General features: G+C 71.0%; 36 protein-coding genes and 3 pseudogenes. 13 read left to right on the top strand and 26 right to left on the bottom strand.

Annotation, left to right across the window (positions count from 1 at the left end; all coding sequences use genetic code 11):
* Positions 1-89 precede the first annotated feature (89 nt).
* A complete protein-coding gene (locus ACTWPP_RS42775; RefSeq protein ID WP_443110206.1) occupies positions 90-854 on the bottom strand; it encodes a thioesterase II family protein in 765 nt (254 codons plus the stop codon).
* 34 nt (positions 855-888) lie between these two features.
* On the opposite strand from ACTWPP_RS42775, the gene ACTWPP_RS42780 reads away from it, so the two are divergent.
* Positions 889-1,815 carry an NAD(P)/FAD-dependent oxidoreductase gene (locus tag ACTWPP_RS42780; RefSeq protein ID WP_443110207.1) on the top strand — a complete coding sequence of 309 codons (927 nt, stop codon included), beginning with the start codon at positions 889-891 and terminating at the stop codon, positions 1,813-1,815.
* A 6-nt stretch (positions 1,816-1,821) separates the two neighbouring features.
* Here the strand turns inward: ACTWPP_RS42780 and ACTWPP_RS42785 are convergent, their stop codons facing one another.
* The 8 genes from ACTWPP_RS42785 to ACTWPP_RS42820 all read right to left on the bottom strand — a co-directional run bounded on the left by ACTWPP_RS42785 (position 1,822) and on the right by ACTWPP_RS42820 (position 22,262).
* The gene (locus tag ACTWPP_RS42785; RefSeq protein WP_443110208.1) at positions 1,822-4,185 is read right to left on the bottom strand and encodes a methyltransferase; all 2,364 of its coding nucleotides are present in this window, start codon (positions 4,183-4,185) and stop codon (positions 1,822-1,824) included.
* Positions 4,186-4,267: 82 nt separating this feature from the next.
* Positions 4,268-6,517 carry an ATP-binding cassette domain-containing protein gene (locus tag ACTWPP_RS42790; protein WP_443110209.1) on the bottom strand — a complete coding sequence of 750 codons (2,250 nt, stop codon included), beginning with the start codon at positions 6,515-6,517 and terminating at the stop codon, positions 4,268-4,270.
* Positions 6,514-7,443 (bottom strand): ABC transporter permease, encoded by a 930-nt coding sequence (locus tag ACTWPP_RS42795; RefSeq protein ID WP_443110210.1) that lies wholly within the window; start codon positions 7,441-7,443, stop codon positions 6,514-6,516. Before ACTWPP_RS42795 ends, ACTWPP_RS42790 begins: the two co-directional genes overlap by 4 nt.
* The gene (locus ACTWPP_RS42800; RefSeq protein ID WP_443110211.1) at positions 7,440-8,957 is read right to left on the bottom strand and encodes an ABC transporter substrate-binding protein; all 1,518 of its coding nucleotides are present in this window, start codon (positions 8,955-8,957) and stop codon (positions 7,440-7,442) included. The genes ACTWPP_RS42795 and ACTWPP_RS42800 overlap by 4 nt, the downstream gene beginning before the upstream one ends.
* A 16-nt stretch (positions 8,958-8,973) precedes the next feature.
* Positions 8,974-15,480, bottom strand: a complete 6,507-nt coding sequence (locus ACTWPP_RS42805) for an SDR family NAD(P)-dependent oxidoreductase (RefSeq protein WP_443110212.1) — start codon at positions 15,478-15,480, stop codon at positions 8,974-8,976.
* The gene (locus ACTWPP_RS42810) at positions 15,477-19,400 is read right to left on the bottom strand and encodes a non-ribosomal peptide synthetase (RefSeq protein WP_443110213.1); all 3,924 of its coding nucleotides are present in this window, start codon (positions 19,398-19,400) and stop codon (positions 15,477-15,479) included. The genes ACTWPP_RS42805 and ACTWPP_RS42810 overlap by 4 nt, the downstream gene beginning before the upstream one ends.
* 106 nt (positions 19,401-19,506) lie before the next feature.
* On the bottom strand, positions 19,507-19,878 hold the full coding sequence (locus tag ACTWPP_RS42815; RefSeq protein ID WP_443110214.1) for a hypothetical protein: 372 nt from the start codon (positions 19,876-19,878) through the stop codon (positions 19,507-19,509).
* A gap of 281 nt (positions 19,879-20,159) precedes the next feature.
* On the bottom strand, positions 20,160-22,262 hold the full coding sequence (locus ACTWPP_RS42820; protein ID WP_443110241.1) for a heavy metal translocating P-type ATPase: 2,103 nt from the start codon (positions 22,260-22,262) through the stop codon (positions 20,160-20,162).
* 73 nt (positions 22,263-22,335) lie between these two features.
* Between ACTWPP_RS42820 and ACTWPP_RS42825 the strand changes: the two genes are divergently transcribed.
* Together ACTWPP_RS42825 and ACTWPP_RS42830 are read left to right on the top strand one after the other, a co-directional pair.
* Complete coding sequence (locus tag ACTWPP_RS42825; RefSeq protein WP_443110215.1) at positions 22,336-22,707, top strand: ArsR/SmtB family transcription factor; 372 nt, start codon at positions 22,336-22,338, stop codon at positions 22,705-22,707.
* Between the two features lie 208 nt (positions 22,708-22,915).
* A pseudogene (locus ACTWPP_RS42830) lies at positions 22,916-23,089 on the top strand (transposase); the annotation flags it as partial.
* A 172-nt stretch (positions 23,090-23,261) separates the two neighbouring features.
* Here ACTWPP_RS42830 and ACTWPP_RS42835 read toward each other — a convergent pair.
* The 3 genes from ACTWPP_RS42835 to ACTWPP_RS42845 form a co-directional block, all read right to left on the bottom strand.
* Positions 23,262-24,887, bottom strand: coding sequence for a dihydrolipoyl dehydrogenase family protein (locus ACTWPP_RS42835; RefSeq protein ID WP_443110216.1), 1,626 nt, complete (start codon positions 24,885-24,887; stop codon positions 23,262-23,264).
* A 117-nt stretch (positions 24,888-25,004) separates the two neighbouring features.
* Positions 25,005-25,352, bottom strand: a complete 348-nt coding sequence (locus ACTWPP_RS42840; protein WP_443110217.1) for a vitamin K epoxide reductase family protein — start codon at positions 25,350-25,352, stop codon at positions 25,005-25,007.
* An 890-nt stretch (positions 25,353-26,242) separates the two neighbouring features.
* Positions 26,243-26,785, bottom strand: coding sequence for a TetR/AcrR family transcriptional regulator C-terminal domain-containing protein (locus tag ACTWPP_RS42845; protein ID WP_443110218.1), 543 nt, complete (start codon positions 26,783-26,785; stop codon positions 26,243-26,245).
* Between ACTWPP_RS42845 and ACTWPP_RS42850 the strand changes: the two genes are divergently transcribed.
* From ACTWPP_RS42850 to ACTWPP_RS42860, 3 genes are all read left to right on the top strand, one after another.
* Complete coding sequence (locus ACTWPP_RS42850) at positions 26,784-27,347, top strand: tyrosine-type recombinase/integrase (RefSeq protein ID WP_443110219.1); 564 nt, start codon at positions 26,784-26,786, stop codon at positions 27,345-27,347. The genes ACTWPP_RS42845 and ACTWPP_RS42850 overlap by 2 nt on opposite strands.
* Complete coding sequence (locus ACTWPP_RS42855; protein WP_443110220.1) at positions 27,344-27,874, top strand: hypothetical protein; 531 nt, start codon at positions 27,344-27,346, stop codon at positions 27,872-27,874. Before ACTWPP_RS42850 ends, ACTWPP_RS42855 begins: the two co-directional genes overlap by 4 nt.
* A gap of 652 nt (positions 27,875-28,526) precedes the next feature.
* Positions 28,527-29,816, top strand: a complete 1,290-nt coding sequence (locus ACTWPP_RS42860) for a tyrosine-type recombinase/integrase (protein WP_443110221.1) — start codon at positions 28,527-28,529, stop codon at positions 29,814-29,816.
* Positions 29,817-29,829: 13 nt separating this feature from the next.
* Here the strand turns inward: ACTWPP_RS42860 and ACTWPP_RS42865 are convergent, their stop codons facing one another.
* Positions 29,830-31,191 (bottom strand): hypothetical protein, encoded by a 1,362-nt coding sequence (locus ACTWPP_RS42865; RefSeq protein WP_443110222.1) that lies wholly within the window; start codon positions 31,189-31,191, stop codon positions 29,830-29,832.
* A gap of 370 nt (positions 31,192-31,561) precedes the next feature.
* On the bottom strand, positions 31,562-32,470 hold the full coding sequence (locus tag ACTWPP_RS42870) for an alpha/beta fold hydrolase (protein WP_443110223.1): 909 nt from the start codon (positions 32,468-32,470) through the stop codon (positions 31,562-31,564).
* 275 nt (positions 32,471-32,745) lie between these two features.
* Between ACTWPP_RS42870 and ACTWPP_RS42875 the strand changes: the two genes are divergently transcribed.
* Positions 32,746-32,877 carry a hypothetical protein gene (locus ACTWPP_RS42875; RefSeq protein WP_443110224.1) on the top strand — a complete coding sequence of 44 codons (132 nt, stop codon included), beginning with the start codon at positions 32,746-32,748 and terminating at the stop codon, positions 32,875-32,877.
* Between the two features lie 253 nt (positions 32,878-33,130).
* Here ACTWPP_RS42875 and ACTWPP_RS42880 read toward each other — a convergent pair.
* The 7 genes and pseudogenes from ACTWPP_RS42880 to ACTWPP_RS42910 all read right to left on the bottom strand — a co-directional run.
* Positions 33,131-33,334, bottom strand: a pseudogene (locus ACTWPP_RS42880) (ArsR/SmtB family transcription factor); the annotation flags it as partial.
* A 130-nt stretch (positions 33,335-33,464) separates the two neighbouring features.
* Complete coding sequence (locus ACTWPP_RS42885) at positions 33,465-33,818, bottom strand: ArsR/SmtB family transcription factor (RefSeq protein WP_443110225.1); 354 nt, start codon at positions 33,816-33,818, stop codon at positions 33,465-33,467.
* A gap of 49 nt (positions 33,819-33,867) precedes the next feature.
* Positions 33,868-34,605, bottom strand: a complete 738-nt coding sequence (locus ACTWPP_RS42890) for a response regulator transcription factor (protein WP_443110226.1) — start codon at positions 34,603-34,605, stop codon at positions 33,868-33,870.
* A 17-nt stretch (positions 34,606-34,622) separates the two neighbouring features.
* Entirely contained in the window at positions 34,623-35,525 is a 903-nt protein-coding gene (gene pstB / locus ACTWPP_RS42895; RefSeq protein ID WP_443110227.1) for a phosphate ABC transporter ATP-binding protein PstB, read from the bottom strand.
* Positions 35,526-35,533: 8 nt separating this feature from the next.
* On the bottom strand, positions 35,534-36,424 hold the full coding sequence (gene pstA / locus ACTWPP_RS42900) for a phosphate ABC transporter permease PstA (RefSeq protein WP_443110228.1): 891 nt from the start codon (positions 36,422-36,424) through the stop codon (positions 35,534-35,536).
* A gap of 61 nt (positions 36,425-36,485) precedes the next feature.
* Positions 36,486-37,436: a phosphate ABC transporter permease subunit PstC gene (gene pstC, locus ACTWPP_RS42905; RefSeq protein WP_443110229.1), complete on the bottom strand. Its 951-nt coding sequence runs from the start codon at positions 37,434-37,436 to the stop codon at positions 36,486-36,488.
* On the bottom strand, positions 37,436-38,407 hold the full coding sequence (locus ACTWPP_RS42910) for a PstS family phosphate ABC transporter substrate-binding protein (protein ID WP_443110230.1): 972 nt from the start codon (positions 38,405-38,407) through the stop codon (positions 37,436-37,438). Before ACTWPP_RS42910 ends, pstC begins: the two co-directional genes overlap by 1 nt.
* 299 nt (positions 38,408-38,706) lie before the next feature.
* On the opposite strand from ACTWPP_RS42910, the pseudogene ACTWPP_RS42915 reads away from it, so the two are divergent.
* Both ACTWPP_RS42915 and ACTWPP_RS42920 read left to right on the top strand, forming a co-directional pair.
* A pseudogene (locus ACTWPP_RS42915) lies at positions 38,707-39,516 on the top strand (alkaline phosphatase PhoX); the annotation flags it as partial.
* A 64-nt stretch (positions 39,517-39,580) separates the two neighbouring features.
* Entirely contained in the window at positions 39,581-40,312 is a 732-nt protein-coding gene (locus tag ACTWPP_RS42920) for an alkaline phosphatase PhoX (protein WP_443110231.1), read from the top strand.
* On the opposite strand, the gene ACTWPP_RS42925 is transcribed toward ACTWPP_RS42920, so the two are convergent.
* The 4 genes from ACTWPP_RS42925 to ACTWPP_RS42940 are packed head-to-tail and all read right to left on the bottom strand — an operon-like array spanning position 40,240 to position 41,767.
* Entirely contained in the window at positions 40,240-40,761 is a 522-nt protein-coding gene (locus ACTWPP_RS42925; RefSeq protein ID WP_443110232.1) for a hypothetical protein, read from the bottom strand. The two genes, ACTWPP_RS42920 and ACTWPP_RS42925, sit on opposite strands and share 73 nt — an antisense overlap.
* Complete coding sequence (locus ACTWPP_RS42930) at positions 40,758-41,132, bottom strand: ArsR/SmtB family transcription factor (RefSeq protein WP_443110233.1); 375 nt, start codon at positions 41,130-41,132, stop codon at positions 40,758-40,760. Before ACTWPP_RS42930 ends, ACTWPP_RS42925 begins: the two co-directional genes overlap by 4 nt.
* A 58-nt stretch (positions 41,133-41,190) precedes the next feature.
* Positions 41,191-41,511, bottom strand: a complete 321-nt coding sequence (locus ACTWPP_RS42935) for a hypothetical protein (protein WP_443110234.1) — start codon at positions 41,509-41,511, stop codon at positions 41,191-41,193.
* A 37-nt stretch (positions 41,512-41,548) separates the two neighbouring features.
* Positions 41,549-41,767, bottom strand: coding sequence for a hypothetical protein (locus ACTWPP_RS42940; RefSeq protein ID WP_443110235.1), 219 nt, complete (start codon positions 41,765-41,767; stop codon positions 41,549-41,551).
* Between the two features lie 651 nt (positions 41,768-42,418).
* Between ACTWPP_RS42940 and ACTWPP_RS42945 the strand changes: the two genes are divergently transcribed.
* The 4 genes from ACTWPP_RS42945 (at position 42,419) to ACTWPP_RS42960 (ending at position 45,938) form a co-directional block, all read left to right on the top strand.
* Positions 42,419-43,186 (top strand): hypothetical protein, encoded by a 768-nt coding sequence (locus tag ACTWPP_RS42945; protein ID WP_443110236.1) that lies wholly within the window; start codon positions 42,419-42,421, stop codon positions 43,184-43,186.
* Positions 43,187-43,196: 10 nt separating this feature from the next.
* Positions 43,197-43,478, top strand: coding sequence for a hypothetical protein (locus ACTWPP_RS42950; RefSeq protein WP_443110237.1), 282 nt, complete (start codon positions 43,197-43,199; stop codon positions 43,476-43,478).
* Positions 43,479-44,149: 671 nt separating this feature from the next.
* On the top strand, positions 44,150-44,632 hold the full coding sequence (locus ACTWPP_RS42955; protein ID WP_443110238.1) for a cation:proton antiporter regulatory subunit: 483 nt from the start codon (positions 44,150-44,152) through the stop codon (positions 44,630-44,632).
* A 7-nt stretch (positions 44,633-44,639) separates the two neighbouring features.
* On the top strand, positions 44,640-45,938 hold the full coding sequence (locus ACTWPP_RS42960) for a cation:proton antiporter (protein WP_443110239.1): 1,299 nt from the start codon (positions 44,640-44,642) through the stop codon (positions 45,936-45,938).
* A gap of 79 nt (positions 45,939-46,017) precedes the next feature.
* Here the strand turns inward: ACTWPP_RS42960 and ACTWPP_RS42965 are convergent, their stop codons facing one another.
* Positions 46,018-46,338 carry a hypothetical protein gene (locus tag ACTWPP_RS42965; protein WP_443110240.1) on the bottom strand — a complete coding sequence of 107 codons (321 nt, stop codon included), beginning with the start codon at positions 46,336-46,338 and terminating at the stop codon, positions 46,018-46,020.
* Positions 46,339-46,485 lie beyond the last annotated feature (147 nt).

Raw genomic sequence — 46,485 nt, forward strand, 5'->3', positions numbered from 1 at the left:
GACGAGCGGATGGCCGCAGAGCTGTCCGCCGCCGGGCTGTCGCCCGTCCCGGATGCGCCCGAGAACCTGCGCGTCTGGCGCCGGTGATGTCAGGCGGCCCCACGACCGTATGGGGCGAGCACCCGACGCAGCGACACGAGCACGGCGTGACGCTGCGGCACCAGGTAGAAGTGGTCGCCGGGGAAGATCTCCAGCCTCGTCCGGGCCCGGGTGGCGTGCCGCCAGCGGGCCGCCTCGTCCGGGGCCAGGTCGGGGTCGCGGTCGCCCAGGAACACCGTGACCGGGCAGTCCAGCGGCGGCAGCGGCAGCGGCCGGTAGGTCTCGATGAGCCGGTAGTCCGCCCGCACGTAGGCGAAGATCATCGCGCGCAGGTCGGGATCGGCGAGGACGTCGGGCGCGGTCGCGCCGAGGCGCATCAGCTCCGCGTACAGGTCCTCGTCGCCGCCCCGGTGCACGTCGCCGCCCTTCTCATCGTGCGGCGCCTCCCTCGCGGAGGCCACCAGATGGACCGGGCCGGGCAGGCCGCGCCGCCGCGCCTCCTGGGCGACCTCGTAGGCGACGGTGGCGCCCATGCTGTGCCCGAAAAGCGCGTAGGGCCGGTCCGCGACGGCCGCGACGGCATCAGTGAGTTCGGTGACCAGTTCGGCCATGTCGCGGGGCATCGGGTCGGGGAGGCGGTCCTCGCGGCCGGGGTACTGCACCGCGAGCAGCTCGATGGCGGGTGGCAGCAGCTCGGCCCAGCCCAGGAAGGCGCCCGCTCCGCCGCCGCCGTGCGGGACGCAGATCAGGTGCAGCCCGGCGTCCGGGCGCGGCAGGAAGCGGCGCAGCCACGCGCCGCACGCCTCATCAATCAAGATTCCTCACCATTTCCGATATCGGAGGAGTGACATGCATGACGTGATCGTGGTGGGCGGCGGACCGGCGGGGCTGAGCGCCGCCCTGGTGTTCGGGCGGCAGCGCCGCCGCGTCCTGGTGATCGACGGCGGCCGGGTCCGTAACGCGCCCGCCGCCGAGATGCACATGTATCTGAGCCGGGACGGGTTCCCGCCGGCGCGCCTGCTGGAACTCGGCCGCCAGGAGCTGGCCGCCTACCCCTCGGTAGAGGTGCGCCCCGGGACGGTCCTGGCGGCGCGCGGAGCCAAGGACGACTTCGAGGTCGAGCTGGCCGACGGCGCGCGGGAGCGGGCACGGCGCCTGGTGCTGGCCACCGGGCAGGTCGACGAGCCCTACGACATCCCAGGCCTGGCCGAGCGGTTCGGCCGCAGCGTCTTCCACTGCCCCTTCTGCCACGGCTGGGAGACCAGCGGGAAGACCCTCGCGGTCATCACCGCCGTCCCGCAGGAGGCGATGCTGGCGCTGTACGTCGCCGACCGGTTCAGCGATGACGTGGTGCTGTGCACGCACGGCCCGCTGGACCTCCCGGCCGAGATCGCGAAGAAGCTCGACGAGAGGGGCGTTGTCGTCAACACCGAGCCGATCAGCGAGGTGTCGGGCGAGGCCGACGACGTCACGGTGCGGTTCGCGGACGGGAGCGTGCTGCGGCGGCAGGCGGTCTACCACCGGGCGCCCACGCGGCAGCATTCGGAGCTGGCGGCGCAGCTCGGCTGCGAGATTCTGGACGACGGCACGGTCCGCGTCAACGAGCTGCAGGAGACCACCGTGCCGGGCGTCGCGGCCGCGGGCGACACCGCCAAGCTTCCCGCCGTCCCCGACGCCGCGACCCTGGTCTCGCTGGGCGCCGCCGACGGTGTGCGCGCCGCGTTGTGGATGGACGGCGGCCTCTTCCAATCCGATCTCGGCTTCCCTTCCGAGTAGGAGTCGTCACCTGGCGAGGCGGGCGACGAAAAGCCGCAGGCCCGCCTCCGCCAGGGGGTGGCCGACCTGCGGGAGGGTGAACCACGGCCGTAGCCCGGCGTTCTCCAGCTCGCGCGACCACTCCTCGCCGGTGAGGAAGACGCAGTCGCCCGCCGCCCGGAGATCGGCGGGATGGAGACGCTCCTCCCCGGTTTCTGCGGACATGAGGAACTGCATCGAGGTGAGGATCGAGTACAGCTCGCGGGTGGTCTCGACGAACACGAACAGGCCCCCCGGGGCGAGCAGGCCCGCGAGCCGCGCCAGCATCTCGCCCACGTGGCGGGCGTTGTGCAGGACGTTCGCCGACAGCACCACATCGAGGGAGCCCGGGGCGACATCCTGAACCGCGGCATCCCGGTTGATGTCGAAGATCGCGAACCGCACGCCATCGCGTCCTCCGAAGCGCTCCCGGCCGAGGGACAGGAAGTAGCGGGACAGGTCGGTGAACAGGTAGTCGATCTCGGTGCCGGCGAGCGCCGCCAGCGCGTCCGCCGTTGTGCCGCCGACCCCCGCGCCGAGTTCCAGCACACGCAAGGGACCGCCGTGGTCGTTGTTCTCGCCGGCCCAGCGCATCACCTCGCCGACCGCGCCGTTGAGGTAGCGGTTGACGGTGTTCTCGCGGTATGCCCCGTCGGCCGCCTCCGTCCCGTCGTCGCCGAACAGCAGGGTCCGCATCGACAGCTCATCGCGCAGGAGCTCGGGGAGCCGCGCCATCGCCGTGAGCATGAAACCGGCTGTCTGCGCCGGGTAGCCGCTCTTCTCCCCCTCGGCCACCAAGCCTTCCGCCGCCGCGGCCACCTCCCGGCGCGTCACGGGCCGCAGCGCGCCGTACCGGCCGTCATCGTGCCGGACGAGCATTCCTTCCGCCGCCAGGACGTGCAGCCAGCGGCGCAGGATCCAGCGATGCCGGTCGGCGGCACGCAACGCGTCGGCGATCTCGCCGGCGGTGAGCCGTTCGTCCGGGACGGTCAGGCCCACCGGACGCAGCGTGGACGCCATCGCCCGCAACGCCACCTCGTCCAGCCTGCGCAGGAAAACCGGCAGCGCGGCCGGGTCCGTGTCAATGGCCCGGGCGGCGGCCTGTCCGGCGCGCTCCGGCAGCCCGCCCCGGCCGTCGCCCCGATCGATCTCGACGGCCACGTCACGGCACAGCACGCCACGCGCGATCTCGCCGAGACGACGCTCGGCAAAGGAAGGGAACGGGTCGTGCGCCGTGCCGGGACGACCGGCGATCTCCTCCACCGGGACGGCCGCCGCCTCGGGTGGGGCGACCACTCCGAGCCGCGCGGGATCCGCGGGATCCGCGATCACCGCGGCCCGCTTCCCCACCAGCTCCCGCAGGCGCGCGGCGGGCAGCGAAGAGCGCGGGATGCCGTGAACGGTCACCGGTTCCGTTTCCAGCAACGCGTTCAGCGCGGCGGTCTCATCGGCGGCCGAGTCGTCCCAGAGAACGGTCTCCGGGGTGGCCGGCGCCGGGTCGTCGACGTGCAGGACGGCATCAAAGCGGTACCGGGTCAGTTCGGTGTCATCCCACATGGTCTTGGGATGGACGCTCATCCGAAGGGATCGTCCCGTCTCCGCGGCCGTCCGCACGGCCAGTCCGGCGATCAGTGGCGGGTCGAAGAGCAGCTCGGGGTCGCGATCGGCTCGCTGCTCCACACGGCGCGCGAGTTCGCGCGCATCGACATCGGGGGTTTGCGCACGCTCCGCCCAGTGGCAGAAGTCGCGGAGCAGGCGCGCATCGCGCACGTCTCCGAGGATCACCGTCCCTCCGGCGGCGACCAGCTCGACGGCGTCCCGGAGCACCGCTTCCAGGTAGGCGACGCCGGGGAAGCACTGGGTCACCGAGTTCAGGAGCACGCAGTCGGGCCGGGCATCGGGGAAGCCGCCCGCCTCCAGCGCGGCCAGCACCTGCGGGGACCAGGCTTCGTGGGCCGCGGCCCGGACGAACGAGGTTCCCGGCAAGGAGTCGGCGCTCAGCTTCCGGACGGCGGTGTCGGCCACGTCGGTGCCCACGTAGCCGGACACATGGCCGCGCAGCCGATGCATCAGCAGCCCGGTGCCGCAGCCCAGTTCGAGGATCCACCGCGGCCGCAGGCTCAGCACCAGGCCGACCGTGTGGTCGACCCACTCGCGCATGTGCTCGGCGGGCAGCGGGCGTCCGGTGTCGGAGGCGCGCCATCCGGACAGGTCCAGGTCGTTGGCGTGGTGTCCTTCGGCCTTGGTGTACGTCCAGTCGTAGACCTCGCCCCAGTGCTCCAGGTACTCCTCGACCAATCCGCCGAGAGCCCGGCGCACCGCGAGGGCGGACGCGGCGGGCCGGACGCGCACGGTTTCTCCGTCAGGCGCAAAGCGGGCGTCCTCGATCCAAGGGTGCGCGCGAAGGGGACGGAGAAGATCATCTTTGTGGTGGTCAGCGGGCACGGCCATCGGTCTCCGTTCGTGCGGGTGACTGCGGGACGAGGGTGCGGTCGTGGACGTGCATGATGCAGTCGGCGCCCGCGGCCACCGAGTGGTCGTGCGTGACCAGGAGGACCGCCAGGCCACCGGTGCGCAGGCTCGCGAGCAGGCGCAGGATGGCGGCGGCGGACGCGGCGTCCAGGGCGGCGGTGATCTCGTCGGCGAGCAGAACCGCCGGTCCGGCGGCGAGCGCGCGGGCGAGCGCGACCCGCTGGCGCTGCCCGCCCGACAGCTCCCCCGGACGACGTGTCGCCAGTTCCGGGTCGAGCCCCACCTGGCGGAGGAGTTCGGGGACGCGTTCACGCGCCTGAGCGTGGGTCGTCCCGGCCAGCAGGCAGAGCGGGCGGGTGAGGGCGGTCGCGACACGGTGCGCGGGGTTGAGGGCGCCCGCCGGGTCCTGGGCGACGAACTGGATCGCGCGGACCTCGCCGCGTCCGCGTCCGTCCACGGGCCAGGCCGCCGGGCGTCCGAGAACGCCGAGGTCGCCGCACGCGGGGGCGTGCAGTCCCGCCAAGGCGCGCAGCAGCGTGCTCTTGCCGCTGCCGGACGGCCCGGTGACGGCGACGAGTTCACCGCGCCGCAACGACAGGTCTTCGACGCCGAGCAGAGCGGCGGGCCCGTGGGCCAGGCGCAGACCCCGCACGGCCAGCACCTCATCGGCCACCGGCGGCGGTCCGGCGGCGTGCTCCGGGACGGGCTGCGGTAGGGGGCGGCTGGCACCGGGCGGGGTCAGGTCGATGATCCGGTCGGCGACGCGGGCGACGAAGGTCTCATCGTGGGAGACCACCAGCGTGATGGAGCGCCCGTCACCGCGGCGGCGCTCCACCGCGTCCGCCACCAGGTCGAGAGCGCCCTGGTCGAGTCCGCTGGTGGGCTCATCGAGGACCAGCAGCGCCGGGTCGGTGAGCAGCGCCCGGGCAAGCGCGACCCGCTGCGCCTGCCCTCCGGAGAGCCGGTTCGCGCGGCGCGACCAGAGCCGCCCGGCGTCGAGGCCCAGTTCCGTCAGCATCGTGCGGGCGGTGGCCCGTGGCTCGCGGCGGCCATCGAGGACGGCGGCGCCCACGGTCATCAGCGGGTCCAGCGTGGTGACAGGGTCCTGGTCGACAAGACCGACGTGGACGCGCCGCCAGCGGCGGGCCGCTCGGCCGGAGGGGACGTCGTTTCCCTGCCAGCGCATGGCGCCACCGGAACGCTGAAGCCCCTCCCCCAGCAGATCGAGGACGGCCCGCAGCGCCGTCGTCTTGCCGCTGCCGGACGGCCCGGTGATCGCGACCACCTCGCCCGGCCCGGCGCGCAGGGCGAAGCCCGTGATGATGTGCCTGCCGAGTGGATCGACCACATCGAGCCCGTCCACATCGAGCCCGTTCACAGCGGGCCCCGCGTCGACGGGCCGCGACACCGCCTCGACTTTTGTGATCTTGGCCGGGCGTGGCGTGCGGGTGGCGGCGAGGCTCTGCGCGAGCACGGCGGCGGTCACCGCCAGGACGGCCAGCGCGGCGGCCGGTGCCACCAGCGCCACGGGGTTGAGGCCCGCCCCCGGCAGGTTCTCCCGCAGCATCAGCCCCCAGTCGGGGGCCGGCGGCTCGGGTCCGAGGCCGAGCATCCCGAACGCCGCCGCGAGCTGCAATGCCAGGACGAAACGCAGCACCAGGTCGGCGGCGGCCGCCCCGGCCAGCGAGGGCAGCACCTCCCGGCCGAGGATCGCGGCGGCCGGCTCGCCCCGTCCCCGGGCCGCCTCCACGTACCCGGAACCTCTGGCCTGCCGGGTCAGGTCCCGGATCACCCGCAGGCCGAGCGGCGCGCCGCCGCAGACCGTCCCGGCGACCACGGCGGCGGGCGCGGGCAGCGCGACGGCCAGCACCATCGCCTGCAGCAGGAACGGCACCGCGAGCAGCAGGTCGGCGAGCCCGCTCAACAGGCGATCGGCCCGGCCTCCGGCCCAGCCCGCGGCCAGCCCGCCCGCGGTACCGAGAACGGCGGCGGCCAGTGCCGCGGCCAGCGCCGTCGTGGTGAGCGCGCGCCCGCCCGCCAGCACACGCGACAGCACGTCGCGGCCGGCGTCGTCCGTCCCCAGCAGCGAGCCGTCGCCGGGCGGGGTCCAGGGCGCGCCGACCGAGGCCGCCGGATCATACGGCGCGAACTCCCCGCCCAGAAGCACCGCGGCCATCAGAAGCAGCGTCCATGCCGCCGGCGCCCGGCTCATGCGGGTTCCCGGTGGGGGTCGGTCAGCGCGGCGAGCACGTCCGCGGCGAGCAGCCCGGCCAGCACGGTGCCCGCCGCCAGCATCGCGACCGCCTGCACGACCGGCACATCGCGGGTCCCGATCGAGCTGACCAGCAGCTCCCCCAGCCCGCTGTAGCCGAACAGCGTCTCCACGACCGCCGTCGCGGCGAGCATCCCGCCCGCCACCACGGCCAGCACCCGCACGGCCGGCGCGAGCAGGTAGGGCAGGACGTGCCGCGCCGCCACCCGCGTCCCGGGCACGCCACGGGCGACGGCGGACGACACGTGCGGGCGGCGCACCGTGTCGGCGACCGCTCCGCCGAGCAGGGCCGCCCCGAACGCGGCGGCCGGGATCGCCAGCGCCAGCGACGGCAGCACCAGGATCTCCGGGTGTTCCAGCGGGGCCCCGTCCGGGGGCACCAGCGAAACCGGCGGCAACCAGGCGAGCACCCCCGCGAACAGCGCCACCAATCCCGCGGCGAACACCACCTGCGGCACCGCCGCGAGCGTGGTCACCACCCCGGTGAGGGGACCCCGGCGGCGGGACGAGGCGGTGCCCACGCCCCAAGCGAGGGCGGCCATCAGCGGGACGGTCAGGGCGAGCGCGCATCCCGCCAGGGTGAGCGTGGCGGGCAGCCGCTCGGCGAGCATCTGCGCCACGGGCCGGTCGGTGAGCAGGGAGTCGCCCGCGTCCCCGCGCGCCAGCCCGGCGAGCCAGTCCGCGTAGCGCCGCCAGGCCGGGCGGTCCAGCCCCAGCCGGTCGCGCAGCTCGGCCGTGGCCGTCCCGCCGGAGCGGGTCTGCGCCGCGTCCGACGGGAGGAGCTCGGTGGCGCCGAACACCGCCACGGAGACCAGGAGGAGCAGGCCGGCGGCGCGTGCGGCCGAGGCGAACAGGCGGGCGATCACCGGGTCAGCCGCACCCCTTCGATGAAGTTGCTCTCGAATCCGGGGCCGGTGGGCAGGCCGGTGACGCGGGCGGAGGTGAGGTCGAGGCCGTCGCCTGCCCCCCAGACCACGTAGCCGCCTTCGTCGCGCAACTCCCGCTGGAGCGCACCGAACTCCTGGCGCCTTTCCTGCTCCTCCGTGGTGGCGAGGGCCTTGTCGAATCGGGCGTCCCATTCGGGGCGCTTCCAGGCCGTCTCGTTGGTGGGTGCGTCGCCGAGAAGCGATACCCGCGCCACATCAAGGAAGGGGATGCCGCCGAAGAAGCCGGTGTAGAAGTCGGCCTTGGCGAAGACCTTGGTCCAGTAGGTGTCCGGCGGCTCCATCTTCACCTGCACGGTGATGCCCGCCTCGCGAAGCTGCTGAGCGAACAGGTTCGCCGCGGTGTCCATACCCGGGTAGGAGGTCGTGGTCGCCAGCGCGAGGTTCAACCCGCCGCCGTGCCCGGCCTGCCGCAGCAGGTCCTTGGCCTTGGCGACGTCGCGGGTGCGTTGCGGCACGTCGCGGGGGCTGGACGGGTCGGCCGGGGTGAGCAGGTCGTTGCCGACCTTTCCGTAGCCGAGGAACACCTTGTCGACCAGTTCCCGCCGGTCGGCCGCCAACTTGATCGCCTCCCGGACCCGGGGGTCGTCGAACGGCTCGCGGTCCAGCCGCATCACGAACGGGTACATGGTGACGGCGGGCCGGCGCACGACCTCAAGGCCTGACCTCCCCTCCGCCTGGCGGCCGGCGGCCGGGCTCACGCTGCCGGCGACATCGGCCTGCCCGGACATCACCGCCTGGGCGCGTGCCTGCGGGTCCGCCACGGCCCGCACCTCGATGCGCCGCACCGCGGGCTTGGGCCCCCACCAGCGGTCATTGCGTTCGAGGACGGCGTGCTGCGGGGTGCCGCCTGTCATCCGGTACGGGCCTGACCCGGGGGGCGGCTCGGCGAAGTCCGTCGTGCCCTCGGGCACGACGAAGGTCACCGACTCCAGGGCACGCGGGACCTCCGCGTAGGGCTTGGTGGTGGCCAGTTCGAGGGTGTGGTCGTCGATGACGCGGGACTTGGCCATGTCGAACATCTGCAGGCGCCCGAAGTTCTCGGCGGCCTTCTGGTGGATGCGGCGCAGCGAGAACAGCACGTCGGCGGCCCGGACGGGACGGCCGTCGGTGAACGTCACGTTCTGCCGCAGCTCGACCGTCCACGTGGTCAGGGATTCGTCCGGGGTCATGGAGGTGGCGAGGCGGTATTCGGTGGTGCCGTCGGCCTTGGGTTTGGTGAGCACGTCGTACAGCAGCGCGAACCTGATCAGGTCCGACTGGTTGCCGATGCCGCCGTGCGGATCGTTGATCGCGGTGGCGGGGGCACCGACCGCGACGTAGCGCAGCGTGTCCCCACCGGACGGGGCGGCCGCCTCGCCGTCTCCGCCGCATCCAGACAGGGTGAAAGCCAGCCCGAGGGCGAGCGCGCCGGCGGTCTTGCGAAGGGGTCTCATCGGATGTTCCGTTCTTTCAGTGGTGGGCGAGCGCCCGGTTGATGAGCTCGGCGAGCCGTGCGAGGGCGGGCGCGCGCAGCAGGCCGTAGTGGTCGGCGTCGATGCCGTGGACGTCGAGCGGGCCGGCCAGATGCCGTCCCCAGCCGAGGTCGGGCAGTCCGGGCGGGGTGTCGTCCACCCCCATCCCGATGCCGGAGTTGCGGGACGCGGGGCGGTCGGCACGCACCAGCAGCGTCACCGTGGTCGCGTCGGTGAGGGACCTGGGGGTGTGCCGAGCCAGGCCGTGAAGGTGCCGGGCGAACACGGCGACCCGGTCCGGCGCGTCGTCGCGGCGGCCGAGGAGCCCGTGGTCGCGCAGCCGCTCCGCGACGTGCGCGTACCGGCGGTCCGGAGGCAGCGCGAGCAGGGCCGCCCGGCCCTCGGTCGTGCCGACGCCCAGGTCGATGCCCTGGAAGGCCTCGAAGGCACCGAGCAGCCGCACGGTCGCCTCGGCGTCAGCGGCGTCCGGGGTCGGCGCCTCGATCGGGGTGATGTGGGTGGGGTCGTTGGAGTCCAGCATCACCAGCAGGCCGACGGTCTCGCCATGCTCGTGGAGGAGGCGGGCGACCTCCTGGCCGAGGCTGCCTCCCATCGACCAGCCGCCCAGCAGGTAGGGACCGCTGGAATCGCCCCGGATCACCTCGGCATAGCCCCGGGCGAGTTCGGTGAGGTCGGTGGGCGCCTCGCCCTCGCCGACCAGGCCGGGGTCGGTGACGGCGACGACGGAGAAGCGTTCGTCCAGCAACCTGGACAGCTCCGCGTAGCACATGACGTCGCCGCCCGAGGGGTGCAGGAGGTAGAGGGTGCGGTCGCCGGCGCCGTCCCGGAGCGGTACCAGCACGTCCTCGGTAACGGCCGCGCCCTGGGTCTCGTCCCAGGCGGCGGGGTCGCCGGCCAGGCGCCGCAGCCGCGCGACGTAGGCGGCGAAGACCCGGTCGACCTCGCCGGCCGGCAGCACGCCTTCGACGAAATCCCACTGCAGCAGCAGCTCGCCGCGCTGGACGAGGACCTGGTGATCCAGCCAGGTCTGCGGGGTCTGGCTGAGCGCGTGCACCTGCTCGCCGACCCACTGCAGGTCGGGTTCGCCGCCGACGAGGTCCTCCAGGCCGAGCGCGCTGGTGAACACCACCGGAACCGAGGCGACCTCACCGGTGCGCGCCGCCCGCTCGGCGAACAGGTCCAGCGCCGAGTACGCGCGGTGGTCCAGATCGGCGAACAGCCGCCGGTGCGTGGCCCGCACGTGCTCGGTGAAGGAGCCGGGCTCGCGCCGGTCGACCTCGTGGACGAGCAGCGAGGTGAAGTCGCCGACCACCGCGTCGACGTCCGGGTGCGTCGGCGGGCGGTCGAACAAGGTCAAGGTCAGCGCGAAGTGCGGACTCTCCGACCAGGCCGCCAGGGCCTCGGCGTAGGCGGTCAGCAGCACGGCCGTCGGCGTGGTGCCGCGCCGCGCTGCCTCGCGGCGCAACGCGTCCCACTCGGCGCCGCTCAGCCGGTCGGCGCGGCGCGCGAACCTCGGTGGCCCGTCCGGGGCGGCGGCGGGCAGCGGCGGCGGCCCGGGAATGGTGTCGAGACGATCACGCCAGTAGGCGGCGGCGCGACGCCAGTCGTCGCCGTCCCGGGCGGCCTCGACCGCCCGGGCGCACGCGGCGAAATCCACGCCGATCTCCGGCAGTGGGCTCTCGGGGTGCTCGTAGCAGTGCCGGACCTCGCGGTCGATGATCCAGTAGCTGCCCGCGTCGCAGATCAGCACGTCCACGCCGATGCAGAGGCATACCCGGCCGCCGGGGAGGCGGGCGGCCTGGATCTGCACCAGCGGCCACCTGTCGGGCGGGCCGGGGTCGCGGGACACGCGGTCGCGCAGCCGGGCCAGCCGGTCGGCGCGGGCCGGTTCGGAGGCGCCGGTCAGGTCGTGGACGCGGATCCGGTAGTCCGGGACGTGTTCCAGGGTCTTCAACCGGCCCTGGTCGGTGACGACCGTGCGGAGCATCGGATGCCGCGCGATCACCTTCCTCCAGGCGGCCTCGTAGCGGGCGAGGTCGAGGTCAGGGCAGTCGTACTCCAGGTAGAAGGCGCAGGCGATGTCGCCGAGGGCGTACCCGCCCCCGCGCCCGACCCAGTACGCGTGCTGGACGCGCGTCATGGGGAACGTGGCGTCAGACGACTCTTCTGCCGGAGCGGGGGCCGGGCTCGGCGTTGGTTCCGCTGGGCCGGTCAGGAGTTCGGCGAGGCCCGCGACGGTCGGCCGGGTGAACAGGTCGCGGAGCCGCAGTTCGACGCCGAAGATCCCGCGCAGGGTGGTGAGCATGCGGGTGGCCAGCAGGGAATGCCCGCCGAGCGCGAAGAAGTCCGCGTCGGGTGAGGTCACCGGTACGCCCAGCAGGTCCGACCACAGGTCGGCTACCGCTCGCTGCTCGCCGGTCAGCTCGGCGCCGGCCGTGCCGTCGCCGGTTCCGGAGGATGCTCCGGGCGCGGTGAACGCCGCGGTGGCCATCCGTTCTCGCAGGTCGGTGGTGGAGACCGCGACCACGGGCGGCAGAATGCCGCAGTCGCCGCCCGCCAGTACGCGGTCGAGGGCGCCCATGCCGGTGCGGGCGTCCAGCGCGTAGGGCGACCGCACTTCGCGCTCACCGCCCAGCGGGCCGACCTTCCACACGTCCCACACGACGCTGACCCATCGGGTCTCGGACGGCGTGAGCGCTTCGGCCGTGGCGTCCAGGTAACGGTTGGCGGCGCAGTACGGTCCCATGCCGATGCCGCCGACCAGGGTGCCCGCCGACGACATGAGCACCACCGTGGAGGGGCGCCGGTCCGCAGGTAGCGCGTCCAGTGCGGTCCGCAGCGCCAGCGCGCCCTCGACCTTGGCCTGGACATGCCCGGTCACGTGCTCGGGAGTGATGCGGCGCAGCGGCTGCAGGTCGGCGCTGGCCACCACTCCGGCGGCGTGCACGACCAGCGCGATCGGCGCCTGGTCGGCGAGTTCGGCGAGCAGGGCCATGGTCGCGGCGGCGTCGGCGGCGTCCACCCGCCGGACCTGGACGTCCAGGCCCTCGTCGGCGAGCATGCGCAACCACTCGGCCTGCTCCCCGTCGGTCGGCGGCTCACTCCTGGAGGTGACGACGACGCGGAGTCCCCGGCGAGCGAGGTGCGCGGCCGTGGTCAGGCCCACGTCTCCGAGTCCCCCGATGATCAACGCGAGGTGCCCGGCCTGGAACCGCGGGGTCTCCGAGGCGGGACGCCACGACCGGACCCCGCGAATCCATCGGGTACCGCCGCGGACGGCGACCTCTTCCCCGGAAGGCGTCTCACCGCTGAGCTCCGCCGTCACGGCGGCGGCGAGGCCGGCCCCGCCGTCCAGGTCCAGGGTGCGCCAGCGCAGCCCAGGGTGCTCCTGCGCGAGAACGCGGGGCAGCGCGTGTGACGCCGCCGCGACGGGATCGGGGTGATCGGCGCTCTCCACGCACTGCGCCGACCGCGTGACGTGCAGCAGCAGGCCGGGCGGCTCGTCGGCGGCCGAGATGACTTCCGCCAGCCGCGCATAGGCAAGGATCTGCTCGGCCACCTCTTCCGGTCCGCCGTTGTGAGCCAGCGTGATGGCACCGGCCCAGTCGCCGGACGAGGCGTCGTCCACCTCCGAAAGCGCGACCGCATCACCGCTGAAAGTCCGGCAGAGCTCCACCACCGCGGTTTCGTCATGACCGGCCACGAGCCAGCGGCCGTCGATACGCGCGACCGGATCGAGCGGGACCGCCTGGTGCCATACAGGGATGTGGAGTAGTTCGGTTTCGTCCGGCGGCTCTCCGTCGGCGTGGAGGGCCGGACGCTCGGGCGGATCGATCCACAGACGGCGCCGCTGGAACGCGTATCCCGGAGCGGACACGCGGCGGCGGCCGGGAACGTGCGTGGCGGGGAAGTCGACGTTCACGCCGTGCGCCCACAGCTGTCCGGCGGCGGCCCGCACGGCGGCCAGATCGCTGTCGTCGGTATCGGCCGCGAGCGCCGGCAGCGCAGCGTGGAGCCCGGGCAGGTCATGGCCGCGGGCAAGCGTCGCGAGCGCCGCTCCCGGCCCGACCTGGACGAGCACCACCGGCCGGTCGGCCGTCCCGCCCACGGTTTCGACGGCCGTGCGCAGCGCCTGGGAGAACAGGACGGTCTGCCGGAGCTGGCGCACCCAATGCTCGGCCTCTCCCAGCTCGGTGTCCACCGCCGTTCCGGTGACCGTGCTGATCAGCGGGACGGCGGGGGTGCTCGCCTTGATCCGGGTTGCCGCGTGCCTCATGTCCGGCAGCGCGGGTTCCACCAGGCGGGAATGCGCGGCCCCGTCGAACCGAAGCCGGGCCGGCCGGAGACCGCCGGCGCGCAGCTCGGCCTCCAGCGCCTCCACGTCGGTGCGCGGCCCGGAGACCGCGCAGGCCGTGGGGCCGTTGACCGCTGCGAGGTCGACGCCCGGATGGCGGGACAGAAGGGTGCGCGTGTCCTGCTCGGGCAGCGGGACGGCCAGCATCGCACCGTCTCCGGCCGCCTCCGCGAGCGCGATGGACCGCACCGCGATGAGGCCGGCGGCGTCCTCCAGCGACAGGGCGCCGCTGACCACGGCCGCGGTGTACTCGCCCAGGCTGTGCCCGAGGACGGCATGCGGACCGACGCCCCAGGACCCGAGCAACCGCGCGGTGGCCAGCGAAACCGCGAACAGGGCGGGCAGCCCATGGACCGCCCCGTGGACCTGAGCCGTGTCGATCACCTCGCCCCGGATGATCGGGCGGATGTCCACCTTGAGGAGATCGGCGAACAGCTCGGCGCACTCATCCACACAGGCCGTGAACACCGGCTCGTCGGCGTAGGGCTCCGCTCCCATTCCGGGGCGGGCGCTGCCACCGCCGGGGAAGGCGAAGATGACGCGCGGTCGCGCGGGGACCGGCGCGACCGGCACCGCCGCGCGCAGCGCGGACGCGAGGGTGTCACCGGTGGCCGCGACGGCGAGCCGGTGCGGGAGGTGGTCACGGCCGGTCTGGAGCGTGTGCGCCAGATCGGCGGTAGCGGCGGCAGCGACGGAGTCCTGACGTTCCGCCCATGCGGCCAGGCCGGCGGCGGTCTCCCGCAGCGCCACCGGATCGTGCGCCGAGAGGACGATCGCCTGCGGCCGGGGATCGGGGGCGGAAGGCGGGCGGTCGGGCGCAGGCCCCACCACGACATGCGCGTTCGTCCCGCCGATACCGAACGAACTGACCCCGGCGAGCCGTGGGCCGTCCCACGGGCGGGTCTCGGTGACGACCTCGAAGGGAGACCCGTCCAGCCCGAGGAGTTCGTTGACCGGATCGGCGTGCAGCGAGGCGGGCAGCGTCCCCGCGCGCATCGCCAGCACGGTCTTGATGAACGACGCGATCCCTGCGGCGGAGTTGGCATGGCCGATGTTGCTCTTGACCGACCCGAGCCCGCACCAGGCCGGGCCGGTGTCGCCGAAGACGCGGCGCAGCGCCCCCACCTCGATCGGATCCCCGATGCGGGTCGCGGTGCCGTGCGCCTCGACGTATCCGACCTGCCGCGCCTCGACTCCCGCGACCGCATGCGCCTCGGCGATGGCGGCCGCCTGGCCGTGCAGCGAGGGTGCGGTGAAACCCGCCTTCGCCGCACCGTCGTTGTTGACCGCCGATCCCGGCACGACCGCCAAGATCGGATCGCCGTCGTCCAGAGCGTCCCGCAACCGGCGCAGCACGACCACCCCGGCGCCCTGGCTGTAGACGACTCCGCTGCCGTTCGCGGAGAACGGGCGGACTCTGCCGTCCCGGGAGTAGATACCGTCGGCCATCGACAGGTACCCGCGCCCCTGCGGCACGATCAGCGAGACCCCGCCCGCCAGTGCGGTGTCGCATTCGCCGTTCAGCAGCGACTGGCCCGCCAGGTGCACCGCGACCAGCGACGTCGAGCAGGTGGTGTTCACTGCGACCGCAGGTCCGGTGAGGTTCAGCCGGTAGGCCGTTTGCAGCGGCATGTAGTCGGTCTGCGTGGCGATCGCCGTCTGCAGGCTCCCGGCCGGGTCGGCCCCGCCACCGGTCGGATCCCAGCGATCGGCCAGGTTGCTCGCCAGGTAGGCGCTCTGCGCGGCACCGGCGAACACCCCCACCGATCCGGCCCCGCGCCCTCCCCCGTGCCCGGCCTGTTCCAGGGCCCGCCACGCGCACTCCAGGAACAGCCGGTGCTGCGGATCCAGCAGCGCGGCCTCAGCCGCAGCGAACCCGAACGGCTCCGGGTCGAACATGTCCTGGCCGTCGATCAGCCCGGCGACCGGCACGTACGCGGGGTCCCGGCGAAGCCTGCGGGGTACCCCGCGCTCGGCGAGTTCCTCATCGGTGCACCGGACGAGGCCCTCGCGACCCTCGACGAGCATCGTCCAGAACGCCTCCGCATCCGGGGCACCCGGGAAACGGCAGGCCAGCCCGGTGACGGCGACGGCGGTGTCCGGATCGGGAACGAACTCCCGGCGGCTCATCGGGCGACCTCGGCGGCCTGGAGGCGGGCGAGACGCCGATGGTGCGCCCGCCGCGCCGCCGGATCCGTTGGAGGTGGCGCCTGCTCGGCGGCCGGTTCGCCGTCGGGTTCGGCGGCGGGCTGGACCGAGGTAGAGGCGTCCTGTTCCGTGCGGGAAGTGATCAAACTCGCGAGTTCGCGCACCGTCGGACTGGTGAACAGGTCCACGACGGACAGGCCGGGATCGAGGCGTTCGGTCAGCCGAGCATGGGCGCGCACGAGGGTGAGTGAGGTGGCGCCCAGGCGCATGAAGGGAGTGTCCGGGTCGATCGAGGCACCCCCGAGCAGGCCGCTCAGCGTCTCGGTCACGAACCGTTCGATCTCGGGATCGGCCTTCGGTGCGGCCCCGGAACCGTTCGGCGAAGAGGCGGAAGGCCGCGGTACGGAGGCGGACTCGGCGGTCCGCTGGGGCGCCGGTGCGGGCGAAGGCGGGAGGGAGGGCGGGAGCGTCGGCGCCGTGACGACGCTGAGTTCGATCAATCCGTCCGCGGGCAGGCGTTCATGCAGGGTCAATTCCTGACCCGCCGCAGCGGCCGACAGCCGCCCGGCCCACTCACCGGCCGCCGCCAGCGCCCGCGCCGGGGTGAGCGTGCCCCCGGAGATGCGCACGGCCACGTCGAGCCCCTGCTCACCCGCCTGCCGCAGCAGCGCCGCCAAGTCCCCACGTTTGCCCGCGGCAGCCGGGTGCGGCTCCGCGTTCGCGGACGGCTCCGCCTCGTCCGGTGTTCGCGGAGGCGCGGTGGTCCGGTCGTAGGGGTCGGGCAGGGCCTTGTAGTCGATCTTGCCGTTGCCGGTGACCGGGAAGGCCTCCAGCCACAGGATCCGGCTCGGCACCATGTAGTCGGGCACGCGCTCGCGCAGGTGTGTGATGAGTTCGTCGTCGGACGGCGGGGCGGCGGGATCGGCGGCGGCCAGGTAGGCGACCAGCCGGGGCCGGTCGTCGGGGCCGCGAACCGACGACGCCACCGAGTGCCGCACACCGGGCGCCCGGTTGAGCGCGGATTCCACCTCGCCGAGTTCGATGCGGTGCCCGCGGATCTTGACCTGGCGGTCGAGCCGGCCGAGGAACTCGATGGTGCCGTCGATCCGCCACCGCCCGAGGTCGCCGGTGCGGTACAGCTTGCGCCGCAGCACCGGGTCGGTGACGAACCGTTCCCGGGTCTGTTCGTCGTCCCCGATGTAGCCGCGGGCCAGGCCGTCACCGCCGATGTGCAGTTCGCCCGCCTCATCGACCGGGCACGGCCGCCCCTGCTTATCGAGGACGTGGAACGACTGGCCGCGCAGCGCCCGCCCGTACGGGATGCTCGGCCAGGACGGATCGACCTTGTCGATCGGGTAGCAGATCGACCAGATCGACGCCTCCGTGGCTCCGCCCAGGCTCACCAGCCGCGCCTCGGGCGCCAGCGCGCGGATCCTGTCGGGCAGCGTGACCGGGATCCAGTCGGCCGACAGGAACACCAAGCGCAGCCGTCCCAGTACCGCGCGGGCACGCTCGGGCTCGATCTCGGCGTACTCGACGAGCATCTCCATCAGCGCGGGTGCGGTGTTCCAGACGGTGACCCCGTGCCGCTCCATCAGGTCGAGCCAGTGGCCCGGGTCGCGTTGCCGGTCGGCGTCGGGCAGCACGAGCCCAGCGCCGGTGCCCATCACCCCGAAGATGTCGTGCACCGACAAATCGAAGCTGAACGCCGACAACCCGAGCACCCGGTCGCCCGGGCCGACCGGGAAACGGTCGATCAGGTCGTCGATCGTGGTGCGGGCGGCCCGGTGCTCGATCGCCACGCCCTTGGGACGTCCTGTGGAGCCGGAGGTGAAGATGACATAGGCCAACTCGTCGGCCGCGGCCGTGTCCGGGTCGGCCGTCCTCCCGTCCAGTAGCTCCGCCAGCGTGTGCATGCTGACGTGGCCGGGCCACGCGACGCCCGAACCCGCGGGAACCAGTGCCCTCGTCACACCCGCCTGCTCGCACACCGAGGCGATCCGGCTCGCCGGCCAGGACGGCTCCACCGGCACGTACCCGGCGCCGCTCGCACACACGCCCAGCAGCGCGGTCACCTGCTCGACGCCCTTGTCGAAGGCGACGGCGACCAGCTCACCCGGCCCGGCGCCCAGCGCGGCCAAGGCACCCCCGATGCGCCCAGTACGCTCGGCCAACTCCCCGTGACTCAGACCGCCGGACGAGTCGAGCAAGGCCGCCTCGCCGGGCATGGCCCGGGCGGCCACGCGCAGTGGATCGTCCAGCCGAGGCCCCGCCTCCGGGAAAGGACGGCAGTCCAGGGGCTCCTCCGGCTGAAAGCTCGGATCCCGCCCAAGGCCGGGATCGTCCCAGATGTCCGGCTCGATGGCGAGCCGCCGCAGCAGCCGCAGGTGCGCGTCCCGCATGCCCGCCACGAACCCCTCGGTGAACGCATCGTCGACCGCGTCCCAGGCGATCCGCAGCCGTCCCCCTTCGTCGTGGACGATGTGGTCCAGCGCCACCTGCGGGGTCTGGGAGATCCCGAAGACCTCCTCGCCCAGCCATCCCGCCGGATCCCGCTCCGGGTCGGACAGGCCCAGCCCGCTGGTGAACACCACCGGATGCGTCGGCGTGAGATCAGTGGCCCCGGCATCGCGCAGGACCTCAACACCCGACACGGCGCGGTGTTCCATGTCGGTCCAGAACCGCCGGTTGACCCGCGCCGCGAAGTCGGCGAACCCGCGTGTTCCCGGCTCCGGCACCTCCACCAGCAACGTCGAGGTGAAGTCACCCACCAGATGTGCCAGCTCCGGGTCGTCGGGCCGGTCGAACAGCGTCGTGTTCAGGCAGAACGGCACGCCCGCGCCCCATCGCGCCAGCACCAGCCCGAACGCCGCCAGCAGCACGCCCGTCGGGCTCAAGCCCCGCTCGGCCGCCCGCTCCCGCAACGCCCTCCACTCCACGGCCGACAACTCGGCCGGCCAACGGCCGAAGCGATGCGACCGCAGCTCCGCCAGATCGGTCGCCCACGGGAGCCCGGGGCCGGAAGGAAGCATCCGCCCTCGCCAGTACTCCCGGTCGCGCTCCCTGCGACGCACCTCGTCCGGATCGGCGGCCCGGCGCTCGACCAGCTCGGCGAAGGAGATCGGGGCCGCCGGAAGCACGGCATCCGGATCCTCGACCAGCCACCCCCACTGGTCCAGCACCTGCATCCAGCCCGCCAGATCGAGGGCGAGCACGTCGATGCCGAGCAGGACGCGTGTCCGGCCGTCCGGAAGGAACGCCGCACGGACGTCGAACAGCGGCCACCGCGACGCGTCCCGCACCTGGTGCGAGCAGTCGTGGCGCAGCTCGCCGAGGCGGCGGTCCGCCTCCTCCCGCGTCACCGCCCGCAGATCGACGACCTCGATCTCATACGGCTCCACGGCGGGAAGGATGTGCTGCCGCCCCTCCCCGTCCACCACCATGCGAAGCATCGGATGGTGCTCCACCAGGCGATTCCAGGCGAGGGTGAGCCGGGCCAGGTCCTTCTCCGGTCCCTCCGGCCCCGGCACCCGGTCGTACTCGCGGTAATAGAAGGTCGCGACTCCACCGAGCGGAAACCCTGGGTTTCTGCCGATCCAGTACGCGGTCTGCAACGGAGTCAGGGGGAAACCCTCGTCCAGTGGGGTTCCCTCGCCGAGATCGGCGATGCCCGCCGCGACGCTCCGGACCGTCGCGGCCCCGAGGAACGCGGTCATCGGCAGGTCCAAACCCAGATCCCGCAGCCTGCGCCGCAGCCGCACCGCGGTGAACGAGTCCAGTCCAAGGACGGTCAGGACGGCGTCGTGATCGACCGACCCGGCGGCCAGACCGAGCACCTCGGCGACCACCCCTGCGACCTCGTCTACCGACACCAATAGGGACGAAGGCGACCTATCAGGCATGACGCTCCTTCAACTGCACGGAGGAAAGACGAGAATCAGAGGTGTGATCGCAGGCCCTGACCGGGCGAGGTCAGGCACGCACTGTGGGGACGTCGAACGAGTCGGCTCAGAACGGGGTGGGGCGGAGCCTCGATGCCAGGCGATCGGCCTCCAGATCGCCGTCGGCCAGCCAGGACGCGACGGCATCGGCATCGTCGAGAGTTAGGACAGGCCCGACCGGGATCATTTCGCCACGGGGTTTGCGGTCGGCGTCGCAGCGCTGGACGGCCAGGTAGGTGCCGCTGTCATGAACTCCCTCCGGCCGCCCCTGTGACCGGCAGCGCGGCGCGCGCAGCAGGCATCCGCTGCGGACGAGGACACCATGCCGGCTCCTCCGGACGACGTCGGCGAGCCGTGACTGCAGGAGATCACCGCCGGAGCCCGGCGGATCACAGGGACCCGCCCGGCAGACGACCACCGTGAACGCCCGATCGGCCACTGAAACCCTCCCGCCATGGTCGACACAGGGATACCTTAACGATAATGAAAACGATTATCAACGTCTATATGTCGGTGACGACCACGGGCCTGCGCGGGTGTCAGACCGTGCCGACGGCGATGAGGGATGAGGCGACCGGCTACTGGGCTCGCATGCTGGCCACCGCCACGGCTCCTGGTGGACGCAGCTCCCCGCCCTGATCAGGGAAGCCGGTTTCCACGTCGAGGACGTGGGCGACGTGCGCCCCATGCTGCGGTACGTCCGCGCCGACCGCCCATCTCTCACGTCGCCGCCTGGCGGTGTGGGGTAGCGGGGATTTCTCCTGGGTGCGCAGATTGGGCGGGGCGCGGCCAGGCGGCGGATCGGAGGAGGCGCAGGCCGTTGAGGCCGACGATGACGGTGGAGCCTTCGTGGCCGAGGACGCCGAGCGGCAGCGGGAGGTGTCCGAGCAGGTCCCAGGCGACCAGGATCGTGATGAAGGCCGCGGCGGTGATCAGGTTGGCGGTGACGAGGCGGTGGGCGCGGCGGGACAGGGCGATCGCTGCGGGAATGGCGGTCAGGTCGTCGCGGATGATGACGGCGTCGGCGGTGTCCAGGGCGAGGTCCGATCCGGCCTCGCCCATGGCGACGCCGGTGTCGGCCTCGGCCAGGGCGGGCGCGTCGTTGACGCCGTCGCCGACCAGCAGTACGCGCTGCCCGCCGTCCTCGATGTCCCGCACGACCTGTGCCTTGTCCTGAGGCAGGAGATCGGCGCGGACGTCGGTGATGGCGAGGCGCCCGGCGAGCGCGGAGGCGGCGCGTGAACTGTCACCGGTGAGCAGGGCCGGGGCTGTGCCGGTCAGGGTCTTCAGCGCGGCGACCGCCGTCGGGGCGTCCGGGCGCATCTGATCGGCCAAGCCCATAACAGCGGCCGGTCGACCGTCAACGGCCATCGCCACGGCGGTCTGTCCAGCGGCCTCCATCGTCGCCACGGTCTGCGTCCGGACGTGGTCGTCCAAGAGATGCGCGGGGCTGCCGATCTGGACCTGGTGTCCGTCGACCCGGGCGGTGACGCCCCGCCCGGGGATGGAGACGAAGTCTTCCGCCTCGGACAGAGTCAGGGCGGCGTCGTGCGCGGCCGTCACGATCGCCCGGCCCAGCGGATGCTGCGACGGGCGCTCGGCGGCGGCGGCCAGGGCGAGGACCTCCCGTTCACCGCTCGCCAGCCCCAGGGCCGCCGTCGCGCCGGGAAGCAACTCGATCCGCTCCAGCCGCGGGACGCCCCGCGTAAGAGTGCCGGTCTTGTCGAAGGCGACCCGTGTGGTCCGTCCGAGGCGTTCCATGACGACGGCGGACTTGACCAGCACGCCGTGCCTGCCGGCGTTCGCCATGGCGGCCAGAAGCGGCGGCATCGTCGCCAGCACCACCGCGCACGGCGAGGCGACGATCATGAACGTCATCGCCCGCAGCAGGGTCGGCCGGAGTTCGGCGCCGAAGAGCAGCGGCACGACGAACAGGACCACCGTGGCGGCGACCATGACGACGGAGTAGCGCTGCTCGACCTTCTCGATGAACAACTGCGATCGGGCCTTGGTCCGCGACGCCTCGTCCACCATCGCCACGATTCGGGCGACGACGGTGTCGCCGGCGGGACGGGACACCCGGATCCGCAGGGCGCCCGTCCCGTTGCCGGTCCCGGCGAACACCTCGTCCCCGACGTGCTTGACGGCTGGCAGCGGCTCACCGGTGATGGTCGCCTCGTCCACGTCACTAGCCCCGGCGATGACACGACCGTCGGCGGCGATCCGTTCACCCGGGCGCACCAGGATCACATCCCCGACCGCCAGCTCGGCGGCCGGGACGGTCTCTTCGACGCCTCCTTCCCCCTGCCGGCCGTTAGATTCCGCAGGCCGGTCCGGCGGGGACAGCCGGGTGGCCGTCTCCGGAGCCAGGTCCAGAAGCGCCCGGACCGCATCGGCGGTACGGGCGGTCGCCACCGCCTCCAGCGCACCGGAGGTGGCGAAGATGACGATCAGCAGGGCACCGTCCAGAACTTGCCCGATCGCGGCGGCACCGGCCGCCGCCACGACCATCAGCAGGTCCACGTCCAAAGTGCGCACACGCAACGCCTTCACCCCGGCCAGCGCAGGTTCCCAGCCGCCGGCGCCATAGCAGGCCAGCAGCAGCCCCCACGAAGCCCAGGCCGGCGCACCCACCAGCCAGGCCGACGCCCCGGCGGCGAAGAACCCGGTCGCGACGACCGCCCAGCGCACCTCGGCGAGCGCCCACGCCCGTGTCCAGGTCCACGCCGTCCACCTCCATGCCGTGCCGGCCCCGACCGGCCCGCCCGTACCCGGTCGGCGCGACCGGGCATGTTCCTCGTCATCCCGGACGCCGGTCTGCATCGTCACGCCGGTCTCCTCACTTCAGGAAGATATGAAGATATATTCATTTATACGGAATTGCTAGCATCGGGTCATGGGTCATGGAATCGAGGGCCGCGCCACCCCGCCGGCGACGCTGGATGCCACCACCGCGCTCAGCGTGGCCGCCACCCTGCAGGCTCTGGCCACCCCGTCCCGGCTGCTGATCCTCGGCCGGCTCCGCCATGGGCCCTGCTCGGTCACCGAACTGGCGGAGGCGGTGAACATGGAGCAGTCGGCCGTCTCCCACCAGCTTCGGCTGCTACGCAACCTGGGGCTGGTCGTCGGTGAGCGCGCCGGTCAGCGGATCGTTTACCGGCTGCACGACAACCACGTCGCGATGCTGCTGGACGAGGCCGTCTACCACAGCGAACACCTGCGCATGGGCGTCCACGACACCGACCCGAACCTCAGCACCGGCTCCTGATCGCGCAGGACGGCGCCCGCATGCTGTCAGGCCCTCTCAGCCCGCACGCCGGCGACGTCCGGCGAGGGACGGCCGCGATGGGACCGGCTCTGCGCCGGCCTTGTTCAAGAGCTCACGGTCCAGAGATCCGCAGGCATCAGAGCGGCACTCCGCACGGCGAACGGACAGGCCCGCTGGCTCCGAGCACCGGCCGCTCTGCCTTTGTTAGGAGACCCGTCGGCACACCGACGTGGTCGGGATCTTCCCCGACCGGGCCGCGATCGTCCGCCTCGTCGGCGCGGTGCTGATGGAACAGACCGACGAATGGACCGAGGCCCGCCGCTACATGGGCCTGGAATTCCTGGCCAAAGCCCGCCTGCGCGTCATCGAGACCACCACACACCCGACCCCGAGATCGACAACCGAGAACTCACAGCTTAACCTGCAGAAACAGAATCACGCGGAGATCAACTCTTACACCACTCCGCTGGACGTGACCCGACCGGGGCACCAGCTGGGCCGAGGAGAATGATCCGGCCGGAGACCGCGCGGATCCTAGCTTCTGCGTCCGATCGTCACAAGTACGGCCTGCTCGGTCGTGGAGGTGGACTCGGTCCTGCCCGCGGACCCGGTGGCGCCCTCCAGCGCCTACGGCGCCATATATCCCGGTGTCGGCGTGCCGGGCCACAGGCGCCCTGGCGGCTGGAAGTCGTCCTCGGCCGGCATGCGCAGACCGCTCGGTTCATTCCCCACCACTCCGCCGTGCCGGCAAGGCTCGTGCTCGCGGCGGTGCCGGTCGTGGTGGCTGGTGTTCTTAGCGCCCTAGTTCGGCGCTGAGCTGGTCCGGCCGCTTGGACGATGGCGTCGGTGTAGGTGGGGAACTGGGCGATGCCGTCGGCGAGGGCGTCGACGGTGAGGTGGTGGCGGACGGCCAGGGCGGCGGTGTGAATCCACTCGCCGGCGTGCGGCGCGATCGCCCATGCGCCGATCACGGTGCGGCGGTCACGGTCGGCGATCAAGGTGAAGGTGCCGGACGGGTCGGTTTGGTAGGTCCACGGCCGGGCCAGCGTGTCGGCCAGTTGGAGCGTGGTGGCGGCGGTGTCGATGCCTTGCCGGCGGGCCTGGTCGGAGGTGAGGCCGACGGCGGCGATCTCCGGGTGGGCGAACACCACGCGGGGCACGGCGGTGTAGTCGGCGGTGCGGGGGCGGCCGAGGATGGTGTCGGCGACGATCCGGCCCTGATACTGGGCCACGTGGGTGAAAAGCCCGGCACCGGTCACATCACCCACCGCCCATACCCGTTCGCCTGCGCGGCAGTGCTCGTCCACCGCGAGTTCGCCGCGCTGCCCGGGTTGAATACTGAGGGTCTCCAAGCCGAGGCCGGTGGTGTTGGGGCGCCGACCGGCCGCCAGCACGATGACGTTGGTGCGCACCACGGTGCCGTCGTCCAGGTCGACCACGGTGTCGCCGCCGTCGCGGCGGGCCGCTCGGGCTTGGCGGCCCAGGCGGATGTCGGTGCCGTCGGCGGCAAGATGGTCGGCCACCAGCTCGCCCAAGCGGGGTTCTTCGCGGTCCAGCAAGCGCGGACCGCGCTGGACGATGGTGACCTCGGTGCCCATGCGGGTCAGGAACTGGCCGAGTTCGACGCCGACGGCGCTGCCGCCGATGAACAGCGCCCGCCGCGGGATTTCGGTCAGGGTGGTGGCCTCCCGGTTGGTCCACACCGGCACCTCGTCCAGACCCTTGATGGGCGGCCGGGGCGGTGCCGATCCGGTGGCCACGATGATGTGGGCGGCGGTCAGCCGCTCACCGTCCACCTCGACCCGGCCCTGCCCGCCGCCCTGCCCGCCATTGCGGCCGGTCAGGCGGGCGGTGCCCTTAATGACGGTCGCGCCTTGCCGGCGATAGCCGTCGATCTGGCCTGTGTCGTCCAGGTGGCGGATCATGTAGTCGCGATATTCCCGCAGCGCCGCCCAGTCCAGGCCGGGTCGCTGCAGCCCGGCGGCGCCGGCGGCCTCGGCTTGGGCCTCGGGTGGCCGCAGCAGCGTCTTGGAGGGGATGCACGCCCAGTACGCGCATTCCCCGCCGATCAGCTCCCGCTCGATGACGGCGACCCGCAGTCCTCCCTCAAGCAGCCGGGAAGCGGCCACCTCCCCGCCGGGCCCCATGCCGATCACGACCGCATCGAAACGCTCCACCATATTCGCCTCCTCGATCGGCGTCCTTCCCGCATGCGGCGCACGCACGCCGCCGGGTCCCGCGGCAGTTGGAAGCTGAGCGGCGATGCGGTAGTGCCACGCAACCGGCAACAGGTTCGCTCACTGCCGGCGTGTGCGGAGTTCGGCCAGCGCGGCGCGTGCCTCCGGGAGCGCAAGAGGCAACGACGCCATCGATGACAGTGCCGCCAGGGTGCACCACGAACAGACCCGGCGGTGTTTGGTGACCTGTTCGGCCAACAACAGCCCCGCAGTCACAGCATCGATCGCCACCTTGGCCGCCGACACCATCGCAAGCCAAGGACGCGTTGCTGCTCGGTTGTCCGGCCCCATCCCGACCAGCGTGAGCGTCACGCCGGCGCTGGCCGGCCCCACAGCCGCATCGGCGGTCTGCAGCACGCGATAGGCCTCGGGGGCGGCGTCCACCCGATCGGCATCCAAGCCGGCCATGACGGCTCGGGGACCCGCCGCAGTATCCCGAACTGATAGGCCGCCACCACACCGTAGGCCCCTGTACCGACCAACGTCAGCAGCGCGACCCGGCGGCGGCCACGGACATGGGCGAGGCACTCAGGCGAAGATCATCACTGACCTCTTCCGCTGCCGCAGACCAGGATCGCCGCGAGATTGTCCTGCAGGATAGGCCGACTAGCTGGTCACCGGCCGTGAGAAGTCCTGTCAATGACAGGCACCGCATGCTCTTCTGTGAAGCCGTGGGCCGAGGAAATCGGCAACCGCGACGAGCAGGCCAGGATGAGAGTGCGGATCGCCGGGCTGTACCGCTCGCCGTGCGGCCACGGCCGCGAGGCGGTTGCCCGGGTCCAGGCCGACACGCCCGACGTCGTAAAGATCGATCAACGCGTTCGGACCCGGTCGCCCACACGCTCAACATGCTGGTGGGCAGTGCGCTCGGGTGCGGGATCGATCCGCCCGGCCTCCGGGCCCGTTCATCACGGTGTCACTGTTCGCCGCCGCCTTCCGCGGCTAGGCGGCTCAAAGGATTACGGCCTTTGCCAAACTGACTGCTGCACCGCGACGATCAGATCGGCTGCGTGATCTCCCCATCGAGCGCGCCGAAGGCCGGAACTCGCCCGGCTGACCGCAGTGTGAGCGGACATCCGCTGACGGCCGCGGCAATCTTCGGTCGCCGACACGGGCGAATAACCCGATGTCAACGTTGGATTGGGGCGGTGGGCCGGCCTGGCGCGTTGCGGTTGCGATACCGGCACCCGCACATCCGACGATCAACCGCGCCGCGCTGGCCGATCCGGAGGTTGACGGAACGCTTACGTCACGCGCGGAGTGACATCTCCGGCCGCCCACCGCGTCCAGACTGCCCTTCACTCCAGGGGGCAGTCGATGCCGCGGAGCATGAGGTCGAGGCCCAGTTCGAACTGGACGTCCGTGTCGGCCTGGCCGCAGAAGATCTCGGTGACGGCAGCCAGGTCTCCGGGAGTGCCGGGACGCAGCAGTTGGCCGACGGCGGGTCGGCATCCGGTCCCGGCCAAGCCCCAGCACACCTCGGCCTGAGCGGTGCCGAGCGCGTAGGAGGTGAGGGTGCGCAGCAGCGCGTAGGCGCGCTTCTCCGGCAGGCCGCTGCGTGTTGCGGCGGCGATGTGGCTCTGGACGGCCCGCAGCGCGGGTCTGGGAATGATCTGCCGACTGCTGATCAGCGATGCGGCGTTCGGATGCCGGTGCATGCCGATGCGTATCGCGTGAGCGAAGGCGCGCATTCCGTGGCGCCAGTCGGCTGTGGCCGGGGCGGCTCCTTCGATCTCTGACCACACCACCTCGACGACCCCGTCGAGCACGTCGTCCGTGCCAGCGACGTGGTTGTACAGGGACATGCCCCTGACGCCCAGTTCCGCGCCGAGTTTGTGCATGCTCAGCGCGCCGGCCTTGCTGGGCGTGCGCGGGGTCGATCTCGACTGGGGCGACCAGCTCGTGCGCGTCGTGCGCAAGGGCACGCTCGCCGAGCAGTGGCTGCCGGCCAGCCCGGAGGCGTTCATCTGGATTCGCCTCTACTTGGCCGAAGGCCCGCCGCTGGACCCGCAGGCCCCGCTGTGGTGGACCCTGCGCCGCCGTGACCACGGCGAAGGACTGGCCTACCAGGTCATGAACTACGAGGCACTGCGCGCAGTGTTTCGCCGGGTCAACGCGCTGCTGGGCACGAACTGGTCGATGCACGACCTACGGCATACCGCGGCCCTGCGCATGGCCCGGGACGAAAGCCTGTCGCTGCGGGACGTGCAGACCATCCTCGGTCACGCTCACCTGTCCACTACGGCCGACATCTACCCGGTGGAAGAGGAATCTCAGGTCATCCGTCGCGTCCAGGAGCATCTGGCCGAAGTGAAGGACCGGGCGAGACTCCCGCCGCCGGCGGTGGCGGGCGGTTACGAGGCCAGCGACCTGGACGTGTTGTTCGGTGGTGGTCCGGCATGAGCCGCCGCGCCAACCGCGTGATGCTCGCGGGCACCGGGCCCACCCCTGAGCGTCGTTTGTTCGTCGCGCACGACGTGAAGGCGGACGAGAAGCGCGTCGGCCTCCACGAGCATCTGGGCCGCGAGGACGTCCTGGCCCTGCTGCCGCTCTCCCCAGTCTGGCCAGCGCAGGACTACTCCAACGGCCGCGTGCTCGGCCGAAACCGCCTCATCGGGGCCGGGCAGGTCCTCGACTGGCTCCTGACGCACCCCGGAGACGGCTGGCAGGCCCGATGGAGGGCGGCCGGCGCCGACCGAGGCAAGGACTGGATCGAGCAGCTGCTTGCCCGGACAGACAACGGCCACAGTTACCAGGAGCGCCGCTCAACGCTGCTGAGCGGTCTGAACAGCATGTTCATCAGCCGCATCGTGCTGCCCGACTACGAGTTCCTGCGCGGCTGGCCATGGCGCTGTTCAAGGACATCCAGCGCATGTTCCCGCCCGGGACGCTGGAGCAGATGCGCCGCCACGGCAGCGAGCTGGGCGTGACCGGCTGGCACGTCGACGAGGGCCTGCGCGTGATCTCCAAGATGATCCTGTACACCGGCCGCGACCTCAGCCAGCTCACGGCCGAAGACGTTTTCGAGGCGCGGGCCTGGGGACGGCGAGCCATCGGCTACTCCTACGACGGCACCCACAGCGCCTGGGACCTGCTGCGCGGCGCCGCGGTGATCCACTCCAAGGACACCGTCAAGGACGCGCTGAGGCACGGCCAGCGGCCCACCGCCGAGCTGGTCGACTTCTATAACCTCCAGAGCACACCCCTGCGCAACCTGCTGGTCCGCTACCTCGAAGAACGTCGACCTGGCCTCGACTACGGCAGCTTCGTCGGCCTGGCCCGCGATCTGGCTGGCGTGTTCTGGGCCGACATCGAAGCCCACCACCCTGGCATCGACACTCTGCGCCTGCCCGAGGAGGTGGTCGACGGATGGAAGGAGCGGCTGCTCACCTACGTCCACAAGAGCGGCGAGGTGGTGGAACGCCGCAGTCGCTACGACGTCATGCGCATCCGCGGCTTCTACCTCGACATCCAGGAATGGGCGCACGAAGATCCGTTCTGGGCCCCGTGGGCTTGCCCCAGCCCGATCCGCCGCGGCGATGGCGCGGGCCAGCACAGGCTCTCGCACAGACCCAGGCCCGCATGCACCAACGCGTCCGCGAACGGCTTCCCCACCTCGGGCGCCTGGTCGAAGCCGCCGAGCGTGAGCGGGACCAGACCGCCGCGCTTCTGGCGGCCGCGAAGGCCACCGCGTTCGACACCTACTTTGAGCACGAGGGCACCCGCTATCTGCGGGTCCTGCCCGCCGCCCACAAGGTCACCAGCCGCCCCGACCACGTCACCCCGCACGTGTACATCCAGGCCGAGGGCAGCACCAAGCGCATCAACCAGAGCATGGCCGAGGACGAGGCGTTCTGGGCCTGGGCCGTCATCGAGACCCTGCGGCACACCGGAGTACGCGTCGAGGAACTCACCGAGATCACCCACCTCGCGCTGGTCTCCTACAAACTCCCTGACACCGGCGAGATCGTCCCGCTGTTGCAGATCGTGCCGTCCAAGAGCAACGAGGAACGGCTGCTGCTGGTCAGCCCGGATTTGGCCAGCGTCCTGGCCACGATCATCAAACGCCTGCGAGACGCCAACAGCGGCAAGATCCCGCTCACCGCCCGCTACGACGAACACGAACGCGTCACCGGGCCACTGCTGCCGCACCTCTTCCAGCGCCGCCACTACTGGCAGCCGCAGGTCATGGGCCAGAACACCGTCGCTCGCCTGCTCCGCAAGACCCTGGCCCGGATGGGGCTACGCGACCAAGCCGGCAACCCCTTGCGCGTCACGCCTCACGACTTCCGCAGGATGTTCGCGACCGAGGCCGTCACCGGCGGACTGCCCGTCCACATCGCCGCCCGCATCCTCGGACACAAGACCCTGACGACCACCCAGGCATACCTCGCCGTCTTCCAAGACGACCTGATCCGGACCTACCGCGGTTTCCTCGACCGCCGCCGGGCCGAGCGGCCCGTCGAGGAATACCGAGAACCCACCGAGCAGGAGTGGCGCGACTTCCAGCAACACTTCGAGCTGCGCAAGGTCTCCCTGGGGACCTGCGGGCGTCCCTACGGAACCCCGTGCAAGCACGACCATGCCTGTATCCGCTGCCCCGTCCTCCAGATCGATCCTCGCCAGCGAGGTCGGCTCATCGAGATCATCCAGAACCTCCGCGAGCGCGTCCGCGAAGCCCGCGGCAATGGCTGGCTCGGCGAAGTCGAAGGGCTCCAGGTGAGCCTCGATGCCGCCAACGCCAAGGTGCACAGCCTCAAGCGCGCCCCCGCCGACGGCCGACCGCAGCTGGTCGACCTCGGCATGCCCGTCTTCACCGACCCCGCACCGCCGCCTCCGCGAGAACCGGGAAAACATGGGGCCTGGGCCTGAGCCCCTCGTGGGGTCACAAGCCGGCAGCGGTAAGGATCCGATTCATCTGGGTCGGCCGCAGCGCAGAGTTGGCAGCGGCGTCGTCGGCTACCTGGGGGTCTGGGTCACCGAGCAGATGCTCCAGCAACACGTCCGTGATGTTGGGGTGACGGGCGACCCCGCGGCGCAGGAAGGGCTCGGCAGCGGCGGCGAGCTGCTGAAGGTATGGCAGGGGTAGTTCCGGGTCTTGCAGGGCGAGGTAGCGCACGTTCGGGCTTGGCTCGTCGACGAACGTGCGCAGCACGTCACTAGGGAAGTTGGGGTGGTCGACGAGTAGCGGTCGGATGTGCAATACGTCGCCGTGGGCGCGGACCAGTCTTTCCAGGACCTCTGGTGGTGTGCCTGGCCGACGGGCGGCAGCACGGCGGACTACGAGTTCCGGGTCGTTGTCCAGTCGACGCCATGCCTCTTCAGGTAGGTCGTGACAGGAGGCCAGTACGCACCGAAATGTTGTGTACTGGCAGTCCAGGTAGGTCATCCGCTCATCGAGAGGCGCTTCGCGCAGCCAGTCCGGTTCGGCGAAGCTCCAGCTCAGAGCCACTTCCGCCTCGATGCTTCCGTCCGCGCGTTCGGCTTCTACGAGCGCATACAGTCGGTCCCGGGTTTCGGCGTCCACATGCCGACTCTGCGCAGCCGCGACCCGCACGAGCGGGTCGTCGATGCCCATGAGCTGGGCAACCATCTCTGCCGATAGATGAGGGTTACCGGCGACAGCCTGATGGAACTCCTCTTCCTCGTGACGCATGAGCTGCGCAAACTGCTCCGATGTGAGTGGGACATAGCGCGCCACGTTAATGCGCACTGCAGGGTCGGCAAGGCAACGCTCCCTCCACTCAGGCGGGACACCCGGATTCCTGCGCTCGGTGGCGGCTGCACGGACCTGCGGATCCGGGTCAGCGAGTAGTTCCACTTGCACGGCGAGAGGCCGGTCGTACCAGGCTCGTGCGACCGCGGCACGCAGGCTCGGACTCGGCGAGCTGGCGAGCATCATCCGAGGCTGGCCATAGGCTTCCTCCAGGTCGTCGATGCCGATCTGCACCTTGCGGTCAACCATGTCGCGGACAAAGTCTGTGAACGCGTTGCGGATCGCCGGATCGGGATGCTCGGCAATCCTTCGGCACAGCTCCGGGGAGATCCGGTCCCCGTGAAGGCCCACCGCGGTGTTGCAGTCGCCGTGCTTCAGCAGAGCATCGACAACGGCGTCCTCCAGCCGCCCGCGACGCTGCGATATCCCGTGTCTGCCGGCCTTGTGTGTAGCCAGACGTACCAGGACATCATGAGGAGCCGACGGGTTCCGCCCCAACCCGGAGAGTTGGGGGTGATCAAGGCTTGTCATGCGCTCAACCTAGTCGGGCCGCTGCGTGCCAGCCTTCCATCGGTCCTTAGTCCGGAAAAGCTGGGTAGCCGCCACGCCGCTGGTGGCTGCCGCGCGCACTTCCGGCGGCGCGGCCACTTTCCGGGCGGTTGCCGGCTTCGGGCTGCGGGCGTGATGGCGAGGTCTGGACGAGGTTCAGCCCGGCAAGCGCTGACGGGGTCGAGCCTTGCCCTGCTCTGCATCCTTACGGCTCTCGGCCTGGGCATGGCGGAAGAAGTCGGCGAGTTCGGAGTCGCCGTCGCGTTCGGCATCGGCGATGTAGATCTCCAGGCGCCCGCAGTGGTCGGAGAGAGCCGGTCGTCCCGGGAGCTGCGGTCTTCGACCGGTGTGGTTATGGCTGCGTGGGACGCTCCGGGTCAGGTGAGCCGGGCGGTGTGCGGTCGGCGGTCGTGTCGGTGCGCCGTGTCGCGGAGCGTCCGGTCTCTTGGAGGGATCGGCCCAGGAAGAACGGGACGAGCAGCAGCCCGAAGATCAGCGGGTGGATGAGTCCTTCGAAGAGCTGGTTCGGGCCCTGGGGAGAGGTGAAGGACTCGAAGACCGTCCTGCCCAGGATCTGGATGTTCAGGACCCACAGCGCCACTCCGTAGGCGATCGCGCCGATGACCAGCATGGGGATGTTGCGAAGCAACGGCACCAGCAGCATGGCGAAGCCCATGCCAAACCCCCAGGGACAGCACGATGTGCATGGGTCCTCCGGCGTGAAATGCCTGGCCCCCTCGATCCGGACCAGCCGCGTCCCCAGGTCGACCGCGAACCGCTCCCCGTAGCGCACCTTCTGGAACTGATCGGCCGCACCCCACACCACCCGGGCCGGCACGCGCAGCCGGGCCAGTTCCCCGCGTACGGCCAGCGTGTCCTGCACGTCGAGGGAGCGCGCTTGGCGGACGAGCGCGGCCGCACCGTCCGGACGGGCATAGCAGCGCCAGTGCATCCGGAACGACTCCAGCGCGACCGCGAAATCGTCATGGCCGCGCAGCATCAGAGACGCCAGCACCGGCCGCAGCGCGGCGGCCGGCAGCCGCGCGACCACGTCTCCGGCCCGCTGCAGGAGCTCGACCGAGGGGATCGGCCACGAGTCGTAGCCGATCGCGTTGGTCAACATCAGGCCAGCGCAGCGCTCCGGGTGCCGCACCGCCGCGATCTGGGCCACGCCACCGCCGAGGTCATGGCCGACCAGGATCGCCTTGGCCACACCGATCTCGTCCAGCCAGCCGAGCAGGTAGTCGGCCTGGCGGACCACCGAGATGTCCCGGTCCTGCCCGGCGGGAATGCTTCGCGTACCCGACCATCTCGAAGGCCAGGCAGCGGGCGCCCTTCACGTGCGGGACGACGTGGCGCCACAGAGCCGGGCCGGTCGGAATACCGTGAACGAACACCACCGGGATACCCCCCCGCCTCCTCCCACCGGACAGGCACCCCCTGGACCGCTACACCGCAAGACTCCATCACGCAACCCACCCTTCCCCCACTCACCCACGCCCTAACAGCCTTGAGCGACGGCCCCCCTTCATCGCCATGCCATCGATCGGGTCGTCGGTCAACGGCCGCAATGCTGGCCATCCAGGCGCCATCGCCGCGGCGGTCAACGAACTCGTCCACGAGGTCGGCGCGGTAGACGCCGGGAGCGGGTGGCGTGACGACGACTGAGCCCCGGCGCTCGGTGCGAGCGTGTGCGGCAGGCAGACGGCCGTGGCTTTCGACGGGGAGTCACCCAGAACTCGGAACGATGGACCGAGCCAGCACCTTTCACGAACCGCGGCCGAGCCGGGTCAGCAACGCGCGGGCGGCGGCCCTGCCCGGCAGGCCGGCCACGCCGCCCACCGGCGCGCTGCCGGCACCTGCGAGGTAGAGCCCGTCGACCGGTGTCGCGTGGGCGGCCAGGTCACGGGTGGGGTGCAGCCAGCGCTTCGGGGCGCAGCCGGTAGTAGGTGAACCGGCCGCACGGCTCGGTCTCCACCAGCCCGGCGTCCTTCAGAACCCGCAGATGGTTGGAGATGTTGGTCTGCCTGGCACCGGTCTCCTCCACCAGGTGGCACGTGCACAGTGCCTCACCGGCGAGCAAGGTCACGATGCGAGCGCGCAGCGGATCCGCCAGCACCCTAATACATCAGTCTCAACTGACATCCTCAATGATGTGACACTCCTCGACCGCGCCGGCAAGGCCCCCCGGGTTCGAGTGCGGTCCCGTAACGGGCTATGGAGCGCATTAACGGGAGGTGAACGACCGGTACGGCTCAGCCGAGCAGGGCGCGGATGGGTTCGAGGCGTTCGGGGACGATCGCGAACCAGGCCCAGCTTCCGCGCTTGTCGCGGGTGATGAGGCCGGCGTCGGCGAGGACCTTGAGGTGGTGGCTGACCGTGGGCTGGGTGAGGTTCAGCGGTTTGGTCAGGTCGCAGACGCAGGCCTCACCGCCGGAGCTGCGCTGGATCATGCTGAGCAGCTGCAGGCGGGTCGGGTCCGACACCGCTTTGAGGACGCGGGCGATGCGCTCGGCGTCCGAGCGGTCCATGGGGAAGAGCTGTTCGTGCTCGTAGCACGAGTCTTCGTCGACGGTGTCGGAGATCTGCAGCACGTTCGCATCGTTCACGAGTCGAGTGTACGAAAGGTGAACGGTTGGAAAGCTGCGGTGAACAGCGTCAATCCGGCCTGGCCAGGCGGTAGCCGACGCCGCGGACGGTGAGGATGATCTTGGGGTTCTCGGGGTCGTCGCCGAGCTTCTCACGCAGCCGCCGGATGTGGACGTTGATGGTGTTGGTGATGAGTTTGTCGCTGCGCCAGACGTGGGCTTGGATCTGGCTGCGGCTGATGACGCGGTCGGCGTTGACGATCAGGTAGTGCAGGAGTTCGAATTCGCGCAGCGGCATGTGCACGGCCTTGCCGTTCAGCCGGACGACGTGGGCGGTGGGGTCGAGGGTGATCGCACCGCATTCTAGGACGGGTGAGCCGGAGTCGGTGGGGGCGCCTTCGGAGCGGATGCCCTGGATGAGGGGGAGCAGTTCGGGCAGCCGGTAGGGGCGGGCGACGCACACGTTGGCGCCCGCCGCCAGCGCCCTGACCGCCTTTTGCGCGTCGTCGGCGCCGACTCCGATGATGACGGGGATCGACATGCTCTGGCGGATGGCGCGCACGAAGGTGACTGCGTCCACGGCTGGGATGTTGGCGGCGACGAGGACGACGTCGGGGTGCAGGGCGCCGGTGCGCAGGAGGGCGTGGGCTCCGTCGGTGGTGACGGCGACCTCAACGCCGCGTTCGGCCAGGGCGAGGACGAGTTCGCGGCCGAGGCCGTCGTCGGGGTCGGCGACCAGTAGCAGCGGGACGTGCGCCGCCCTCGGCGGGGCGGGAAGGTCGGCCGCCTGGGCGGCCTGGTCGTTCATGGCGGTCGGGGCCCTTCTTATCCGAAGCGCCCGGTGATGTAGGCCTCGGTGCGCTTGTCGGACGGCGTGGTGAAGATCTGCCCGGTGAGGTCGTATTCGACGAGGCGCCCGTGGCGGACGCCCGCGTCGTCGACCTCGGCGGTGAGGAAGGCGGTGCGGTCGGAGACGCGGGCGGCCTGCTGCATGTTGTGGGTGACGATGACGATGGTGAACCGCTCGGCCAGGTTCAGCATCAGGTCCTCGATCTTGGCGGTGGCGATCGGGTCGAGCGCCGAGCATGGTTCGTCCATGAGGATGACCTCGGGTTTGACCGCGATGGTGCGGGCGATGCACAGGCGCTGCTGCTGCCCGCCGGACAGGGCAAGGGCGCTGTCCTTGAGCTTGTCCTTGACCTCGTCCCACAGGGCCGCCTGGCCGAGGGCCTCCTCGACGATGTCGTCCAGGCCCTTGCGGACGCCGTTGACGCGGGGGCCGTAGGCGATGTTGTCGTAGATCGACTTGGGGAACGGGTTGGGCTTCTGGAAGACCATGCCGATGCGGCGCCGTACCTCGATGGGGTCGACATCGCCGGCGTACAGGTCCTGGCCGTGGTAGGTGATCTTCCCGTCGACGCGGGTGCCGGGGATGAGGTCGTTCATCCGGTTGAAGCAGCGCAGGACGGTGCTCTTGCCGCAGCCGGACGGGCCGATCATGGCGGTGATCTGCCGCCGGCCGACGGTCATGGTGACGTCCCGGACGGCCTGGTAGTCGCCGTAGGAGACGCTGAGGTCGGACACCTCGAACACCGGATCGGACAGGTCGGGCGCCTCACGGTCGGCGTCGTAGCGGATGGTCTGCAAAGGCCTGTCTTCCTCAGAGTGCCGTGGAGTGTTCACCGGCGCGCTCTGACCTGGCGCGCTCGAACCTGATGTGGTGGTCATCGTGGGCCTCACCAGCGCTTTTCGTAACGGTTGCGGAGCCAGACGGCCACGGAGTTCATCACCAGCAGGATCGCCAGCAGGATCACGATCGCGGCGGAGGCGAGCGTGTGGAACTCGGCCTCGGGCTGTTTGATCCAGTTGAAGATCTGGATCGGCAGGACCGTGTAGGCGTCGGTGACGCCTTCGGGGTTGAAGGTGATGTGGGTGACCGCGCCGAGCAGCAGGAGCGGGGCCGCCTCCCCGATCGCCCGCGACAGCGCCAGGATCGTGCCGGTCGCGATGCCGGGAACCGCGGCGGGCAGCACCTGCCTCCAGATGGTCTGCCACTGGGTCGCGCCCAGCGCGAGCGAGCCCTGCCGGATCGAACCGGGCACGGCCCGGATCGCCTCCCGCGCCGCGATGATGACCACGGGCAGCACCAGCAGCGACAGGGTCAGCGCGGCCGTGATCAGGGTGCGGCCCAGACCGAGGCCGCGGGCGAGGATGCCCAGGCCGAGGATGCCGTAGACGATCGAGGGGACGGCGGCCAGGTTCTGGATGTTCAGCTCGATCAGCCGGTTCCACCAGCGCCCGGAGTCGGCGTACTCCTCCAGGTAGATCGCGGTCATGACCCCGATGGGCACGCAGAACGCCCCCGTCAGCCCGATGACGTAGATCGTGCCGACGATCGCCGACTGGGCGCCGGCCCGGTCGGGATACAGCTTGGACGGGAAGTTCTCCCACAGGCGCGCGTCGAGCCGTCCCCAGCCCTCGTGCAGGACGTAGGCGAGCAGGATCGCCAGGAAGACGACCGCGACCGCCAGGCACACCATGAGAAGGGTGTGGAACACCGGTTCCAGCGGGCGCCGGCGGCCCCCAAGGCTCGACGCGGCGGGGCTCTTCTGCAGGGTGGCGGTCATCTGGGCTCCTCCGCCGGCGCGCCGCCGGCCGGGGACGCGGTGCCCACGGGATTCGGCCCGGTCACTCGTACACCTCCCGGTACCTGCGGACCAGCCGGATGCTCAGCGCGTTCATCACGAACGTCAGCAGGAACAGCAGCCCGCCGACCGCGAAGATCGTGGTGTAGTCGAACGATGCGGTCGGCAGGTCCCCCTCACCGGCCTGGGCGATGTAGCCGGTCATCGTCTGCATCCCCTCCAGGGGATTCCAGGTCAGCTGTGCCCGGTTACCCGACGCGATCGCGACGATCATCGTTTCGCCGACGGCGCGCGAGATCGCCAGCACCACGGCGGCGACGATCCCCGACAACGCCGCCGGCAGGACCACCCGGATCGCCACGATCCGCTTGGTCGACCCCAGCGCGTAGGCGCCCTGCCGCAGCGAGGCGGGGACGGCCGCCATCGCGTCCTCCGACAGCGACGCCACCGTCGGGATGATCATCACGCCCATCACCAGGCCGGCGGACAGGGCGTTGAAGACCTCGGGCCCGTCGCCGAACGGCCAGTGCTCCTTCAGCAGCGGCGTCAGCGCGGCGAGGGCGAAGAACCCGTACACCACGGTCGGGATGCCGGCGAGCACCTCCAGCACCGGCTTGAAGATCTTGCGGGCCCGCGGGTGGGCGTACTCGCTGAGGTAGATGGCCGCGGCCAGCCCAAGCGGAACGGCGACCGCGACCGCGATGACCGTGATGAGCAGGGTGGCGGCCACCAGCGGCAGCACCCCGTAGGACGGCGGGTCGAACAGGGCACTCCACGTGGTGCCGGATAGGAACTCCCAGACCCCGACTTCCCCGAAGAACCGCAGCGCCGGCGGCAGCAGTGAGATCACGATGCCGACCGTGGTGGCCACCGAGACCAGCGCGGCGACCAGCAGCACCACCTTGATCACCGCTTCGCCGTAGCGGGGGCGCCGCCGCCGCAGGGACGGGCGCGGGGCCCCTGCGGCGGACGGCGCGGACGTCGGTGCGCTCACTACCCGGCCTGCGACTTCAGCTGGTCCAGGGCCTGCTTGAGCTTGGTCTCCTGCGTCGGGTTCAGCGGGACGAACTTGGCGCGCTTGGCGATCTCCGCGCTGCTGGCGACGTAGAACTCCACGAACGCCTGGACCTCGGGACGCTTGAGGGCCGCCGCCGACGGATAGATGAACAGCGGCCGGGCCAGCGGCTTGTAGGTGCCGTCCTGCGCGGCCTGCACACTCGGTGCGACGCAGCCGTCCCCGCCGTCGATCTCGACGGCCTTCAGCTTGTCGGCGTTCTCCTCGAAGTAGGAGAACCCGAAGTAGCCCATGCCGCCCTTGGATCCGGAGACGCCCTGGACGGTGACGTTGTCGTCCTCGCTGGGCTGGTAGTCGGTGCGGCTGGCGCCCTCCTCACCGTTGACGACATCGGTGAAGTAGTCGAACGTCCCCGAGTCGGTGCCCGCGCCGAACAACTTCAGCGGCTCGTTGGGGAAGCTCGGGTCGACCTGGTTCCAGTTGTTCACCTTGGAGCCGGGCTCCCAGATCTTCTTCAGCTGCTCCACCGTCAGGCACTTGGCCCACGTGTTGTCCTTGTGCACGACCACCGTCAGGGCGTCGTTGGCGACGGTGAACTCCTCGAACTTGATGCCCTTGGCCGCGCAGGCCTGCTTCTCCTCGTCGGCGATGGGGCGCGAGGCGTTGGAGATGTCGGTCTCTCCCGCGCAGAACTTCTCGAACCCGCCACCGGTGCCCGAGGTCGCGACCGGGATCTGCACCCGCGGCTGCTCCTCCTTGAACAGCTCCGAGGCCACCGTGCTCAGCGGCGCCACCGTGCTCGATCCGTCGATCTTCACCGTTCCCCGCAGCTGCTCGCCGTCCCCCGAGCCGCCGCCCTCGTCGGAACCGCCGCCACATGCGGCCAGTGCCGCGGCCAGCGCCGCCGCGGCCGTCACGGCCTGCGTCGATCTGCGCCATGCGCTACTCAACGTCGTTTCCCCTTGCCTAGAATCGGCCCGCGGCAAAGGCCCCGCCGCGAGAGGTCGCCACCCAGTCGGCGCGACAACGTGGCCATATAGAAATCCGTCCATATGAACCACGGGTGAACGGCGACGGTCGCGCAACGAAACATCGATTTCCATCTATATGCTGCCGCGCACGGGCGCCGTGATCGCCTCCGAGCCGCACCCTCGTCACCTGCCGGACACCGGACCAACACATCGACGTACATCTATACCTCTGAGGATTGCGCAGGTCCCATCACCGGCAACCGAGAGGACACGGACGCATGCCGCAACTTGACCGCAGGAGCTTCCTGGCGACCGCAGGGGGCACCGCCGCCGGGCTGGCTCTTCAGACGCTCGGCTCACACGCCGCCTGGGCCGCGGCCGGCCGCCCCGGCCACCGCCCCGGCCGCAGGGGGTACGGCGAGCTTCGCCGAGCCCGCTCGCGCAACACAGGCGTAGAGCTGCTCGCGCTCCCCCACGGGTTCTCCTACGTCGTCTTCGGCGCGACCGGCACACCCATGAGCGACGGGCAGGCCACGCCGATCGCCCACGACGGCATGGCGGCCTTCCGCGGCCCAAGGCCCGGCCTGGTCCGCCTGATCCGCAACCACGAGGTCCGCACCGGGCCCGGCAGCCCGACCGGCCGCGTCCACATCCCCGGCTCGGCCCGCTACGACGAACTCGGCGTCGCCGGCACCACCACACTCGACGTCGATCCGCATACCGGCCGCATCCTGCAGCACCACATCAGCCTCAACGGCACCATCGTCAACTGCGCCGGCGGCATGATGCTCGGCCGGCGCGGCTGGCTCACCTGCGAGGAGACCACCGCGGGCCCCAAGCAGGGCTGGAAGCAAAAGCACGGCTACATCTACGAGGTGCCGCTGCACGGCCCGCGCCCGGGCCGCCCGGCGGACTCCGAGCCGATCAAGGCGATGGGCCGCTTCTCCCACGAGGCGGTCGCCGTCGATCCCGCCACCGGCTACGTCTACGAGACCGAGGACGACTCCGGCAAGCCCAACGGCTTCTTCCGGTTCCGTCCCCGCGACCCGCACCACCTCGCCCAGGGCGGCGTGCTGGAAATGCTCAGGTCCACGGCCGGCCCGGGTACGACTGCAGGGAAGGCCAGCGGATGGGCGCCCGGCTGCACGTCGAGTGGGTCCGCATCGACGACCCCGACCCGGACCTGGAGAACGGCGCGACGCCCGTCACGCAGCAGGGCCTCTCCGACGGCGGCGCCAAGTTCAACCGGCTGGAGGGCTGCTGGTACGGCGACGGCAGCATCTACTCGGAGGAGACGCCAAGAACGGCGACGCGCCAGGCCCCGACGGGTTCGCCGAAGGCTACGGGCAGGTCTGGCGCTACATCCCGAGCCGCCGCCACCGCGACCACGGAACACTCGTCCTCGTCTACGAATCGCCTGGACGCAAGGTCCTCGACTCCCCCGACAATCTCACCTTCACCCCGCGTGGCGGCATCATCCTGTGGGAAGACGACGCCTCCTCCGCCGACGACGCCCACCCGCTGGCCCCCGGCCTGACCAACGTCAACCGGCTCATCGGCCTGGACCCCGGCGGCGCCCTTCGAGTTCGCCGTCAACATCACCGACGACAGCGAGTTCGCGGGCGCCTGCTTCAGCCCGGACGGCTCCACGCTGTTCGCCAACACCCTCGGCAGCACCAGCAGCGTCACACCACCGGGCCGCACCTACGCCATCCGCGGCCCATGGGAGAGCGGACCACTGTAGAAGCCCAGGCTGCCGGCTCTGGCGCGGCATCCGTCCGCGTCAGAACCGGCGGTAGGTGGACGACTGCTCAGGAACAGCCGCAGGATTCGTCCGACGCCAGCTCGGCGGTGACCGGGGCGGACAGGAACCGGCGGAGGTAGGAGGACGGGCCGCCGCACGCAAGGAAGTCGCCGAGTTGCCCACTGCGTGCGGACAGGGCCCGCAGGACGAAGTCGAGGACGGCCTCCTGCGGCACTGAGCCGCTGGTGTGGCCACGCCACGTCCAAAGGCGGGTCTCGGAGTCATCGGGGTGGGAGGGACGCAGTTCGGCGCCCGCTGCCCGGATGGTCGGCGACGCGGTGATCTGGTGCTCCAGCGCCTGTTCCCAGGTCGAGACGGTCCGCGGGACGACCTCCAGGGCGATGCCCAGTTGCTCGGCGAGCGGACGGACGGCGTCGACCGCGCCGTGGAGCACGGTGAGCGTCGCGTCGCATGAGCCGCAGGAGTCTTCGCCCATGGCCACCGTCCAGTAGTCGATGACCAGACGCCCGCTGGCGGCGGGCACAGCGGAGGCGCCGGGCGGCACGGGCAGGTGCGCAGTGGTGGTCACGTTGTTCCTTCCTTCTCGATGTCAGTGGACGGGCTACAGAATGAGCCGCTGTCGAAGTCGTCACGGGCGCGTTCGAGCGCGTCGGCGATGCCCCGCAGCGTCTCGGCGAGCGGATCGAACTGGATCTCGTACAGCACGGTCCGTCCGGTCTTGGTCGCCCGCAGGACGCCCGCGGCCCGCAGCAGAGCCAGGTGCCGGGACACGACGGACAGGTCGACATCGAGGCACTCGGCAAGCTCGGACACCGAACAGGCACGGCAGCGTTCGGCGAGCAGGTCCAGCAAGCGGACGCGGGTGGGGTCCCCCAGGGCCCGGAACAGCTGGTGGCTCAGCACCGCGCCGATATCGCCGACCGACCCATTGTTGTTCACTTGCACAAGTATGCAAGCTTTGATGGTCAGTGGCAACCCGGTCATCCGTGGTGCCGAGTCAGGGAGCATCCGAGGGCAAGCGCGTCGCAAGGACGGCCTGGCCCAGGGTTGCGAGGTCGTCGTCCAGGTTGGGGCGTCGGCGGAGGTGGCCGATGCGGGTCAGGTCGTTGACGATGGCGAGAACGGCTTGGGTGATCACGCGTGCCTCGGGTTCGGTGAGGCCGGGCTCACGTCCGGTGAGGAGCAGGACCCATTCGCCGACGTAGTCGTGCTGCAGGCGGCGGATGCCGTACCGCTGCTCGCCGGGCAGATGGACGACCTTGATGATCAGGGCACCGGTGAGGTGGCTGGAGGTGACGGTCAGGTCGTGTAGGACCACAGGAGCAGGGCGGCGACCAGCAGTTCGGACTTGGCGGTCACATGGTCGTGGTTCCGGCGCCGCTGGTGCCAGCGGCCGTGCCGACGTCCTCCATGCTGACCGGCAGGACGTCCACCACTGGGCGGTCACCAGCGGTTTCGACCACCTGCCGCCCGATTGGCTGATCCTTCTCGTCCCAGGGCAGGCTCGTCGACGACACCGGCCCGTACCAGCACACCCTGGAGGACGGGACGATAGACCGAAGCTCGCTGCCCATGCAGTGCCTCCGAGCCGTGCGGCCGACCCCGGAGGTACCCACCCGGGGCCTGGGAACGGCGCCGAGGACGGGCCGGGGAACCCACACCCTCACCGCGCCGAGGCCGAAGACCATCACGCCGATCCACTTCGTAACCGTCGGTGCCGCAAAGGTCGGGCTGTGGAGCGTCAGTTCGACTGGCGCGGTTGGACGGTGGGATGTCCTGGACCAGGCAGAGCAACGGCGTTTGCCGCAATCTTCGGGGAAGATGATCTCTGCGCCACGCCTCTGAGCCGTCCTGCGTTGCGTGGGGCCGTCCGAATGCTGCTCGTTCGCGGCGGCGAACAGAGTGCCGAGCGGTGAAGCATCCGGACGAAGCATGGGTGACGGTCCCTCAACTCGACGGTGGTCTCTGCGTCAAGTCAGTGCGTCCCCGGCTGAAAAGGAGAGGATAGGAGGGGCAGCGGGGAGGATTTCCTCCACACCGGTCCAGGCGAGAGGTACGTCATGTCCGCCGATAACGTCCGCATCGGCACGCGACTGCGTGCGGCACGTGAGGCACAGAAGACACCTGACGGCCATTGGTCCCGGGCGGAGATGGCTCGCCGGCTCCGTTCCGCCGCGACCGAACGAGCCAGGCAGAGGCTCCCGCAGATTTCCAGCCTCGCGAGCATGGTCAAAGATTGGGAGAACGGGAAGTACAGTCCGAAGGCGGACTACCGGCGTCTCTACAGCCGTGCGCTGGGCGTTTCCGAGCAGGAGCTCTTCGGCGAAGTCAGCGAGCTGCTTCCTGCAGCTGCTACCGGCCGGGGGCGAGAAATGCTACGCCGGGGCCTGGACGACGTACTCTGTGCCGGCGCAATGTCGGCTGCAGCCCTGGAGAGCTGGGAAGAGGCTGCCCTACGTTACGGCGAGATGGCCCGTGAAGAGGCACCGAGCAAGGTGGCGGCGAACCTCGAAGACGATCTGAACGATCTGCGCTCCGCCCTCGGCCGCTACCGCTCCGTCTCGACTCTGCGCCGCCTGACTCATGTCGTCGTGCAGATGTCTGGGCTGATGTGTCTTGCCCTGGTCAAACTCGACGATCGAAACGGGTTCCGTCGCTGGTCTCGTACCGCCCGTGTGGCTGCGGGAGAAGTCGAGGATCCGGTAACGAGGTCCTGGGTGCTTGCACAGGAGGCATATGGGCACTTCTATACCGGGGATCTGGCCGAGGCCGTGGTCGTGGCCAGGGACGCTCTAATAGCGGTTGGCGAATCGGTCGGCGCCGTGCTAGCTGCGGCGCTGAAGGCCCGTGCCCTTGCCGCACTGAACCCTGAACAGGCTGACCAGTGCAGAAGCGCACTGCGCCGCGCAAAAGAGATTCTCAATGCCCTCCCCCAAGGAGGCGATAAACAGCTCAGCCTTCGGCTACAGCGAAGCGCGGCTTCGTTTCCATGAGGGGAACGCCTTGACCTTCCTCGGCGATACCGCAGGGGCTTGGGCCGCCCAGCAACGAGCTTTGGAACTCTGCCCGGACCAGGATTTCACCGACCGCACGCTGATCCGCCTCGACCGGACTCTTTGTCTTACCAGGGACGGTGGGCTGGGTACGCTGGCGATTTTGGCGTTCGTGGCGGTCGGTTCGTTGCCATTGGTGATCGGTGCTGTGATGGCGGGGCAGTGGATTGTGCTGTTGGCGGGATTCGGCGGGGCAGCGGCTTTTACGTTCGTGCTGACCGCCCGTCGTTGACACAGCTTCTTGCGGGATGGTGGGCGTCTGCTGGCAGGCTGGTCGACATGGCCCACGGCGCTGCAGCGGAGGGCTGAGTGCTGCTGAGCCGGCAATCTTGCCGTCCCGCCTCACGATGTGGGGAACCATTACGCGAATACCGCCCTGCGGGGACTAAGGACTCGGCGGCAGGGATGTCGGTCGAAATGGAGATTGGGTACTGGCAGCGCCAACGAGTGGTCCCCAGGGGCCCGCAGGATCATGATGGCGCTGTGTGGGTGACGCGGCCGATATTGGCCGGTCTTGGATGCGGGTTGTCGGTACGGTGACCGATGTTCCGTGGCTGTGCGCAGGGGCTTCGTGTGTTGGTGGGGCGTGTTGCGGTCGGGTTCGGTGGACCGGCGGGACGGGCGTGTGTGGATCGCTTTGCTTGCTGGATGGGGTCTGGGGCTGGTGGCGCGCTCCGGGGATACGGGATGGGTGTGCACGTTTGAGGCGTGCGGGCGATGACCTGTGGGTGGTCGCCGGTGTTGGTTGGCGGGCAGCGGGGCGGGTCTGGAACTATATCGCCTCATACAGTCAACAATCGGTGTGCGCCGTCGGGCGGGAGACGACGAGTTCCTGTCCGGCGGCGCTCGGTGTGGCGGGCTCCCGGGCGTTGGGCCGGGCGGCGAGGTTGAGCTGGAGGATTCATGGACGTGGAGCGGACGTCGCTGCCGGGGATCGGGTTGCGGCATGTGCTCACCACCGCGCGGGGGCGTCAGATCGGTGTGGTCTCTCACCACACCGGGCGGCGGGATCTGGTGGTCTACGACAAGCACGATCCCGACGTGTGTGTGGTGTCGGTGGCGCTGACCGGTGAGGAAGCCAACACGTTGGCCGAGCTTTTGGAGACCAGCCGGGTGGTGGAGCGGCTGGCCGAGATGCACCGGCAGGTGGATGGGCTGGTGACCGAGCAGATCGTGCTCGCGGCCGGTTCGCCTTATGCCGGGCGGACGCTGGGCGATACCCAGGCCCGCGCCCGCACCGGCGCCTCGATCGTGGCGGTGGTGCGCGAGGGCCGGGTGCTGGCCAGTCCGCGGCCGGACTTTGTGTTCGCCGCCGAGGACGTCGTGGTGGCGGTCGGCACCGGCGAGGGAACTGCGGGTGTCGCCGACATCTTGACCGGGGGGTGAGGCGAGCGTGCACGGAGCGATCCAGCTGATCGAAATCGGTGCGATCATCCTGGCGCTCGGTTTGCTGGGTGCGGTGGCCACCCGGTTCTCCATTTCGGCGATCCCGCTGTATCTGATCGCGGGGCTGGCGTTCGGGTCCGGTGGTGTGCTGCCGCTGGGGGCCAGCGAGGAGTTCGTCGCGCTCGGCGCCGAGGTCGGTGTGATCTTGCTGTTGTTCACCCTGGGCTTGGAGTACACCGCGGGCGAGCTGGTCGGCACGCTGCGCACCTCGGCGCCGTCGGGTCTGGCCGACCTGGTGCTCAACGCCGCGCCGGGCGTGCTCGCCGCGTTCCTGCTCGGCTGGGGGCCGGTCGCGGCCGTCGCGATGGGCGGCATCACCTATGTCACCTCGTCGGGCATCACTGCCAAGGTCATGGGGGATCTGGGGTGGCTGGGCAACCGCGAGACGCCGGCGGTGCTGTCGATCCTGGTCTTCGAGGACTTGGCGATGGCCGCCTATCTGCCGATCCTGACCGCGCTGCTGGCCGGGGCGTCTCTGGCGGCCGGCGCGACCACGCTGGGCATCGCGGCCGCCACCATCACGGTGATCTTGTTCATCGCGCTGCGGCACGGCAATCTGGTCGAGCGGTTTGTGGCCAGCCCCAGCGACGAGGTACTGCTGCTGAAGGTGCTGGGACTGGTCGTGCTGGTGGCGGGGCTGGCGCAGCAGCTGCAGGTGTCGGCGGCGGTCGGCGCGTTCCTGGTCGGCATCGCCCTGTCCGGCCCGCTGGCGCACACCGCCGGGGAGTTGCTGGCGCCGCTCCGGGACCTGTTCGCGGCGGTGTTCTTCGTCTTCTTCGGCCTGCACACCGACCCGGCTGCTCTGCCTCCGGTGCTCGGCGTGGCTGCGCTGCTGGCTGTGGCGGGAATCGTCACCAAGCTGTCCTCGGGCTGGCTGGCGGCGCGTAGCGGCGGGGTGAGCACACCCGGGCGGCTGCGTGCCGGCGCCGCGCTGGTTCCGCGCGGTGAGTTCAACATCGTCATCGCCGGTCTGGCGGTGGCCGCCGGGATCAATCCCCAAATCGGTCCGCTGGCCGCCGCCTACGTTCTCATCCTGGCCGTCGCCGGGCCGCTGCTGGCGCGCGGGATCGAGCCGCTGGCACTGGCCCTGCGCGGGCGTAAGACAGGCCGCCGCCAGGCGGCTGTCCCGCCCGCGCCCGACACCGCCGCCGCGGGCCGTCTCGACCAGGACGACATCCACGGGCACGACACCCACGGGGACGACGTCCAGGGAGATGAACTTCGGGCCGCCGAAGAGGCTCCCTGAACGGGATCGACGCGGACCGGGTCCCGGTGGTGCCCCGCGCCCCTCGGGTTCCCCGCCCGGGCCGGGCATGCGCGGTGCATCATCGGGGACGACGGTCGGTGTCACCGGTCGCGCCGAGTTCGGTCAGCCGCCGTTCCAGCGCGGCGATCCGGTCGGCGATCGGCTGCTCGTGCAGAAGCTGGGCGAGCTGGTCGGCCTCGTCGCGGTCCAGTTCGATGCCGAGGGCGGGGGTGTCGAGATCGCCGACCTGCCAGGCGTCGGTGGTTTCCGGATGAGTGTCGTAGATGAACAGTGTGCGGTCGCCGGAGTGGTGGACCAGCAATCCGATCCTTGCTCCGCCACGGGTGCGGGCGTGGTGCAGGGTGCCGGTGCCCGGAACGGACATTGGGGTGATCTGCATAGTGTGACCTCCCGGTCGGACCTTTCAGGGTTCGGATGTGCGCTCGGGGTCGGGGTCGCCGTATTCGCCGTGCCAGTAGGCCAGGCGTCCGCGGCGGCCCACGGCGCGTAGCCGGCGTTCGACGGCTTCCCGGACGGTTTCGGTGAC

The organism is Actinomadura sp. 3N407, assembly GCF_052245875.1.
Lineage (GTDB): Bacteria > Actinomycetota > Actinomycetes > Streptosporangiales > Streptosporangiaceae > Spirillospora.

Bases quoted from the DNA above. Each gene is read 5' to 3' on its own strand.
- ACTWPP_RS42940 (WP_443110235.1), bottom strand. From the start codon at position 41,767: ATGGGCAGCGAGCTTCGGTCTATCGTCCCGTCCTCCAGGGTGTGCTGG.
- ACTWPP_RS42840 (WP_443110217.1), bottom strand. From the start codon at position 25,352: ATGGCCGGCTTGGATGCCGATCGGGTGGACGCCGCCCCCGAGGCCTAT.
- ACTWPP_RS42890 (WP_443110226.1), bottom strand. From the start codon at position 34,605: ATGAACGACCAGGCCGCCCAGGCGGCCGACCTTCCCGCCCCGCCGAGG.
- ACTWPP_RS42825 (WP_443110215.1), top strand. From the start codon at position 22,336: ATGGGTCATGGAATCGAGGGCCGCGCCACCCCGCCGGCGACGCTGGAT.
- ACTWPP_RS42875 (WP_443110224.1), top strand. From the start codon at position 32,746: ATGCCATCGATCGGGTCGTCGGTCAACGGCCGCAATGCTGGCCATCCA.
- ACTWPP_RS42780 (WP_443110207.1), top strand. From the start codon at position 889: ATGCATGACGTGATCGTGGTGGGCGGCGGACCGGCGGGGCTGAGCGCC.
- ACTWPP_RS42810 (WP_443110213.1), bottom strand. From the start codon at position 19,400: ATGCCTGATAGGTCGCCTTCGTCCCTATTGGTGTCGGTAGACGAGGTC.
- ACTWPP_RS42860 (WP_443110221.1), top strand. From the start codon at position 28,527: ATGCACCAACGCGTCCGCGAACGGCTTCCCCACCTCGGGCGCCTGGTC.
- ACTWPP_RS42850 (WP_443110219.1), top strand. From the start codon at position 26,784: ATGCTCAGCGCGCCGGCCTTGCTGGGCGTGCGCGGGGTCGATCTCGAC.
- ACTWPP_RS42805 (WP_443110212.1), bottom strand. From the start codon at position 15,480: ATGAGCCGCCGGGAGTTCGTTCCCGATCCGGACACCGCCGTCGCCGTC.
- pstA (WP_443110228.1), bottom strand. From the start codon at position 36,424: ATGACCGCCACCCTGCAGAAGAGCCCCGCCGCGTCGAGCCTTGGGGGC.
- ACTWPP_RS42865 (WP_443110222.1), bottom strand. From the start codon at position 31,191: ATGACAAGCCTTGATCACCCCCAACTCTCCGGGTTGGGGCGGAACCCG.
- pstB (WP_443110227.1), bottom strand. From the start codon at position 35,525: ATGACCACCACATCAGGTTCGAGCGCGCCAGGTCAGAGCGCGCCGGTG.
- ACTWPP_RS42800 (WP_443110211.1), bottom strand. From the start codon at position 8,957: ATGAGACCCCTTCGCAAGACCGCCGGCGCGCTCGCCCTCGGGCTGGCT.
- ACTWPP_RS42790 (WP_443110209.1), bottom strand. From the start codon at position 6,517: ATGAGCCGGGCGCCGGCGGCATGGACGCTGCTTCTGATGGCCGCGGTG.
- ACTWPP_RS42845 (WP_443110218.1), bottom strand. From the start codon at position 26,785: ATGCACAAACTCGGCGCGGAACTGGGCGTCAGGGGCATGTCCCTGTAC.
- ACTWPP_RS42855 (WP_443110220.1), top strand. From the start codon at position 27,344: ATGAGCCGCCGCGCCAACCGCGTGATGCTCGCGGGCACCGGGCCCACC.
- ACTWPP_RS42945 (WP_443110236.1), top strand. From the start codon at position 42,419: ATGGTCAAAGATTGGGAGAACGGGAAGTACAGTCCGAAGGCGGACTAC.
- ACTWPP_RS42835 (WP_443110216.1), bottom strand. From the start codon at position 24,887: ATGGTGGAGCGTTTCGATGCGGTCGTGATCGGCATGGGGCCCGGCGGG.
- ACTWPP_RS42965 (WP_443110240.1), bottom strand. From the start codon at position 46,338: ATGCAGATCACCCCAATGTCCGTTCCGGGCACCGGCACCCTGCACCAC.
- ACTWPP_RS42955 (WP_443110238.1), top strand. From the start codon at position 44,150: ATGGACGTGGAGCGGACGTCGCTGCCGGGGATCGGGTTGCGGCATGTG.
- ACTWPP_RS42820 (WP_443110241.1), bottom strand. From the start codon at position 22,262: ATGCAGACCGGCGTCCGGGATGACGAGGAACATGCCCGGTCGCGCCGA.